At 67.2% G+C, this 57,435-nt stretch carries 52 protein-coding genes (1 of these 52 only partly in view); 36 read left to right on the top strand and 16 right to left on the bottom strand.

Going from position 1 to position 57,435, the window contains the following annotated elements; all coding sequences use genetic code 11:
* The 13 genes from BM172_RS12490 to BM172_RS12550 form a co-directional block, all read left to right on the top strand.
* Positions 1-455 (top strand): NAD-dependent epimerase/dehydratase family protein (locus tag BM172_RS12490; protein WP_143096517.1); only part of this gene is annotated, 455 nt, incomplete at its 5' end.
* Positions 452-1,405, top strand: a complete 954-nt coding sequence (locus BM172_RS12495) for a Gfo/Idh/MocA family oxidoreductase (protein ID WP_026635511.1) — start codon at positions 452-454, stop codon at positions 1,403-1,405. The genes BM172_RS12490 and BM172_RS12495, both read left to right, overlap by 4 nt.
* A 7-nt stretch (positions 1,406-1,412) precedes the next feature.
* The gene (wbpD, locus tag BM172_RS12500; protein ID WP_026635512.1) at positions 1,413-2,000 is read left to right on the top strand and encodes a UDP-2-acetamido-3-amino-2,3-dideoxy-D-glucuronate N-acetyltransferase; all 588 of its coding nucleotides are present in this window, start codon (positions 1,413-1,415) and stop codon (positions 1,998-2,000) included.
* Positions 1,997-3,088: a DegT/DnrJ/EryC1/StrS family aminotransferase gene (locus BM172_RS12505; protein ID WP_026635513.1), complete on the top strand. Its 1,092-nt coding sequence runs from the start codon at positions 1,997-1,999 to the stop codon at positions 3,086-3,088. Before wbpD ends, BM172_RS12505 begins: the two co-directional genes overlap by 4 nt.
* Before the next feature lie 6 nt (positions 3,089-3,094).
* Complete coding sequence (locus tag BM172_RS12510) at positions 3,095-3,586, top strand: acyltransferase (protein WP_026635514.1); 492 nt, start codon at positions 3,095-3,097, stop codon at positions 3,584-3,586.
* A gap of 2 nt (positions 3,587-3,588) precedes the next feature.
* On the top strand, positions 3,589-4,839 hold the full coding sequence (locus BM172_RS12515; RefSeq protein WP_051548737.1) for a glycosyltransferase: 1,251 nt from the start codon (positions 3,589-3,591) through the stop codon (positions 4,837-4,839).
* Complete coding sequence (locus BM172_RS12520) at positions 4,836-6,305, top strand: lipopolysaccharide biosynthesis protein (RefSeq protein ID WP_051548740.1); 1,470 nt, start codon at positions 4,836-4,838, stop codon at positions 6,303-6,305. Before BM172_RS12515 ends, BM172_RS12520 begins: the two co-directional genes overlap by 4 nt.
* On the top strand, positions 6,302-7,564 hold the full coding sequence (locus BM172_RS12525) for a glycosyltransferase (RefSeq protein ID WP_026635515.1): 1,263 nt from the start codon (positions 6,302-6,304) through the stop codon (positions 7,562-7,564). Before BM172_RS12520 ends, BM172_RS12525 begins: the two co-directional genes overlap by 4 nt.
* Entirely contained in the window at positions 7,561-8,868 is a 1,308-nt protein-coding gene (locus BM172_RS12530; protein ID WP_026635516.1) for a hypothetical protein, read from the top strand. The genes BM172_RS12525 and BM172_RS12530 overlap by 4 nt, the downstream gene beginning before the upstream one ends.
* Positions 8,865-9,950: a glycosyltransferase family 4 protein gene (locus BM172_RS12535; RefSeq protein WP_090423585.1), complete on the top strand. Its 1,086-nt coding sequence runs from the start codon at positions 8,865-8,867 to the stop codon at positions 9,948-9,950. The genes BM172_RS12530 and BM172_RS12535 overlap by 4 nt, the downstream gene beginning before the upstream one ends.
* On the top strand, positions 9,950-11,917 hold the full coding sequence (gene asnB, locus BM172_RS12540; protein WP_026635518.1) for an asparagine synthase (glutamine-hydrolyzing): 1,968 nt from the start codon (positions 9,950-9,952) through the stop codon (positions 11,915-11,917). Before BM172_RS12535 ends, asnB begins: the two co-directional genes overlap by 1 nt.
* A gap of 84 nt (positions 11,918-12,001) precedes the next feature.
* On the top strand, positions 12,002-13,174 hold the full coding sequence (locus tag BM172_RS12545) for a glycosyltransferase family 4 protein (protein WP_035323467.1): 1,173 nt from the start codon (positions 12,002-12,004) through the stop codon (positions 13,172-13,174).
* Positions 13,175-13,399: 225 nt separating this feature from the next.
* A complete protein-coding gene (locus tag BM172_RS12550; protein WP_026635519.1) occupies positions 13,400-14,842 on the top strand; it encodes a right-handed parallel beta-helix repeat-containing protein in 1,443 nt (480 codons plus the stop codon).
* A gap of 71 nt (positions 14,843-14,913) precedes the next feature.
* Here the strand turns inward: BM172_RS12550 and BM172_RS12555 are convergent, their stop codons facing one another.
* Complete coding sequence (locus BM172_RS12555; protein ID WP_051548743.1) at positions 14,914-15,654, bottom strand: YdcF family protein; 741 nt, start codon at positions 15,652-15,654, stop codon at positions 14,914-14,916.
* A gap of 33 nt (positions 15,655-15,687) precedes the next feature.
* Positions 15,688-16,737 (bottom strand): undecaprenyl/decaprenyl-phosphate alpha-N-acetylglucosaminyl 1-phosphate transferase, encoded by a 1,050-nt coding sequence (locus BM172_RS12560; RefSeq protein WP_231504207.1) that lies wholly within the window; start codon positions 16,735-16,737, stop codon positions 15,688-15,690.
* A 348-nt stretch (positions 16,738-17,085) separates the two neighbouring features.
* Here BM172_RS12560 and BM172_RS12565 point away from each other — a divergent pair, with 348 nt between their 5' ends.
* The 6 genes from BM172_RS12565 to tpx all read left to right on the top strand — a co-directional run bounded on the left by BM172_RS12565 (position 17,086) and on the right by tpx (position 22,857).
* On the top strand, positions 17,086-17,406 hold the full coding sequence (locus BM172_RS12565) for a hypothetical protein (protein WP_143096518.1): 321 nt from the start codon (positions 17,086-17,088) through the stop codon (positions 17,404-17,406).
* A gap of 235 nt (positions 17,407-17,641) precedes the next feature.
* Positions 17,642-18,664 (top strand): polysaccharide biosynthesis/export family protein, encoded by a 1,023-nt coding sequence (locus BM172_RS12570; RefSeq protein WP_081805182.1) that lies wholly within the window; start codon positions 17,642-17,644, stop codon positions 18,662-18,664.
* 74 nt (positions 18,665-18,738) lie between these two features.
* A complete protein-coding gene (locus BM172_RS12575; protein ID WP_051548747.1) occupies positions 18,739-19,353 on the top strand; it encodes a YjbF family lipoprotein in 615 nt (204 codons plus the stop codon).
* Positions 19,350-20,126 carry a capsule biosynthesis GfcC family protein gene (locus tag BM172_RS12580; protein ID WP_051548749.1) on the top strand — a complete coding sequence of 259 codons (777 nt, stop codon included), beginning with the start codon at positions 19,350-19,352 and terminating at the stop codon, positions 20,124-20,126. The genes BM172_RS12575 and BM172_RS12580 overlap by 4 nt, the downstream gene beginning before the upstream one ends.
* Positions 20,123-22,291, top strand: a complete 2,169-nt coding sequence (locus BM172_RS12585; protein WP_231504208.1) for a YjbH domain-containing protein — start codon at positions 20,123-20,125, stop codon at positions 22,289-22,291. The genes BM172_RS12580 and BM172_RS12585 overlap by 4 nt, the downstream gene beginning before the upstream one ends.
* Positions 22,292-22,359: 68 nt before the next feature.
* A complete protein-coding gene (gene tpx / locus BM172_RS12590) occupies positions 22,360-22,857 on the top strand; it encodes a thiol peroxidase (RefSeq protein ID WP_026635524.1) in 498 nt (165 codons plus the stop codon).
* A 105-nt stretch (positions 22,858-22,962) separates the two neighbouring features.
* Here tpx and BM172_RS12595 read toward each other — a convergent pair whose 3' ends face one another.
* Both BM172_RS12595 and gap read right to left on the bottom strand, forming a co-directional pair.
* Positions 22,963-23,379, bottom strand: coding sequence for a group III truncated hemoglobin (locus BM172_RS12595; RefSeq protein ID WP_026635525.1), 417 nt, complete (start codon positions 23,377-23,379; stop codon positions 22,963-22,965).
* A 98-nt stretch (positions 23,380-23,477) separates the two neighbouring features.
* Positions 23,478-24,491, bottom strand: a complete 1,014-nt coding sequence (gap, locus tag BM172_RS12600) for a type I glyceraldehyde-3-phosphate dehydrogenase (RefSeq protein WP_026635526.1) — start codon at positions 24,489-24,491, stop codon at positions 23,478-23,480.
* A gap of 174 nt (positions 24,492-24,665) precedes the next feature.
* Between gap and BM172_RS12605 the strand changes: the two genes are divergently transcribed.
* From BM172_RS12605 to BM172_RS12625, 5 genes are all read left to right on the top strand, one after another.
* On the top strand, positions 24,666-25,136 hold the full coding sequence (locus tag BM172_RS12605; protein WP_026635527.1) for an OsmC family protein: 471 nt from the start codon (positions 24,666-24,668) through the stop codon (positions 25,134-25,136).
* Positions 25,137-25,222: 86 nt separating this feature from the next.
* Complete coding sequence (locus BM172_RS12610; protein ID WP_026635528.1) at positions 25,223-26,032, top strand: S1/P1 nuclease; 810 nt, start codon at positions 25,223-25,225, stop codon at positions 26,030-26,032.
* Between the two features lie 340 nt (positions 26,033-26,372).
* A complete protein-coding gene (gene pyk, locus BM172_RS12615) occupies positions 26,373-27,848 on the top strand; it encodes a pyruvate kinase (RefSeq protein ID WP_026635529.1) in 1,476 nt (491 codons plus the stop codon).
* A 79-nt stretch (positions 27,849-27,927) separates the two neighbouring features.
* On the top strand, positions 27,928-28,383 hold the full coding sequence (locus BM172_RS12620; protein ID WP_026635530.1) for an energy transducer TonB: 456 nt from the start codon (positions 27,928-27,930) through the stop codon (positions 28,381-28,383).
* A 173-nt stretch (positions 28,384-28,556) separates the two neighbouring features.
* Entirely contained in the window at positions 28,557-29,561 is a 1,005-nt protein-coding gene (locus BM172_RS12625; RefSeq protein WP_026635531.1) for a class I fructose-bisphosphate aldolase, read from the top strand.
* A gap of 136 nt (positions 29,562-29,697) precedes the next feature.
* On the opposite strand, the gene BM172_RS12630 is transcribed toward BM172_RS12625, so the two are convergent.
* Positions 29,698-30,288, bottom strand: coding sequence for a porin family protein (locus BM172_RS12630; protein WP_026635532.1), 591 nt, complete (start codon positions 30,286-30,288; stop codon positions 29,698-29,700).
* A gap of 249 nt (positions 30,289-30,537) precedes the next feature.
* Positions 30,538-31,287 (bottom strand): hypothetical protein, encoded by a 750-nt coding sequence (locus BM172_RS12635; RefSeq protein ID WP_051548750.1) that lies wholly within the window; start codon positions 31,285-31,287, stop codon positions 30,538-30,540.
* 255 nt (positions 31,288-31,542) lie between these two features.
* On the opposite strand from BM172_RS12635, the gene tkt reads away from it, so the two are divergent.
* The gene (gene tkt, locus BM172_RS12640; protein ID WP_026635533.1) at positions 31,543-33,552 is read left to right on the top strand and encodes a transketolase; all 2,010 of its coding nucleotides are present in this window, start codon (positions 31,543-31,545) and stop codon (positions 33,550-33,552) included.
* Positions 33,553-33,750: 198 nt separating this feature from the next.
* Positions 33,751-34,767 carry an alpha/beta hydrolase gene (locus BM172_RS12645; protein ID WP_026635534.1) on the top strand — a complete coding sequence of 339 codons (1,017 nt, stop codon included), beginning with the start codon at positions 33,751-33,753 and terminating at the stop codon, positions 34,765-34,767.
* A gap of 42 nt (positions 34,768-34,809) precedes the next feature.
* Here BM172_RS12645 and BM172_RS12650 read toward each other — a convergent pair whose 3' ends face one another.
* Genes BM172_RS12650 through BM172_RS12660 form a run of 3 tightly spaced genes read right to left on the bottom strand, consistent with a single transcriptional unit; the run spans position 34,810 to position 37,548 of the window.
* Positions 34,810-35,685, bottom strand: a complete 876-nt coding sequence (locus BM172_RS12650; RefSeq protein ID WP_026635535.1) for a LysR family transcriptional regulator — start codon at positions 35,683-35,685, stop codon at positions 34,810-34,812.
* Between the two features lie 55 nt (positions 35,686-35,740).
* A complete protein-coding gene (locus BM172_RS12655) occupies positions 35,741-36,373 on the bottom strand; it encodes an HAD hydrolase-like protein (protein ID WP_026635536.1) in 633 nt (210 codons plus the stop codon).
* Between the two features lie 11 nt (positions 36,374-36,384).
* Positions 36,385-37,548 (bottom strand): phosphoglycerate kinase, encoded by a 1,164-nt coding sequence (locus tag BM172_RS12660; protein ID WP_026635537.1) that lies wholly within the window; start codon positions 37,546-37,548, stop codon positions 36,385-36,387.
* Between the two features lie 170 nt (positions 37,549-37,718).
* Between BM172_RS12660 and maiA the strand changes: the two genes are divergently transcribed.
* Positions 37,719-38,384, top strand: a complete 666-nt coding sequence (maiA, locus tag BM172_RS12665) for a maleylacetoacetate isomerase (protein ID WP_026635538.1) — start codon at positions 37,719-37,721, stop codon at positions 38,382-38,384.
* Positions 38,385-38,447: 63 nt separating this feature from the next.
* On the opposite strand, the gene BM172_RS12670 is transcribed toward maiA, so the two are convergent.
* Entirely contained in the window at positions 38,448-39,563 is a 1,116-nt protein-coding gene (locus tag BM172_RS12670; protein WP_026635539.1) for a PilT/PilU family type 4a pilus ATPase, read from the bottom strand.
* 87 nt (positions 39,564-39,650) lie between these two features.
* Between BM172_RS12670 and BM172_RS12675 the strand changes: the two genes are divergently transcribed.
* The 5 genes from BM172_RS12675 to glmS all read left to right on the top strand — a co-directional run bounded on the left by BM172_RS12675 (position 39,651) and on the right by glmS (position 45,018).
* Positions 39,651-40,265 carry a DUF4398 domain-containing protein gene (locus BM172_RS12675; RefSeq protein ID WP_026635540.1) on the top strand — a complete coding sequence of 205 codons (615 nt, stop codon included), beginning with the start codon at positions 39,651-39,653 and terminating at the stop codon, positions 40,263-40,265.
* Complete coding sequence (locus BM172_RS12680; protein ID WP_026635541.1) at positions 40,262-40,864, top strand: hypothetical protein; 603 nt, start codon at positions 40,262-40,264, stop codon at positions 40,862-40,864. Before BM172_RS12675 ends, BM172_RS12680 begins: the two co-directional genes overlap by 4 nt.
* A gap of 364 nt (positions 40,865-41,228) precedes the next feature.
* Entirely contained in the window at positions 41,229-41,465 is a 237-nt protein-coding gene (locus BM172_RS12685; protein ID WP_026635542.1) for an HP1242/YdcH family protein, read from the top strand.
* Between the two features lie 157 nt (positions 41,466-41,622).
* Positions 41,623-42,993 (top strand): pyridoxal-phosphate dependent enzyme, encoded by a 1,371-nt coding sequence (locus BM172_RS12690; RefSeq protein ID WP_026635543.1) that lies wholly within the window; start codon positions 41,623-41,625, stop codon positions 42,991-42,993.
* 195 nt (positions 42,994-43,188) lie between these two features.
* Positions 43,189-45,018 (top strand): glutamine--fructose-6-phosphate transaminase (isomerizing), encoded by a 1,830-nt coding sequence (gene glmS, locus BM172_RS12695; protein WP_026635544.1) that lies wholly within the window; start codon positions 43,189-43,191, stop codon positions 45,016-45,018.
* Positions 45,019-45,145: 127 nt separating this feature from the next.
* Here the strand turns inward: glmS and BM172_RS12700 are convergent, their stop codons facing one another.
* The 6 genes from BM172_RS12700 to BM172_RS12725 all read right to left on the bottom strand — a co-directional run bounded on the left by BM172_RS12700 (position 45,146) and on the right by BM172_RS12725 (position 50,918).
* Entirely contained in the window at positions 45,146-46,558 is a 1,413-nt protein-coding gene (locus BM172_RS12700; RefSeq protein WP_026635545.1) for a mannose-1-phosphate guanylyltransferase/mannose-6-phosphate isomerase, read from the bottom strand.
* On the bottom strand, positions 46,552-47,496 hold the full coding sequence (rfbD, locus tag BM172_RS12705) for a dTDP-4-dehydrorhamnose reductase (protein ID WP_026635546.1): 945 nt from the start codon (positions 47,494-47,496) through the stop codon (positions 46,552-46,554). The genes BM172_RS12700 and rfbD overlap by 7 nt, the downstream gene beginning before the upstream one ends.
* Positions 47,493-48,050 (bottom strand): dTDP-4-dehydrorhamnose 3,5-epimerase, encoded by a 558-nt coding sequence (gene rfbC, locus BM172_RS12710; protein WP_026635547.1) that lies wholly within the window; start codon positions 48,048-48,050, stop codon positions 47,493-47,495. Before rfbC ends, rfbD begins: the two co-directional genes overlap by 4 nt.
* Positions 48,047-48,934 carry a glucose-1-phosphate thymidylyltransferase RfbA gene (gene rfbA / locus BM172_RS12715; RefSeq protein ID WP_026635548.1) on the bottom strand — a complete coding sequence of 296 codons (888 nt, stop codon included), beginning with the start codon at positions 48,932-48,934 and terminating at the stop codon, positions 48,047-48,049. The genes rfbC and rfbA overlap by 4 nt, the downstream gene beginning before the upstream one ends.
* On the bottom strand, positions 48,931-50,001 hold the full coding sequence (gene rfbB / locus BM172_RS12720) for a dTDP-glucose 4,6-dehydratase (protein WP_026635549.1): 1,071 nt from the start codon (positions 49,999-50,001) through the stop codon (positions 48,931-48,933). Before rfbB ends, rfbA begins: the two co-directional genes overlap by 4 nt.
* Before the next feature lie 194 nt (positions 50,002-50,195).
* Entirely contained in the window at positions 50,196-50,918 is a 723-nt protein-coding gene (locus tag BM172_RS12725) for a hypothetical protein (protein ID WP_026635550.1), read from the bottom strand.
* A 292-nt stretch (positions 50,919-51,210) separates the two neighbouring features.
* On the opposite strand from BM172_RS12725, the gene BM172_RS12730 reads away from it, so the two are divergent.
* The 4 genes from BM172_RS12730 to BM172_RS12745 all read left to right on the top strand — a co-directional run.
* Entirely contained in the window at positions 51,211-52,389 is a 1,179-nt protein-coding gene (locus tag BM172_RS12730; protein ID WP_026635551.1) for a trans-sulfuration enzyme family protein, read from the top strand.
* 82 nt (positions 52,390-52,471) lie between these two features.
* Positions 52,472-53,296 carry an ABC transporter permease gene (locus tag BM172_RS12735; RefSeq protein ID WP_026635552.1) on the top strand — a complete coding sequence of 275 codons (825 nt, stop codon included), beginning with the start codon at positions 52,472-52,474 and terminating at the stop codon, positions 53,294-53,296.
* Positions 53,286-54,689 (top strand): ABC transporter ATP-binding protein, encoded by a 1,404-nt coding sequence (locus BM172_RS12740; protein WP_026635553.1) that lies wholly within the window; start codon positions 53,286-53,288, stop codon positions 54,687-54,689. The genes BM172_RS12735 and BM172_RS12740 overlap by 11 nt, the downstream gene beginning before the upstream one ends.
* A protein-coding gene (locus BM172_RS12745; RefSeq protein ID WP_051548755.1) for a glycosyltransferase crosses the window boundary here: on the top strand, positions 54,689-57,435 show its 5' portion. It continues 619 nt past the right edge of the window; only the first 2,747 of its 3,366 coding nucleotides appear in the window; its start codon is at positions 54,689-54,691; its stop codon lies beyond the right edge, outside the window. Before BM172_RS12740 ends, BM172_RS12745 begins: the two co-directional genes overlap by 1 nt.

Consider the following 57,435-nt stretch of genomic DNA (forward strand, 5'->3'; position numbering starts at 1 on the left):
AGGCGATCCTGGCCGGCGAGCCGATCCGCGTGTTCAACGAAGGCCGGCACAAGCGCAGCTTCACCTACATCGACGACATCGTCGAAGGCGTGGTGCGCGCACTCGATACGGTGCCGGGCAAGGACCCGGCGTGGGATGCCACGCAGCCGGATCCCTCGACCAGCGGCGTGGCGCCGTACCGGCTGTACAACATCGGCAACGAGCAGCCGGTGGAATTGCTGCGCTACATCGAGGTGCTGGAACAGTACCTGGGCCGCAAGGCCACGATGGAACTGCTGCCGCTGCAGGCCGGCGACGTGCCGGAGACGGAGGCGGATGTGTCGAGCCTCGTCGCGGCGGTCGGCTATCGGCCGAAGGTGTCGGTGGAAGAGGGCATTGCGGCATTCGTGGACTGGTATCGAACCTATTACGCCGCCGCGGCCCCCGCCGCGGCCGTCGCAGGAGTCGCTTCATGAAGAACTTCGCTCTGGTCGGCGCCGCCGGCTACATCGCCCCGCGCCACATGCAGGCCATCCGCGACACCGGCAACAAGCTGGTCGCCGCCTATGACCCGAACGATTCGGTCGGCGTGATCGACAGCTATTTCCCCGAGGCCGACTTCTTCACCGAATTCGAGCGCTTCGACCGCCATATCGACAAGATGCGCCGCGCCAGCCATCCGCAGCGCGCGGACTACATGGCGATCTGCTCGCCCAACTATCTGCATGACTCGCATATGCGCTTTGCCCTGCGCTCCGGCGCCGACGCCATCTGCGAGAAGCCGCTGGTACTCAACCCGTGGAATATCGACGGCCTGCGCGAGATCGAGCAGGATACCGGGCGCAGGATCAATACGATCCTGCAGCTGCGCCTGCATCCGGCGATCGTCGCGCTGCGCGATAAGGTGCGCAGCTCCAAGCGCGGCGCCCGGCACGAAGTGGACCTGGCTTACGTGACCTCGCGCGGCCACTGGTACCTGCAGTCCTGGAAGGGCGACACCAAGAAGTCCGGCGGCATCGCCACCAATATCGGCGTGCACTTCTTCGACATGCTGCATTTCATCTTCGGCGAGCTGCAGCAGAACGTGGTGCACCAGCTGTCCGAGACCAAGGCCGGCGGTTATCTCGAATACGAGCATGCCCGCGTGCGCTGGTTCCTCTCGGTGGACGTGGAGGACGTGCCGGCCGCGCAGCGCCTGGCCGGCCAGCGCACCTACCGCTCGATCACCGTGGACGGCGAGGAAATCGAGTTCTCCGGCGGCTTCACCGACCTGCATACGCGCAGCTACCAGGAAATCCTCGCCGGCCGCGGCTTCGGGCTGGAGGAAAACCGCTGCGCGATCACCACCGTTTCCGATATCCGCCACGCCGCCCCGGTCGGCCTGCGCGGCGAATACCACCCGTTCCTCACACGCAATGCCGGCTGAGGCAGTCATGGCCCACTATCAACACTCCAGCGCGATCGTCGACGAAGGCGCCCAGATCGGCGAAGGCTCGCGCGTGTGGCACTTCGTGCATGTCTGCGGCGGCGCGCGCATCGGCAAGGGCGTGTCGCTGGGCCAGAATGTCTTCGTCGGCAACCGGGTCAGCATCGGCGACCACTGCAAGGTGCAGAACAACGTCTCGGTGTACGACAACGTGACGCTGGAAGAGGGCGTGTTCTGCGGCCCCAGCATGGTGTTCACCAATGTCTACAATCCACGCTCGCTGATCGAGCGCAAGGACGAGTACCGCGACACCCTGGTCAAGCGCGGCGCCACCCTCGGCGCCAACTGCACCATCGTCTGCGGCATCACCATCGGCGAGTACGCCTTCGTCGGCGCCGGCGCGGTGGTCACCCAGGACGTGTCGCCCTACGCGCTGATGGTCGGCGTGCCGGCGCGCCAGATCGGCTGGATGAGCGAGTACGGCGAGCAGCTGGACCTGCCGCTCAGCGGCGCGGGCGAGGCGCTGTGCCCGCACACCGGCACGCGCTACGTGCTGCGCGACGGGCGTGTCCGCCGCGAGGAGGTGACCGCGTGATCGACTTCATCGACCTCAAGGCGCAGCAGGCGCGCATCAAGGCGCACATCGACGAAGGCATCCAGCGCGTGCTCGCGCACGGGCAGTTCATCCTCGGTCCCGAGGTGGCGGAACTGGAAGAAAAGCTCGCCGCCTATGTCGGCGCGAAGCATTGCATCAGCTGCGCCAACGGCACCGATGCGCTGCAGATCGCGCTGATGGCGCTGGGCGTGGGCCCCGGCGACGAAGTGATCATGCCCGGCTTCACCTACATCGCCACCGCCGAGACGGCGGCGATCCTGCGTGCGAAGCCGGTGTACGTGGACATCGATCCGCGCACCTTCCTGCTGGACCCGGCGCTGCTGGAAGCGGCCATTACCCCGCGCACCCGCGCGATCGTGCCGGTCTCGCTGTACGGCCAGTGCGTAGACGCCGATGCGATCAACGCGATCGCCGCGCGCCACGGCATTCCGGTGATCGAGGACGCCGCGCAAAGCTTCGGCGCCACCTACAAGGGCCGGCGCTCCGGCCATCTCAGCACCATCGCCTGCACCAGTTTCTTCCCGAGCAAGCCGCTGGGCTGCTATGGCGACGGCGGCGCGATGTTCACCGACGACGATGCGCTGGCCACCGCCATGCGCCAGATCGCGCGGCATGGCCAGGATCGCCGCTACCACCACGTGCGGGTGGGCATGAACAGCCGCCTGGACACGTTGCAGGCGGCAATCCTGCTGCCCAAGCTGGCGATCCTGGACGAGGAGATCAGCCAGCGCCAGCAAGTCGCGGCGGCGTATGCGCGACATCTGGCCGAGGCCGGCGTGGAGCCACCGACGGTCGAGGCGCACAACCTCAGCGTGTATGCGCAGTACACCATCCGCGTGGAGGACCGCGAGGCCGTGCAGGCCCGCTTGAAGGAGGCCGGCGTACCGACCGCGGTGCACTATCCGCTGCCGCTGAACCGCCAGCCCGCCGTGGCGGACGAGAACGCGCAGCTGCCGGTGGGCGACCGGGCCGCGCGCGAAGTGCTCAGCCTGCCCATGCATCCTTATCTGTCCGATGCACAGATCGCCATGGTGGTCGACGGTCTCGCCACGGTGCCGGCGAGGTAAGCGGCCGTGCTCGACTTGCTCGCCCGATGCATCAGCGGCTCAGTGGACTGGGCCCAGCGCCGCAGCCATACGCGGCGCCTGCGCGATTATCCCGGCGTCGCCGCCTCGGCGACGGTGGGGCTGGGCAGCAAGCTGATCGGGCCGCGCGAGAATTTCCGCATCGGCGAGCACAGCTATCTCAACCAGGCGCACCTGTCCTGCGGGCCGGGCTCGCGCGTGGTGATCGGTCGCGGCTGCGCGATCGGCTACAACGTGTCGATCAAGGCGCTGACCCACGATCCGGCCAAGCCGACCACCAATGCGGACGGTCCCCTGCGGCACGTCGAGCGCGATATCGTGATCGGCGACGACTGCTGGATCGGCGACAACGTCTTCATCCGCGACGGCGTGGTGCTGGGCGACCGCATCATCGTCGGTGCCAACTCGGTGGTGACCCGGTCGTTCGCCGGCAACCAGGTCATCGCCGGCATCCCGGCGCGGGTCATCCGGGAGCGCTGACGATGCACGCGCCCGCCCACCGCGACGACATCCACGTGCTGGTCATACCGTCCTGGTATCCGGCCCGGCCCGGCGACATCAGCGGCAGCTTCTTCCGCGAGCAGGCGCTGGCGCTGCACTGGCATGGCTGCCAGCTGGGCGTGATCTATCCACAGCTGCGTTCGCTGCGCCACTGGCGCGGCCTGGCCGGCAGCGAGCGCGGCGTGCGGCGCGAATTCGACCAGGGCATGCCGGTGCTGCGCTCGCCGGGCGTCAATCCGTTTCCGCTGTTCCATGGCGCCGCCTGTCGCTGGTGGGTGCGCCATGGCCTGAAGCTGTACCGGCTGTACGTGGCCGAGTTCGGCCGGCCGGACGTGGTGCACGCCCATGCTTCCCTGTATGGCGGCGCGCTGGCGCGGCAACTGTGGTTGCGCGATGGCGTGCCCTACGTGCTGACCGAGCACAGCTCGATGTATCCGCGCGGCCGGGTGAGCCGTGTGCAGGCACGCATCGCCCGCGAGGCGGCGCGCGATGCACGGCGCCGGTTCGCGGTGAGCGCATCGTTCGGCGCTTTCCTCGAAGGCTATTTCGGAGCCGACGTTGGATCGTGGGAAGTGATGCCGAACATCGTCGACGCCTCGTTCGGCGAGCGTCCGCTGGGCGAGCCGGCCGCCGAAGGCCGCTTTGCCTTCCTCACGGTGGGTGGCCTCAACGAGAACAAAGGCATCCACCTGCTGTTCGAGGCGTTTGCGCGCGGCTTCGCCGACCAGCCGGGTGTGAGCCTGCGCATCGGCGGTCACGGTCCGGAGCGCGCGCGGCTGGAGCGGCTCGCTGTGCAACTTGGCATCGCCGACCGCGTGACCTTCCTGGGCGCGCTGACACGCCAGCAGGTGGCCGAGGAACTGGCCCGCGCGCAGGCACTGGTGCATCCCAGCCGCTACGAAACCTTCGGTGTCGCCATCGTGGAGGCGCTGGCCATGGGCCGGCCGGTGGTGGCCACGCGCTGCGGCGGTCCCGAAGGCATCGTCACCGCACGCGACGGCCTGCTCGTGCCGGTGGACGATATCGAGGCGCTGGCGCGCGCGATGCGCGAACTGCGCGAGCATATCGATCGCTACGACGCGGCCGCCATTCGCCTGGCCTGCCTGGAACGCTTCGGCGAAGGCGCGGTGGTCGCGCGGCTGCGCGACACCTACGAAACAGTGGCGGGGCGCGCGCCGCACCAGGCAAGGGAGCGCGTGGTCGTTCCGCTGCGCCAGGCGGCCGGCCAATGAACAAGAGCAAGCTGCTCGGCTTCGCCCTCGGTCCGCTCGGTTCGGCGGCGATCGGTTTCGTCACGCTGCCGATGCTGGCCTGGTTCTTCAGCGCCGAGGACATCGGCCGCATCGCCATGCTGCAGGTGGCGACCAATTTCGCGGTGATCCTGTTCACCTTCGGGCTGGACCAGAGCTATGCGCGCGAGTACCACGAGACCGCCGACAAGCCGGCGCTGCTGAAGGCGGCGACGCTGCCGGGGCTGGCGACGCTGGCCGTGCTGCTGCTGGCGTTGCTGGCGCTCAAGCCGGGGCTGCTGTCGCAGGCCTTGTTCGCGGTGGACGACGGCACGCTGAGCGCGATCGCGGCCGCTTCGATCCTGGCTACCTTCGTCTCGCGCTTCCTCTCGGTGATCCTGCGCATGGAAGAGAAGGGCTTCGCCTTCTCCATGAGCCAGGTGCTGCCCAAGCTGCTGTTCCTCGCCCTGGTCGTGGCCTATGCGCTGGCGGTGCCCGGGCGCACCTTCCTCATGCTGGTGGCCGCCTACACCGTTTCCATCGTCGCGGTGATGTTCGCCTACGCCTGGAACACCCGCCATGCCTGGGTGCCGGCGCTGGCGGCGCGGCTGGACCGGCGGCGCCTGCGCCACCTGGTTGCGTTCGGTTTCCCGCTGATCTTCGGCGGCGTGGCTTCGTGGGCGCTGATGGCGATGGACCGGGTGTTCCTGCGCCAACTGTCGACGCTGACCGAGCTGGGTGTGTTCTCGGTGGCGGCGAGCATCGCGGCGGCAGCGGGCATCGTCTCCAGCATTTTCTCCACCGTGTGGGCGCCGACCGTGTACCGCTGGGCCGCCGAGGGCGATGCGCAGGCGAAGATCGATGCGGTGACCCATCACTTGCTGGCCGCGGTGGTGCTGATCTTCGTCGCCACCGGCCTGCTGTCCTGGGTGCTGGCGCTGGTGCTGCCGGCGACCTACGACCGCGTGCAATACATCGTCGCGGCCAGCCTGGCGCCGCCGTTGCTGTATGCGCTGTCCGAGTGCGCGGCGGTCGGCATCAGCCTCGCGCGGCGCAGCATGTACTCGATGGCGGCGTCGTTCCTCGCGGCGGCGGCGAATGTCGCCGGAAATTACCTGCTGGTGCCGCGCCTGGGCGCGGGTGGCGCGGCGATCTCCACGGCAGTGTCGTTCCTGCTGTTCCTGGTCGTGCGCACCGAGTTCTCCTGCCGCGTCTGGCGCCCGGTGCCACGCGTGCGCCTTTATCTGGCGACGACCGCAGTGACGGCGCTGGCGGTGGCCTTCGTGCTGTACGGCGAGCGCCATCGCGGCCTGTTCCTTTTGATGTGGGCCGGCCTCGGGCTGCTGTCGCTGGCCTGGTTCCGCTCTTCGCTTTCGCTGGCGGCGCGAGCCTGCGCGAAGGCCATGCAAGGTGTGCGGTTGCGGGCGACGGGTCTGTCGCCGGGACTGCGCAGGAATGGAGTGCAATGAGCAAGGTCAATCTCTTCCTGTTCGCCGCCCATCATGCGACCGGCAACGTCGCGGCGCAGCGCTTCAAGGGCCTGGTGAAATACCTGGACGCGGACCGCTACCGCGTGCACGTGCTCGCGCGCGAGCACGGCGCGGCATCGAACCTGCCGGTGTCGCCCGCGGTGGAAGTGATTCCCTTGCCCGGCCATTGCGTGGGCAGCGAATCGTCGCTGGCGTCGTCGCTGCTGAGCATGGCTTCGGCCTTCGTGCCTTCGCTGCCATTCTCGGCCGCTGCACGAGGCGACGCGGCCACGCGTCCCTGGCTGGTCAATGCGTTGGCCGAAGCGGACCGGCGCTGCAGCGAGCGCCTGGCCGCGGGCGAACGCTGCGTCGCGGTCGGCACGTATTCGCCGATCGATGCCCTGATCGCCGCCGCCAGCCTGGCCTCGCGCCATGGCCTGCCGTGCATCCAGGATTTCCGCGACGGGCTGGTGTTCGAGCCGCTGGGCCGTGCCGGCAGGCTCGCCGACACCGCGCGCCGCCTGATCGAGGCGCGCGTGATCGACGCGGCCAGCCTGGTCACCTCGGTCAGCCCCGCGCTGGTGGAGGATTTCGCGCGCCGCTATCCGGGCAAGCGCGTCGGCCTGCTGCCGAACGGCTTCGATCCGGACGACTTCGCCGCGCACCTGGACGAGGATGCCCAGGAGGCGGCCGCGCTGCTGGCGCGGCAGATTCCGGAAGGCGCGCAGTTGATCGGCCACTTCGGCCGCGTCGGCGCCAGCGATGCTTCCGCGTCGGACAGCCTGGACCGCTTCGTGTCGCTGATGAACGCCATCGAGGACGGCCACGCGCGCCGCCACGTGCTGTTCGTCGGCGAGCTGACCGCGCGCGAGAAGCAATCGCTGGAGCGCGCGCGCTTCGGCGTCACCACGCTCAAGCCGGTGCGGCGCGGCCTGGCATTGCAGCTGATGAAGCGCTGCGACCGCCTGCTGCTGCTCACCGGCAATCGCGTGTGCTGCGCCACCGGCAAGGTGTTCGAGTACCTGGCCTCGGGCGTGCCGGTGGTGTGCGTGTCCGGCGTCGAGAACGCGGCCTCGTCGATCCTGGCCGAGACCGGCGCCGGCCAGACCCTGGTGACGCAAGGCGGCGGCGAGAGCGCCGAAGCCCTGCGCCGGATGATCGCCGCGCCGGCGGAAGGACGCCGCGAGATCGGCGCCTACAGCAAGGTGGCGCAGGCCGGCGTGCTGGATCGCTGGATCGCCGACATGGTGGCCTTATGAATCCGTCCGCGAATCCTTCGATGCATGGCGTGCCCGGCCCGGTGCCGATGAGCGAGCGCAGCATCACGCGCCGGCACCTGTTCCTGCTGGCGGCCATCGGCCTGCTGTTCCTGGCGGTGGTGATCCCCAATTCGCTGCCGGTGCCCACCGCGGCGATGCTCGGCGTGACGGCCGTCCTCGCGCTGCCGGGCTTCCGCTTCGGCCTGGGCTTCAAGAAGCTGCTGGCGCTGTACATGTGCACGGCGATGGTCACGGTGATCTATACCGCCATCGGCTATCTCAACGATGCGCCGCCGGAAGCCGCGGCGCAGATGCTGGTGATCTACATCCTCTCGCCGCTGCTGTGGATGCTGGTGGCGGCAGGCCTGATGCGCGCGCCGGGGCCGCAGCGCCTGGTCGACTGGTTCGCCGTGCTGACCGTGTTCGCCTGCGCCAGCGTGGCCTTGTACTTCTATCTGTACTTCCGCTACGGCGCCGACGCGGTGTCGTTCTTCTTCAAGGGGCAGGCCAACATCAACCTGCAGGGCGGTTTTGCCGGCGCCATCATGCACGTGTACGGCTCGCTGATCTTCCTGGCCGGCGGCTTCTTCAGTTCGCCGGAACTGATCCGCAGCCGCCTGCTGCGCATGGCGGTGCTGGCGATGATCTTCGTCTGCGCGGTGACCTCGGGCCGCTCGGCGCTGATCCTGGCGATTCCGGTGGGCTGGGTGCTGGGCCGCCTGCTGGCCTCGCGCACGGTGGGTTTCCAGCGCAGCCTGCGTTCGCCGCTCACGCGGCTGGTGAAGGTGGGCCTGCCGATGGCGGTGGGCATGGTGGCGGTGGTGATCCTGCTGCAGACCTATACCAGCGTGCGCCTGGACGTGATCTACGACAGCTTCGCCGACAAGCTCAGTTCCGGCGGCGGCAGCTCGCGCGTGGGCATGGCCGGCTCGCTGTTCCAGGGCATCCTCGACAACGGCGGCATCGGCGCCGGCCACGGCAAGGGCGTGAGCTTCGTCAGCAGCGCGGAGTATCCGTGGCGCTACGAGCTGGTCTGGCTGGCCACCATCTATCGCGTCGGCCTGCTCGGCGCGGCGGTGTACGCGTTCCCGTTCCTGGTCTATATCCTGCGCGTGCTGCGCCTGGCCGCGGCCAGGCAGCTGCCACCGCACCACAAGTTCCTGTTCAGCGCCTTCGTGGCCGCGTTCATCGCCTCCAATACCAATCCCTATATCGAAGCGTTCGCGTTCCAGTGGATGTACACCATCCCGCTGGTGGCGCTGTTCGTGGAATTCCCCTCCGGGGTGGAGCGCGTGCCCGCATGAAGCGCCTGAAAGTGATCCTGTTCTCCCGTTATTCCAGGCTGGGGCCGAGCACGCGCCTGCGCAGCCTGCAGTACCTGGAAGAACTGGAGCGTCGCGGCATCGACGTGGACGTGCACGAGCTGTTTCCGGATTCGTACCTGGAAGGTCTGTACGGCGGCAGCCCGCAGGCGACCAAGTACACCGCGTGGCGCTACTACGGCCGGCGCATCGCCGAGCTGCTGCGGCGCGGCGGGCACGACCTGGCCTGGATCGAGGGCGAACTGTTTCCGTACCTGCCGTATGGGCTGGAAGCGATGCTGTCGCTGCATGCGCGGCCCTACGTGGTCGACTATGACGATGCGCTGTTCCACAAGTACGACCTCTCGCCCAGCCCGGTGGTACGCCGCGTGCTGGGCCGCAAGATCGACCGCGTGATGGCGCGCTCGGCCTGCGTGATCGCCGGCAATCCCTATCTGGCCGCGCGCGCCGAGCAGGCGAGGGCCGGCCGGGTGGAGATCATCCCCACGGTGGTGGACCAGCTGCGCTACGACACGGTGGAACATGGCGGCCGCGCGCAGCCGGTGATCGGCTGGATCGGCTCGCCGGCCACCGAGCACTACGCGCTGGACCTGCGCGACGTGCTGCTGGACGTCTGCGCCAACGGCGCCGCGCGCCTGCTGCTGGTCGGTGCGCGGCCGGAAGTGGCGGCGCAGTTCGACGGCGTGGCGGTGGACGTGCTGCCGTGGTCGGAGGAGACCGAGGCCCAGCTGATCGCCAACATGGACGTCGGCATCATGCCGCTGCGCGACGGGCCGTGGGAACGCGGCAAGTGCGGCTACAAGATCATCCAGTACATGGCCTGCGGCCTGCCGGTGGTGGCTTCGCCGGTGGGCGTGAACGCGGACATCGTGCGGCACGGCGACAACGGCTTCCTCGCCTCCAACGACGAGGAATGGCGCCAGGGCCTGCGGCAGCTGATCGGCAGCCCTGAGCTGCGCGCGCGCCAGGGCCGCGCCGGCCGCCATCGCGTGGAAGACCACTACAGCCTGGCCTCGCAGGCTCCGCGCCTGGCGGAAGTGCTGCGCAATGCGGAGGTGCGCTGATGTGCGGCATCGCCGGTCTGTGGATTCCCGCGGGCGCGCCGCGCGAGCGCCTGGAGCGACAGGCGCTGGCCATGACCACCCGGCTGTTGCATCGCGGGCCGGATGACGGCGGCGTGTGGAGCGACGAGGCATCCGGCATCGCGCTGGCGCAGCGTCGCCTGGCCATCATCGATCTTTCGCCGGCGGGGCATCAGCCGATGCACTCGGCCTGCGGGCGCTATGCGGCCGTGTTCAACGGCGAGATCTACAACCATCTGGACCTGCGCGCGCGACTGGCCGCCGAAGGGCAGGCGCCGATGTGGCGCGGCCATTCGGATACCGAGACCCTGGTGGCCTGCATCGCCGCCTGGGGCCTGGAGCCCGCGCTGCAGGCCTGCATCGGCATGTTCGCGCTGGCGTTGTGGGACCGCCGCGAGCGCAGCCTGGCGCTGGCGCGCGACCGCCTGGGCGAGAAGCCGCTGTACTACGGCTGGCAGGGCGATGCGCTGCTGTTCGGCTCCGAGCTGAAGGCATTGAAGGCGTACGAGGGTTTCCGTCCCGACGTGGACCGCGATGCGCTGACCCTGCTGCTGCGGCACAACTGCGTGCCGGCGCCGTACAGCATCTATCGCGGCATCGCCAAGCTGCGGCCCGGCCACGTGCTGCGCCTGCAGGCGGGCGGGCCGCGCGATGCGGAGCCGCAACCATACTGGCGCTACAACGACGTGGTCGCCGCCGGCCTGGCCGAGCCGTTCTTCGGCAGCGACCGGGACGCCATCGATGCACTGGAGACGCAGATCGCACAGAGCGTGCGCGCGCAGATGCTGGCCGACGTGCCGCTCGGCGCCTTCCTGAGCGGCGGCATCGACAGCAGCACCATCGTCGCGCTGATGCAGAAGCAGAGCGGCCGGCCGGTGAAGACCTTCACGATAGGCTTCGGCGAAGACGGCTACGACGAGGCGACCCACGCCAAGGCGGTCGCCGCGCACCTGGGCACCGAGCACACCGAGCTGTACGTGCGGCCCGAGGATGCGCTGGCGGTGATCCCCAAGCTGCCCTCGATGTATTGCGAGCCGTTCGCCGACAGCTCGCAGATTCCGACTTATCTGGTCAGCCAGCTGGCGCGCCGCCACGTCACCGTCGCGCTCAGCGGCGATGCCGGCGACGAACTGTTCGGCGGCTACAACCGTTACCTCGCCGCGCGGCGGGTGTGGGAACGCATGCAACGCCTGCCGTCGTTCGTGCGCCACGCCGCCGCCGGCGCCTTGCGCGCGGTGCCGCCGGCCACCTGGGACCGCTGGTACGAGCGCGCCCGCGTACTGCTGCCCAAGCGCATGCACGTCGCCACGCCCGGCGACAAGGCGCAGAAGCTGGCCGGCGTGCTGGCGCTGTCCAGCGGCGAGCAGTTCTTCCACCAGCTCACCAGCCAGTGGAGCGATCCGGAAAACCTGGTGCAGGGCGCGGCCGAGCCATCGACCCTGCTCACCGATCCGCAGGCCTGGCCGCAGACCGACAGCTTCGAGCACTGGATGATGGCGATGGATGCGCAGGCCTACATGGCCGACGACATCCTGGTGAAGGTCGATCGCGCGGCCATGGCCAACAGCCTGGAAACGCGCGTGCCCTTGCTCGATCCGCGGGTAGTCGCGCTGGCCTGGCGCATGCCGCTGCACCTGAAGATCCGCGACGGCCAGGGCAAGTGGCTGCTGCGCCAGGTGCTGTACCGGCACGTGCCGAAGGAACTGATCGAGCGCCCCAAGCAGGGCTTCGGCGTGCCGCTCGACAGCTGGCTGCGCGGCCCGCTGCGCGACTGGGCGGAAAGCCTGCTCGACGAGGGCCGCCTGCGCCGCGAGGGTTATCTGCGGCATGCGCCGATCCGGCGCGTGTGGAACGAGCATCTGAGCGGCAAGCGCAACTGGCAGCACCAGCTGTGGAACGTGTTGATGTTCCAGGCCTGGCTGGGCGCCGAACAGGGGGAAACGGCATGAACGCGATTGAGCCGCGGAGGCGCACGCGCCGCCTGTGGCGAAGCCGCGCCCACGATCCTTACTCCCTGAGCGGCAAGCCATCCCATGAAGATCGTCCTGTTCGCCAATACCGACTGGTATCTCTACAACTTCCGGCGCTCGCTGGCGCTGGCGCTGCATAAGGCCGGCCACGAGCTGCTGCTGCTTTCGCCGCCGGGTCCGTACGGCGAGAAGCTGCGTGCGCTGGGCCTGCGCTGGGAGCCGGTGCCGATGGAGCGGCGCAGCCTCAATCCGCTGCGCGAGCTGGCGCTGCTGCGTTATCTGACCCGGCTGCTCAAGCGCGAGCGGCCGGCGCTGGTACACGGCTTCACCATCAAGTGCGCTGTCTACGGCTCGCTCGCCGCGCGTCTCGCCGGCGTGCCGGCGCGGGTCAATGCGGTGGCCGGCATGGGCTACGTGTTCACCAGCAATGATCTGAAGGCGCGCGCGCTGCGCCCCGTGGTACGTGCACTGTTGCGGCTGGCGCTGGACGGCGAGGGCGCGCGGCTGATCCTGCAGAACAGCGACGACGTCGCGCTGTTCGAGCGCGCCGGGCTGGTCGATCCGGGGCGCATCCGGCTGGTGCGCGGTTCGGGCGTGGACTGCTGGCGTTTCGTCAAGCGCACGGGCGAGCGTTCGGGCGGGCCGCTGCGCGTGCTGGTCGCGGCGCGTCTGCTGTGGGACAAGGGTCTGGAGGAATACGTGGCGGCGGCGCGCGAGCTGCTGGCCGAAGGCCGGCGCATCGAGTTCCTGCTCGCCGGCACGCCGGATCCCGGCAATCCCGCCGCGGTGCCGGAAGACACCGTGCGCGGCTGGGTCAACGAGGGCGTGGTGAACTGGCTGGGCCACGTCGAGGACATGCCGACCCTGCTCGGCGCGGTCGATGTGGTGGCGCTGCCGAGCTATCGCGAAGGCCTGCCCAAGACGCTGATCGAAGCAGCCGCCTGCGCGCAGCCGCTGATCACCACCGATGTGCCGGGCTGCCGCGAAGTGGTGACCGACGATGTCGACGGCCTGCTGGTGCCGGTGCGCGACGGCAAGGCGCTGGCGCACGCGATCCGCCGCCTGCACGACGATCCCGCGCTGGCGCGCCGGCTCGGCGAGGCGGCGTGGGCCAAGGCGCATGCGGAATTCGACGAGCGCATCGTGATCCGCCGCACCGTGGATGTGTATCGCGAACTGTGCGGACCGCTGGAGATGCCGGCGGAGCAGGTGGCGCGCGAACGGCGCGTCGCCTGAAGTTCTTGCGTCCCGCGGCGCGCCGATCGCAAGGGCGGCGTGCCGATCGTAAGGGCGGCGTGCCGATCGTAAGGGCGGCGTGCCGATCGTAAGGAATGGATTCATGCGCGAGTAAACCCCGCGCGCGCGCGAGCCCATAGACTCGGGCGTTCCGGGGGAAGCCGACCCTAGGCGCATGCCGCGATGGCGTGCGCTCGACAGCGATCCGCTCCGAGGAACACTGACATGCCCGACACGCCGGCCAACGTACTGGACTTCCTGCCCAAGGAAGAACACACGGCGATCCGCGCCGGACGCAGCGGCTACGACTGCACCGCCGGCATCCAGAAGGCCATCGACGGCTCGCGCCGGGTGCTGATTCCCGCGGGCGTCTATCCGGTCAAGCAGTTGAACCTGCGCTCGGGGCTGGAGCTGTACGGCGAGGGCGCCTCCAGCGAGCTGCGTTCCTTCGACGACTCGCTGGCGTCGGAATTCATGCTGGCCACCTACGTGAAGGATGGCGGCACGCCGCGCGTGGCCGACAATATGCGCGACATCCACCTGCACGACCTGAAGCTCAACGGGCGCGTCGGCGAGTTCGGCTACGCGCAGTACTACTACCTGCTGGCGGTGAACGCGACCTCGGACCTGACCGTGGAGCGGATGACCTTCTTCGGCTTCCGCGGCGACGGCATGTACGTCGGCTCGGGCACCAAGTCCAATACCGAGCGCCACAACGAACGCGTCACCGTGCGCGACTGCGTGTTCGACGGCGCGGTGAAGGACAACCGCAACGGGTTGTCGATCATCGACTGCGATACCTTGCTGGTGGAGAACTGCACGTTCCGCAATATCGGCAACGCCAAGCTGTCGCGCTCGGTCGGCGGCATCGATTTCGAGCCGGACCACGACTTCAGCGTGTACCGCAATGTGATCATCCGGCGCTGCAACTTCGTCGATATCGATACGGTGAACACCGCCGGCATCACCTTCTTCAACGGGCACCAGAAGGGCGGCAACATCGGTAACTGGCAGGTGCTCGACTGCCAGTTCCGCAACTGCTACTGGGGCATCGACAGCTCCACGCGGCCGAAGACGGCGGCGGACATGCCGGACAACCTCACCGTGCGCAACTGCCATTTCCTCAATTCCGTGCGCACGGACCTGGCGATCAAGGGCCTGAGCGGTGCGCGCGTGATGGGCTGCATCTTCGAGCGCTCGCCGCCCGGCAATGGTCCCGGCGGCGATGCGATCCGGCTCGGCGACATGGCCTCCGCGCGCAGCCGCAACGCGGTGAACGCGGTGATCACCGGCAATACCTTCATCGGCATCCGGCCGCAGATGGGCGCGATCGGCGTGCTCGGCGTGAGCGGGCTGGTGGTGGCCGGCAATACCTTCAGCGATATCTACGGCACCTGCATCAACTTCTCCGAGGACGAGTCGGCCGACAGTGCGCGGCATATCGACTCGGTGGTGATCTCGGGGAATACGATCCGGCGCACGCGCACCATCGCCTCCGGCCGGCCGGTGCCGATGGCCTTCCTCAGCACCGGCAAGAAGCTGCAGATCAGCAAGGGCGACGTTCGGCTGGATGCGCAGTCGTTCGAGTACGACAACCAGGTCGATGCCGGCGTGCCGCGCGTAGCGAATGGCGCGGCGGTGGAATTCGGCGGCAAGCTGCGCGACTGACGTAGGTTGGGGTGATAACCCCAACATTGCGTTGCGCATAAGGGCAGCCATGTTGGGGTTATCACCCCAACCTACGCCCAGCCGCGCAGCCGGTAGACCCACAGGCCGATGTACTCGTGCAGGATGTGCGAGGTCTCGAACAGGACCGCGCGACGCGGTTGCCAGCCGTTGCCCGGCGCACGCACGGAAGGCGGCAGGGCGGGCGCGGGAATCACGTGCAGGCCCTGCTTCTCGAAGCTCGCTGCCGCGCGTGGCATATGTGCAGGCGAGGTCACCAGCAGCACGGTGTGCGCGCCGTCGTTGCGCAGCAGTGCCGCGCAGTTGCGCGCGTTCTCGTAGGTGGTAAGGCTGGCGCTCTCCAGGCGTACCGCCGCCGGGGGTACGCCCTGGCGCTCCAGCATCGCCGCCATGCGCCGCGCATCGCCGGCGCCTGACAGGAGCACTGCCGGAGCGCGATCCGCGTGGAACAGCAGGTAGCCGAAGCCCACGCGGCTGTTGGCGATGGCGTCGCCGCCTTCGTCGCGCCAGCTTTCCTTCTCGTCGGCGAGCGCCTCGCCGCCCAGCACGACGATGGCGTCGGCCTTGGGATAGTCCGCGGCCGGTTGCATGGCGTACTGGCCTTCCAGCCAGCGCTGCAGGCCATGCGCAAAGACCGGCGTCGCGCACAGCAGCAGCCACAGCGGTGCGATCGCGGCGACGCCGAGGCCGAGGCGGTAACGCCGGAACAGCAGAAACAGCAGCGCGATCGCGCCAAGCAGCCACGCCTGTACGTAGGGGTGGCTGATGCTCAGGTTGACCAGTCGGTCAAGCACGGCGTGGCGGAAGCATGGCGCTTCCGCATCCCGTCACTGCCCGCGCTGCTGCACCGCCTGGCTCGCGGCGATGGTGGAGCGGCGCGTGGTGCACACGATGTAGGTCAGCAGCAGCAGGCCGAACAGGCCCAGGCTGGCCAGCTGGCCGTAGTCGTGGATGAGATGGCCGATGAAGGCCAGCAGGATCGAGGCGATCACCAGCACCACCAGGGTCATGCGCGGGCTCAGGCCGGTGCGCAGCAGGATGTGGTGGATATGGCCGCGGTCGGGCTTGAACGGCGACTGGTGGTTGCGCATGCGGCGGCACATCACCGCCAGCGTGTCCAGCGCGGGCAGGGCCACGCACCACAGCACGTCGGTGGGCAGCAGGTCGGAGCCGGGGCTCTGGCTAAGGTCGATCAGCGCCCAGCCGAGCAGATAACCCAGCACGGTGCTGCCGGCGTCGCCCATGAAGATTTTGCGGCCGAACAGGCCGAGGTTGGTGGCGAGATAGGGAATCATCGCCGCGCCGAGCATGGCGATCAGAACCGTGACGCCCGGCGTGACGCCGCTGTGATGGAACGCGAAGATCGAGCCGATGCCGACCAGGCCCATGCTGCCGGACAGGCCATCGATGCCATCCATCATGTTGAACGCGTTGAGCAGTCCGATCACGGCGATCAGCGTCACCGGAATGCCGAGCGGGCCCAGCTGAAGCTGAACGCCGTTGAGCGTGCCGAGCGAACGGATATAGACGTCTGTACTGCCAATCATCACGAACACGGCCAGCGTCTGAACGATGAGCCGCGTACGCACGCTCAGCTCGTGGCGGTCGTCGAGCGAACCCATGATGGTGAGGCCGGCCGCAGTGGTCAGCAGCATGCGGCTCATCTGGGTGGCATCGCCGTACCACCAGGCGCCGACGAACACGCCGCAGAACATCGCCAGGCCGCCTACCAGGGGCACGCTGCCTTTGTGCTGCTTGCGGTCGTTGGGGCGGTCCAGCAGGCCCAGCGGCTCTGCCAGGCGGCGCAGAAGGACAATCGCCACCGCAGAGGTGAACAAGGCCGCAGCGCAGGCGAGCATCGTTCTTGTGTCGTGCATATCGCGGCTTCCTCGGGGCAATCCAGTGGGGATGGCTCGCGTCGAATGGAGCGTCACGCGTCGCCTATCATCGCTCGCTTCTGCGAAGCGGGGATGACAAGAAGCTGATCGAGTGATTCGCAAGATGAAAATCTTGAGCGACATCACGAACCCGCAACGAAGATGATCCATACGTGTGAATGATCTTCGCGGGGAAGGGCAACTCTAAGCGATGTAAGTGAACGTCTAGTGGATTTTTCTCAAGTCGGGTTGGTGTTGGTTCAGTCATCCACGCACGAACGACGCTACAGTCCAGTCGCTTCACACCCCGCATCTCCGCCATCACGCGACGCACCGAAGAGGATGCTCATGAAACTTCTTGCCGCTTCCATTGCAGTGACGACCACCCTGCTCATCGCCGGCACCGCATTCGCGCAGCAAGCGCAGAACGCACAGCAGCAGCCGACCACCGTGAATCAGATGATTCAGCAGCAGCAGGTCAAGCCGGCCACGCCAGCGCAGCTGATCTCGCCCAAGAGCGCCAAGGGCGCCGCGCACGGCAACATGAAGGCCAATCACCAGGGTGCAGGCGCGGCGGCCGCAGCGGCCGTTGCAGGCACCGGTGGCACGGGTACGGGCGGCACCGGTACCGGTGGCACCGGCACCACGGGCACCACCGGCACGCATTGATCGGTTCTTAACGACGCGTTCGCAGAAGCGGGCGCGTCGCGAGGCCTGATGTCCATGATGGACGCCAGGCCCAGCATGTCTCACGTCATCGGTAGGGGGCCGAGGATCCAAGTCCGCCGCATGCGCCGGCGTTCGCGATTATCGAAGGGCTCTACGGATGAACAAGCGACGGGCATTGTTGTTGGCGTGTGCCGCCCTGACCCTGCATGGCTGTATCTGGGCTCCGGGCCAGCACATGAGCGCGACTGACTTCTCGCGCCAGGGTTCCATCGATGCGGCACGCTATCAACTCGTGCCGATCACGCCGAAGCTGCTGGCGATGGACAAGGCATCCAATCCGCTGGCCACCCTTCCCGACGAGTTGCGCAGCTATCAGCCGGAGCCTTACCGCATCGGCATCGGCGACTCGCTCTACATCACCGTGTGGGATCACCCCGAACTGACTTCGCCCGCGGGCTCGCAGCAGCTGCCCAGCGCGAACGGTCGCGTGGTGCGCGCGGACGGCACGCTGTTCTATCCCTACATCGGCGTGCTCAAGGCGTCGGGCAAGACGGTGGAGGAACTGCGCACCGAGATCTCCCATCGCCTTGCCAAGTACGTGCAGGATCCGCAGGTCGACATGAGCGTGATCAGCTACGGCGCACAGCGCATCACCATGCGCGGCGCCTTCGTCAAGACCGATCCGCTGCCGGTGACGGTAACGCCGGTGAGCCTCGCGCAGGCGATCGGTACGGCGCAGGTCAACACCGATCAGGCCGATCTTTCCGGCCTGGTGCTGTCGCGCGATGGGCACGACTACCATCTGGATCTCGATGCGCTCACGCGTAATCACCAGCTTGCCGACATCTGGCTCAAGCCCGGCGACCAGATCTTCCTGCCGTACGGGGATCGCAAGGAAGTCTATGTGGTGGGCGAGGTGCAGCGTCCCGCGGCATTCCCCTTCAAGACCAGCGACATGAGCCTGACCCAGGCGCTGGGCAAGGCCGGTGGCCTCAACGAGACCACCTCCAAAGGCAATGCGGTCTATGTGATCCGCGGCGTGGAAGACATGGAGAAGTCGCCCGCCACGATCTATCAGCTCGACGCGAAATCGCCCGCGGCGTTCGCGATGGCGTCGCAGTTCTCCGTGCATCCGGGCGACGTGGTGTTCGTGGGCCCGGCGGGCGTGACGCGCTGGAACCGGTTCCTCTCTCAGCTGCTCCCGCTGTCGGGCATCGTGACCAACGCGGCTTCGGCTAAGAACGACCTCACCAATTGAGGTACGCAGGCATGACGAGCTTCCCGTGGCGAGCTTCGCTCCGCCTCGCGGCCCTGGCGGCTGCGAGTTGGGCCGTGGCCGGCTGCACGGCGGTGTCGCTGGGAAGCATCGACACGATTCGCAATGCGGTACGCGGCGATCCCGACGTGCATCCCACCGCCGCCACCGTTGCGGCCGAGCCGTATTACCAGCTGGAAGTCGAATCGTCGAGCGGCAGCGCGATCCTGCTGCTGGCGAGCGTGCAGGGCGACCTGCAGGGCTGGTACGGACATGACGGACAGGCGGTATTCCTTCGCCATGGCGTGCTGGTGAGGACGATCGGCCTGGATGCCAATCTCGATCATGTGGCTTTCGACGGCGGCGATCCGTTCGCCACCGGCTTGCAGCATGTACAGGCGGCGACGGAATACCGCCGCGTGCTGGACTGGTCGCCGGGCTATCGCTATGGCATCAACGCCGTGGCGCACCTGGAGCCGAAGGAACTCGAGAACGTGGAGATCCTGGGCCAGGTGCATCGTCTGCGCCGCTACGACGAACGCGTACGCGCGGACGGCGCGGGCTTCGACGTGACCAATCGCTACTGGGTCGATCCCGCCGACGGCTTCATCTGGAAGAGCCGGCAGCATGTGGCGCCTGGCCAGACGCTGGAGCTGATCCAGCTGCGCCCCTACCGCGAGGCGCGAACGTGAGGGTCGCCCGCCTGCTCGGATGGCTGGTTTGTCTCGCCTGGCCGATCCACGCGATGGCGGTGTCCGTCAGCGTTTCCGGCCAGGTCGAGCGGCCGGGCATGCAGAGCCTGCAAGGCAATGCGCGGCTGGCCGATGCCGCCGCGGCGGCACAGGTGAAGTTCGAGTCCTACGTGCTCGGCGCGAGCTGGACGCAGCGGTCCAGGCAGCTCGAACAGAAGCGCCTGCAAGCGGGCCTGCTGTATGAGCTGGGTGCGGTCGCCGACCAGGCCACGCGCGACGGCAATGCCCCGCTGGCGGCATTGAGTGTGCAATTGCGCCAATGGCTGCAGTCCATGCCGGTCACCGGGCGCCATGTGGCGCGCACGCTCGATCCCGGCGCGCTGGCCGCCAACGATGCGGACAATCTGCCGCTGGAAGACGGTGACACGCTGAGCTATCCGCGGCGGCCATCGACGGTGCGCGTGGTGGGCGCCGTGCAGAAACCGTGCGAGCTGTCGCACGTGGCGCTGCAGGACGCGCGCGAGTACGTCAGGGCCTGCGCCACGCAGATGGCCGATCGCGATGTCCTGTACGTGATTCAGCCGGACGGGCAGGTGTCCGAACTGGGCATCGCGCTGTGGAACGAAAGCCCGCCGATGGTGCTGGCGCCGGGTGCGATCGTCTATGTGCCGCTCGATCGCCGCCTCGTCGCCGGCGCCGCCGACAGCGTGTTCAATCGCGAGCTGGCGGACTTCATCGCCACGCAGCCGCTCGACGGCGGGGTGGCGCCGTGATCGCGCGTTTGGGCTGGCGCAGCGGGCGCATGATGTGGCCCGCGACCCTGCTGCTGTCGCAATGCATCGTCGGCGTGCTGCATGCGCAGTCGGCGCCGGGTTATACGCGCAACGACTACGGCGAAGTCGGCCTGATGCAGACGCCGACGGCGCGCATGGCCGACGAAGGCGAGCTGGCGTTCACCGCGTCGCGCACCTATCCCTACACCGACTACAACCTGTCGCTGCAGCCGCTGCCCTGGATCGAAGGCACCTTCCGCTACTCGTCGGTGAGCAACCGCCTGTACGGTCCGACGGGCCTGAGCGGACACCAGAGCTACAAAGACAAATCGATCGACCTGAAGCTGCGCCTGTGGGACGAGACCCGCTGGCGGCCCGCGGTCGCGGTGGGTGGGCGCGATATCGGCGGCACCGGCCTGTTCGGCAGCGAATACGTGGTGGCGAGCAAGCGCTTCGGTCCGGTCGACGTCACCGCCGGCTTGGCCTGGGGCAACATGGGCTCGCGCGGCGACATCAAGAGCCCGCTGGGCTGGGCCTGGAGCGGCTTCGACAATCGCGCCGGCAACACCAACCAGCAGGGCGGCGAGTTCAATACGCTGCGCTACTTCCGCGGACCGGCGGCTTTCATCGGCGGCATCGAGTACCAGACGCCGCTGGACAAGCTGCGCATCAAGGTCGAGCTGGACGGCAACAACTACAAGCACGAGGGCCTGGGCAACGTCTTCCGGCAGCGTTCGCCGATCAATGTCGCGGCGCTGTACCGGTTCAACGACAACGTCGACTTTTCCCTGGGGTACGAGCGTGGCGACAAGATCATGGCCACGCTCACCCTGCATACCAACCTGGCGCGCCATGCCGAGCCGCGCAAGACCGACGATCCGCCGCCCGAGCCGGTGCGCGGCCTGGCCGCCACGCCGGATCCGCCGCAAGGCGCCGCCGCGCTGCCGCGCAAGGCGCCGGACCAGGTCGACTGGGACGAGCTGAGCAAGGCCCTGGGCGCCAACGCCGGCATCGACGTCAGCAGCATCGGCCGGCGCGGTTCCGAGCTGGTGGTGCACGGCGAGCCGCGTGCGTACTTCTATCCCAGCCGTGCGCTGGGGCGTGCGTCGCGCATCCTCGACAACCGCGTGGACCAGAGTATCGACTGGTTCACGGTGGCGGAAGAGAACTATGGGCTGCCGCTGGACGAGCAGAGCATCCATCGGCCGCGCTTCATCGATGCGCTCGACCACCGCATCGACATGCAGGAGCTGCGCCGCAGCGCCGAACAGAACGCGCCGGGGCAACAGGAGGAGCAGACGCTCTACACCAAGCCGCCCAAGCGCTTCGACGGCGGCGTCTCGCTGGGTTACCAGCAGAGCCTGGGTGGGCCCAATGCGTTTGTGCTGTACCAGTTCTCGCTCAATGGCGCGGCCACCTATCGCTTCAATCGCAACCTCTGGTGGGATGGCGTGGTGAGCGTCAACCTGCTCAACAACTACGACAAGTTCACCTATACCGCGCCCAGCCTGCTGCCGCGCGTGCGCACCGATATCCGCCAGTACCTGACCACCTCCGACGTGACCATGCCGAACTTCCAGCTCACCGGCACCAAGGTGCTGGCGCCGGATGTGTTCGGCATGGCCTATGGCGGCATGCTCGAGTCGATGTATGCCGGCGTCGGCGGCGAGGTGCTGTATCGCCCCTACGGCGAGCGCTGGGCCTTCGGCGTGGACATGAACTGGGTGCGCCAGCGCGGGTTCCGCCAGGATTTCGCGCTGCGCGGCTACAAGACCGTGACGGGCAACGCCACGCTGTACTACAAGACCGGTTTCCACGACGTCACCATCGCCGCCAGCGTCGGCCGCTATCTGGCCAAGGACTATGGCGTGACGTTGGACATCTCGCGCGAGTTCGACAACGGCGTGCGGATGGGCGCATACGCCACCATCACCAACAAGTCCGGCACCCAGACCGGCGAGGGCAGTTTCGACAAGGGCGTGTACTTCTCGATCCCCTTCGATCTGCTGCTGCCGCATTCCAGCCGCGCCCGCGCCAACTTCATGTGGGAGCCGCTGCTGCGCGACGGCGGCGCGCGGCTCTATCGCCGCTATACCCTCTACGACATGACCAGCGACCGCGACAGCGAGCTGTTCGAAAAGAACCTGGAGAAGGCCCTGGATTGATGCGGCCGTGGATGCGGCGCGCCGCCGCGTGGTTTACTTGGCGACCCATTCATCCCAGGAGATCCCGCATGTCCACGGTCACGCTCAAAGGCAATCCGGTCCAGGTCGACGGCCGCTTCCCGGCGCTCGGCAGCAAGGCGCCGGCGTTCACGCTGGTCGCCAAGGACCTGTCCAACGTCGCGCTGTCGTCCTTCGCCGGCAAGCGCAAGGTGCTCAACATCTTCCCCAGTATCGACACGCCCACCTGCGCCACCTCGGTGCGCCGCTTCAACGAACAGGCCGCATCGCTCAAGGATGCCGTGGTGCTGTGCATCTCCGCCGACCTGCCGTTCGCGCAGGCACGCTTCTGCGGCGCCGAGGGCCTGGACAACGTGGTGACGCTGTCGACCCTGCGCGGTGGCGAATTCCTGCGCGACTACGGCGTGGCACTTGCCTCAGGCCCGCTGGCCGGCCTGGCCGCGCGCGCGGTGGTGGTGCTGGACCAGAACGACAAGGTGCTGCACGCCGAGATGGTGAGCGAGATCGCGCACGAGCCGGATTACGACGCGGCGTTGAAGGTCTTGTAAGGCGTAGGTTGGGGTGAGCCGAAGGCGAACCCCAGCATCGGCATATCGATGCGCCTCGCATCGTTGGGGTTCGCCTTCGGCTCACCCCAACCTACGCCGGTGCGTTTACTGGTTGACGATCGGAATGCCGAGCGGCCGCGCCCCGCGGCGTTCCGACAAACCCAACCCCATGCGCAGGCTGCTGCCGATGCGTTCGGCGTAGCCGATCATCCGCACGGCGGGCGCCTCCTCGAACAGCTCCCGCACCGTCTCGCGCCACAGTTCCAGCCAGCGCTCGAAATGCTCGCCACGGATCGGCTGCGCGCGATGCACGGACATCGGCGAACCGCGATAGCTCTGCTTACCCAGCGCCACCGACGACCAGAACGACACCAGCGTGTGCTTGTGCTCGTCCCAGTCGTGCACGGCGTCGTTGAAGATTGGCCCCAGCGCCGGGTCGGCGCGGACCTTGTCGTAGAAGCGGTCGACCACGGTGGCGAGGCTGCGTTCGTCGATGGAGGCGGAGCGTTCCATGGTGCCCATGATAGGGCGCCGCCTTGCCGACGGCGGTGCGGCAAGTCGACGCAAAGAAAAAGCCGGGCAGGGCCCGGCTTTTTCGTGTGTCCGAAGAGCGTGGCCGCTTACTTGGCGGCCATCAGCGCCTTGGTCATGTCGAGCATGCGGTTGGAGAAACCCCACTCGTTGTCGTACCAGCTGAGCACCTTGACCAGGGTGCCTTCCATCACGCGGGTCTGGGTCGAGTCGTAGGTGGACGAGGCCGGGTTGTGGTTGAAGTCCACCGACACCAGCGGCTTGGTGTTCACCGCCAGGATGCCCTTGAGCTTGCCGTTGGCCGCTTCGTTGACGATGGCGTCGATCTCCTCGTGGCTGGTCGCGCGCTTGGCGACGAAGCTGAGGTCGACCACCGACACATTGATGGTCGGCACGCGCATGGCGAAGCCGTCCAGCTTGCCGTTGAGCTCCGGCAGCACCAGGCCGACCGCGGCGGCGGCGCCGGTCTTGGTCGGGATCTGGCTCATGGTGGCCGAGCGGGCGCGGCGCAGGTCCTTGTGATAGACGTCGGTCAGGACCTGGTCGTTGGTGTAGGCGTGGATGGTGGTCATCAGGCCGTGCACGATGCCGATCTTCTCGTGCAGCACCTTGGCCAGCGGCGCCAGGCAGTTGGTGGTGCACGAAGCGTTGGAGATGACCTGGTGCGCGGCGGTGAGCGTGTCGTCGTTGACGCCGAACACGAAGGTGCCGTCCACGTCCTTCTCGCCCGGGGCGGAGATGATCACCTTCTTGGCGCCGGCGGTGATGTGCGCGCCGGCCTTGGCCTTGGAGGTAAACAGGCCGGTGCATTCCAGCACCACGTCCACGCCCAGCTCGCCCCAGGGCAGCTTGGACGGGTCGCGCTCGGCGCAGACCTTGACGCGGTCGCCGTTGACGATCAGGTCGCCGCCGTCCACCGTCACGGTGCCCGGGAAACGGCCGTGGGCCGTGTCGTACTGGGTCAGGTGGGCGTTGGTCTCGGCGTCGCCGAGGTCGTTGACCGCGACGATCTGGAACTCGTCGGTGCGACCGGACTCGTACAGCGCGCGCAGAACATTGCGGCCGATGCGACCGTAACCGTTGATGGCGACCTTGATGGCCATGGGACAGCGTCCTCCGGAGATGATGGCGGGGCAGCAGCGACCGGACCCGGCCGCCAAAGAACCCTAATGTTAGCCGGAAATCAGGGGGCATCTCATCCGGCACGGTTCATTCGGCGTGCATGTGGGGTAGGCTCGCGGGCCTTATCGATCGATGCGGTACACCGGGGCCGGGCCATGAGCGACGAACAGCAGACCATCGAGATCAGCCTGGAACAGATGTCCGGCTACGAATTCCGCGTGCGCTTCGACGACACCGCTGCGCCGGACCTGCTGACCGACGAACTGCCGCCCGTGGGCAAGGGCGCGGGCCCCAATCCCACCCGCATGCTGGCCGTCTCGGTGGCCAACTGCCTGGCCGCCAGCCTGCTGTTCGCCCTGCGCAAGTACAAGAACGACCCCGGCCAGCTCGCGGCCAAGGCCCGCGCCACGCTGGCGCGCAACGAGCAGGGCCGCTGGCGCGTGGCGCGCATCGCGGTGGACCTGGACCTGGGCCAGGCCGAGACCGACCTGGCGCATGTGGACCGGGCGCTCGCGCAGTTCGAGGATTTCTGCACGGTGACGCAGAGCGTGCGGCAGGGCATCGCGGTGGATGTGAGCGTGCGCGATGCCGCGGGCACGCTGCTGCACAAGGCGGCCACCGGCTGAGGCGCGTCTTGCCGTAGGCGTTTCCATGGCCGGCCGTTGCCGGCTTCTTCGATGTCTTCCTCTTCCATCCCATCCGATTGAACGACATGTCCACTTCCCGACGTTTCCTCGCCGGCCTCCTGGCCGCGCTCGCCATTGCACCCGCCGTCCATGCCTGGGGACGCCAGGGCCATGCCATCGTCGCCGAGCTGGCGCAGCGCCGCCTGAGTCCGGCCGCCGAGGCCGAGGTCGAGCGCCTGCTCGCGCCGGAGCACACCAGGTCGCTGGCCGACATCGCCAGCTGGGCCGACGAGCTGCGCGGCGACGACTCGCGTGCGGACCTGGCCAAGGCCACCGGCAAGCTGCACTACATCAACTTCCGTGCGGACGACTGCGTGTACGTGCCGCCGCGCGATTGTGCGGACGGTCAGTGCGTGGTCGGCGGCCTCGATCGCTACGTAGCGGTGCTGGCCGACCGCACCCAGCCGGATGCGGCGCGCCTGGAGGCGCTGAAGTTCGTGGTGCATTTCGTCGGCGACGTGCACCAGCCGCTGCATGCCGGCTATCGCGACGACAAGGGCGGCAATACCTACCAGGTGCAGTTCCAGGGCAAGGGCACGAACCTGCACAGCGTGTGGGATTCCGGCCTGCTCGGCACCCACGGCAAGGACTGGCGCGACTATGCGCAGGAGCTGGACGCGCGCCCGGCGGAAACCATGCCGGCGCCGATCGCGCCGCGGGACAACGTGTACGCCCAGTGGGCCGAGCAGTCCTGCGCGGCGACCCGCGGTATCTATCCGGAAGGGCACAAGATCGACGACGCCTATGTCGCCGCGGAGCTGCCGCTGGCCGAGCGCCAGTTGCGCGTGGCGGGGGTACGCCTGGCCGACGTGTTGAACCGCGCGCTGGCGAAGTGAGCGCAGCCGGCTGCTCGTTGTTTTTGTTGCATTGCGGAATGAATTTTTCGTGTGCAGCGCGAGTGTCTGCAGCTCTCGAACCGGTGCCCGGACGGCTCGTCCGGGCACCGGCGGCACGAGCTCGGCGGCGCGGGCCGCCGGCAGCCACGCGCTGGCCGTCTGGACGTCCATATTGCATACCAGTTAGATGGCTGGCGACTCATGTGGTCTCCGGTCGGAGATACCACTTCAGACAGTGGTAGACCGGGCCGGGGCGGCCTCGAGCGGGGCGCCATGCGGCCGTTCAAAACTGGCCTGCCGACCCTCTGGCGCAACGAATCAGTTCTGCTAGCCTCGAACGATGACTACCGAAACTCCGCTGCGCCGCACCAAGATCGTCGCCACCCTCGGCCCCGCCACCGACGTGCCCGGGATGCTCGAGAAAATCCTCGCGGAAGGCGTCAATGTCGTCCGCCTCAACCTGTCGCACGGCCAGCCCGACGACCACCGCGCCCGCGCCAACGCCGTCCGCGTGGCAGCGGAGAAGCTCGGCCGCGAGGTGGGCGTGCTGGCCGACCTGCAGGGTCCGAAGATCCGCATCGAGAAATTCGCCAACGGCCCGATCGAGCTGCGCGTGGGCGACAGCTTCGTGCTCGACTGCAGCCCCGGTGCACCGCCGGGCGACAACACCCGCGTCGGTGTCAGCTACCACGACCTGCCCAGGGACGTGAGCGCCGACGACGTGCTGCTGCTCGACGACGGCCTGGTCGCGCTGACCGTGGAAAGCGTGGTCGGCGCCGAAGTGCGCTGCCGCGTGCTGGTGGCCGGGCGCCTGTCCGACCGCAAGGGCCTGAACCGCCAGGGCGGCGGCCTGTCGGTGTCGGCGCTGTCGGACAAGGACAAGGCGGACATCAAGCTCGCCGCCGAGATCGGCGCGGATTTCCTGGCGGTGTCGTTCGTGCGTTCCGCCGCCGACATGGAACTGGCGCGCCGCCTGCTGGAAGAAGCCGGCGGCAAGGCCTCGCTGGTGGCCAAGATCGAACGCGCCGACGCGATTCCCGTGCTGGGCGAGATCATCGACGCCTCCGACGTGGTGATGGTGGCGCGCGGCGACCTGGGCGTGGAGATCGGCGATGCCGAGCTGCCCGGCCTGCAGAAGAAGATCATCCGCGAATCCGTGCAGCGCAATCGCGCGGTGATCACCGCCACGCAGATGCTGCAGTCGATGGTGCGCTCGCCGATCCCGACCCGCGCCGAGGTGCTGGACGTGGCCAATGCGGTGATCGACGGTACCGATGCGGTGATGCTGTCGGAGGAATCGGCCGCGGGCGCGCATCCGGACAAGGCGGTGGCCGCGCTGCGCCGCATCTGCCTGGGCGCCGAACGACAGTTCGAGCCGAAGGAAGATCTCGCCACGGCGGGGCATCGGCTGGATCGTACCGACCAGGCCATCGCGCTGGCGGCGATGCTGCTGGCCAGCCAGGTCGGCGTGCGCGCGCTGGTGGCGCTGACCGAATCCGGCGCGACCGCGCAGTGGCTGTCGCGCTATCGCAGTGCGGTGCCGATCTATGCGCTGTCGCCGTTCGCCGACGCGCGCCGCCGCATGCTGATGCTGCGCGACGTGCAGCCGGTGGAATTCACGCATGCCAGCTCGCAGACCACCGCGGCGTCGGCCCGCGAGGCCGTGCGCCTGCTCTTCAGCCAGGGCAAGCTGGCCGAGGGCGACCGCGTGGTAATGACCCACGGCGACCATATCGGTCGCGGCGGCGGCACCAATACGCTGAAGCTGCTCTCGGTGGGCGCCGAGGGCGTGGTGGAGAGCCTGCAGGATCTCTGAGCGCGGGCGCGGCGTGCTCCGCCGCGCGACGCCAGGATTACACTGCCGGTCACACCCACGTCCCCAAGGAGTCGGCTCCATGAACACGATGCTTCGTTCCCTGTCGCTGGCCGCCGCGACCGCGCTGGCGCTGGCCGCCGCCACGCCGGCGCTGGCCCAGTCGCAGGCGCGCAGGGTCGGCCCCGAGCAGCTTTCCTCGTATTGGATTCTGCTCAACTTCGGTTCGGTGCAGGCGGACGTGCCCAACAGCGGCCAGAACCTCACCAAGCCCGGTTGCGTGGCGATCACCTACGAGATCGGCACCGACGGCAAGCCGCAGGATGCGGCCATCAACAAGGTAATGCCGAAGAGCGACCTGGGTTCGGCCGCATTGAGCCTGGTCAAGCGCTTCGAATACGGCCCCTCACTCAACAACGGCAGCAAGAAGGAACCTGTGTCGACCTATTACGTGGTGGGCTTCAACCTGCCCGAGGACAAGGCCGCGGCCAAGCAAGTCACCGACGCCTGCCGGCTGCCCGGCTACGACCAGGCCTGACCTGGCTTCTCGCCTCATTTGAGAGGCTTCCTACACCCGCCTCCGCCGGAGGCGGGGCGATCCCGTGCGTCGATCCGGCTATACTCGCGCCCTTTAGGCTTGGCCGCCCGGCGACGGGATGGTCTCCATTACCCGCGCGGCCACGGGCCGTCCCCGCGTTCTACGGAGTCGTCATGAGCATCGAAGATCTTGAAAGCATCGCCCTGGCGATGGTTGCGCCCGGCAAGGGCATCATCGCCATCGACGAGTCGACCAACACCATCAAGAAGCGTTTCGAAGCGGTCGGCATCGAGAACAGCGAAGAGAACCGCCGCGCCTACCGCGAGCTGCTGCTCACCACTCCGGGCCTGAGCGAGCACATCTCCGGCGCGATCCTCTATGACGAAACCATCCGCCAGTCCACCAAGGACGGCGTGCCCTTCACCGAGGTGATGAAGAAGAACGGCATCATCCCGGGCATCAAGGTGGACAAGGGCCCGGTGCCGCTGGCCGGCTTTCCGGGCGATGTGGTGACCGAGGGCCTGGACGGCCTGCGCGAGCGCCTGCAGGAGTACGTCAAGCTGGGTGCCCAGTTCGCCAAGTGGCGCGCGGTGATCAACATCAGCGAAGACAACCCCAGCTCCACCGCGATCGAGGCCAACTGCCACGCGCTGGCGCGCTACGCCGCGCTGTGCCAGGAAGCGGGCCTCGTGCCGATGGTCGAGCCGGAAGTGATCATGGACGGCGACCACAGCATCGAAGTCAGCTACGAAGTGCACGAAGCCGTGCTGCGCAGCCTGTTCAACGCGCTGTACGAGCAGAACGTGCTGCTCGAAGGCAGCATCCTGAAGGTCAGCATGGTGATCCCGGGCAAGGATGCGGAAGACCAGGCCAGCGTCGAGGAAGTCGCCGACGCCACCGTGCGCGTGCTGAAGACCACCGTGCCGGCCACGCTGCCGGGCATCGTGTTCCTGTCCGGCGGCCAGACCGACGAGCAGTCCACCGCGCATCTCAATGCGATGAACCGCATGGGCCCGCACCCGTGGCCGCTGTCGTTCTCCTACGGCCGCGCCATGCAGCAGGCGGCGCTGAAGCTGTGGTCCAAGGACATGAAGGCGAACTACGGCGACGCCCAGAAGACCGTGCACGCCCGCGCCAAGGACAACGGCCTGGCTGCGCTGGGCCAGTGGAACGGCTGAGTTTCCGTTTCCATTGCAGACAAAAAAAGGCGCCCGCTGGGCGCCTTTTTTCTTGGACCGGATAAGCGAAGAGGGCGCCTGCCGGCGCCCTCCCGCCGTTACGCTCGCCTGTCCGAAGACATGCGACTTGCCTTACTCAGAAGCGGTATTCCGCGCTCACCGACACCATGTCGGTGCTCAGGTCCACCTTGTCCTTCTTCGCGTCGAAGTAGTCGTAGTTCAGACCGACGCTCATGTTGTTGCTGAAGTTGTAGCCAAAGCCCGCACCGGCGTACCAGCTGGTGTCGTCCAGGCTCTTGCGGACCGGGTTGACGTCGTTGTTCAGGCCGTGGCCCTTCCAGCTGTACACGCCGGCACGCGCGCCGACGTACCAGTTCTGGTCGATGTTGAAGCGGCCGTTCACGCCGGCGGTCCAGCCGTGCAGCTGGGTCTTGCCCTTATCCACGACCGGGTTGCTGTTGAAGATGTTCTTCGGGTGGATGTTGCCCAGGTCGTTGTAGCCGACCTCGGCGCCCAGCGCGAAGTTGGGGGCCAGCGACCAGCGGTAGCCGCCGTTGAGGGCGTAGCCGGTGTCGTGGTCGTCGTACGGGCCCTTGTTGATCGAAGTGCGGCCCACATTGCCGTTGATGAACCAGCCGCCGTTGTCGGACGGCGCGTTCTGCGCGAAGGCAGGGGCGGCCATCAGGCCGGCGGTGGCGAAAGCGAGGGCGAGCAGCGTCTTCTTCATGGAGAGTCTCCTGTTATGGAAGTACGGCGGCGGCCGTTGGGGAAAGGGCCGGGCGCCGGGTGGCCGAGGGGTTCCCGGCTTCACGTCGCTTAGATGGGAACCGGGCTGGAAAGATTCAATACCGATTAGTTCAGTATTAAGCCAAAGTTAAGATTCATGGCTGAGTCCGGCCGCTTCAACTTATTGATCGGACAAGAAAACGGGCGCGCGAGGCGCCCGTTTTCAACCCGGCTTGCAGTGATCCAGATATCAGAAGCGGTATTCGCCGCTCAGCGACACGATGCCGGTAGAGCGCTTCAGGCCCTGGGTGACCTCGCCGGTGGCGGTGTTCTTGATCTTGCCGGCGTTGGCATGGAAGTAGTCGTAGTTCACGCCCAGGCTGACCTGCTCGGTGATGTCCCAGCCGGTTCCGAAGCCGCCGTACCAGCTGCCGCGGCCGGAGCGGCCGCCGTCGGTAAGGCCCAGATCCTGGCCGAGGCTGTTGTTGTAGTTGTTGCTGTTGTCGTTGGCGCGGAAGTAGCCGCCGTGGGCGCTGATGTACCACTGCGGCAGCAGATTGATGCGGCCGTTCACGCCGAGCAGCCAGCCGCGCAGGGCGTTGGTGGTGCTGCGCTGGTTGACGTCCTGCGAATTGAAGACGTTCTTCACCCGGTAGTTGCCGAGATCCGCATAGCCGGCCTCAAGGCCCAGGCCCAGGTCCTGGCCAGCCTTCCAGCGATAGCCGCCGAGCACGCCGTAACCGGTGCGACGGCCCTTTTCGCCCTTGAGGAAATTGAAACCGCTGCCGTTGCCGCTGCCGAAGCCGCCGGTATCGCTGCCGTTGGTGCGACCCACGTTGGCGCCGATGAACCAGTTGCCGCTGCCGACCGGCTGGCTGGGCAGGTAGTTGCCGCCGGCCGGAGCCGGGCTGGAGGGGGTGGAAGTGCTGTCCTGAGCCAGGACGGGGGCGCCGATGATGCTGGCGCTGGTGAAAGCGAGGGCAAGTAGGGACTTCTTCATGGGGAATACTCCTCTTCTTCCTTTCTTGGGGAGCAATCGCCGGCCAGGGGGAAGGGGGAAAGCCTGCGATTGCACATGGCCTTGCCAGCCATGCCCTGGATTAGAGCCGCCCGGGACTGAAGGGTTTCCGTATTGCGATCGCATAAATTAAGGCCGAGTTAAGAGCGTTGGAACAGGGTGAAGCTGGCGACAGCTCTATGCGGATCGGCGACAATGCCCGTTTTTCGCCGCCGCCTTCCCTCCGGAGACCCCCCGATGACCACCCGCCGCGAACTCGCCAACGCCGTCCGCGCCTTAGCCATGGACGCCGTGGAGGCCGCCAAGTCCGGCCACCCGGGCATGCCCATGGGCATGGCCGACCTGGCCGAGGTGTTGTGGAACGACTTCCTGCGCCACAACCCGGCGAACCCGAAGTGGTTCAACCGCGACCGCTTCGTGCTGTCCAACGGCCACGGCTCGATGCTGCAGTACGCGCTGCTGCACCTCACCGGCTACGACCTGCCGATGGACGAGCTCAAGCATTTCCGCCAGTTGCACTCGAAGACGGCCGGCCATCCGGAAGCCAGCGAAACCCCCGGCGTGGAAACCACTACCGGTCCGCTCGGCCAGGGCCTGGCCAACGCGGTGGGCTTCGCGCTGGCGGAGAAGGTCCTCGCCGCGCACTTCAACCGTCCCGGTCACGAGATCGTCGACCACCGCACCTTCGTCTTCCTCGGCGACGGCTGCCTGATGGAAGGCATCTCGCATGAAGTGGCCTCGCTCGCCGGCACCTGGGGCCTGGGCAAGCTGGTCGCGGTGTACGACGACAACGGCATCTCGATCGACGGCGAAGTGCACGGCTGGTTCACCGACGACACGCCGAAGCGCTTCGAAGCCTACGGCTGGAACGTGATCCGCCACATCGACGGCCACAACGCCGACGACATCAAGCGCGCGATCGAACAGGCCGTCGCGCAGTCCGACAAGCCCACGCTGATCTGCGCCAAGACCATCATCGGCTTCGGCGCCCCGCACAAGCAGGGCAAGGAAGAAAGCCACGGCGCGCCGCTGGGCAAGGACGAAATCGCCGCCGCGCGCGAGCAGCTGGGCTGGTCCTATGCGCCGTTCGAGATCCCCGCCGACATCTATACCGGCTGGGATCACAAGGCCGCCGGCGCCGAGCGCGAGGAAGTCTGGAACGCCGCCTTCGACGCCTACGCCGCCGCACACCCGGAACTCGCCGCCGAGTTCAAGCGCCGCCTCGCCGGCCAGCTGCCGGCCGACTGGGCCGAGAAGTCGAACGCCTATGTGGCCAAGCTGCAGGCGGAAGGTCCGGAAGTGGCCACGCGCAAGGCTTCGCAGATGGCGCTGGACGCGTTCGGCCCGCTGCTGCCGGAACTGATCGGCGGCTCCGCAGACCTGGCCGGCTCCAACCTCACCAAGTGGAAGGGCAGCCTGGACGCCGGCAATGGCAACAGCGCCGACGGCAAGGGCAACTACGTGTACTACGGCGTGCGCGAGTTCGGCATGACCGCGATCGCCAACGGCCTGGCCCTGCATGGCGGCTTCATCCCGTACGACGCCACCTTCCTGGTGTTCTCCGATTACGCGCGCAACGCCGTGCGCATGAGTGCGCTGATCCCGGCGCACGCCATCCACGTCTACACCCACGACTCGATCGGCCTGGGCGAGGACGGCCCGACCCACCAGCCGGTGGAACATCTGGCCAGCCTGCGCTATATCACGAACAACCAGCTGTGGCGTCCGTGCGACGCGGTGGAATCGGCCGTGTCCTGGAAGATGGCGATCGAGCGCAAGGGCGCGCCGTCCTGCCTGGTGTTCTCGCGCCAGAACCTCAAGCACCAGCAGCGCAGCGAGCAGCAGGTGGCGCAGATCGCGCGCGGCGGCTACGTGCTGTCCGATCCGCAGGACACCAAATTCAAGGCCATTCTGATCGCCACCGGCTCGGAAGTGGAACTGGCGATGGAGGCCGCGCGCACCCTGGCGCAGCAGGATATCGCGGTGCGCGTGGTGTCGATGCCTTGCACCGAGCTGTTCGACGAGCAGCCGCTGGAATACCGCGAAGGCGTACTGCCGGGCTGGTGCCGCGCGCGCGTGGCGGTGGAAGCGGCGACCGCCGACTTCTGGCGCAAGTACGTGGGCCTGGACGGCGAGGTGGTCGGCATGACCACGTTCGGCGCCTCCGCGCCGGCGAACCAGCTGTTCGAGCATTTCGGGTTCACCGTGGCGCATGTGGTCGATGCAGTGAAGCGCACGATCCGCTGAGCAGCGCCTGCGGTGGATTGAAAAAGCCGCGGCTCGCCGCGGCTTTTTCTTGTGCGTGATCAAGGCGCCGCGCGGGCCGTTGCACGCCGGCTAACACCTGTTGAGGAAATGGAAATTCCGTGCGGCGGCGGCCGTTCCTAGAGTGCGCAGCAACCCGGCACGACGCGCCGGGCACGCCACCCACCTCAAGGAATCGCCATGAATACCTTCAAGACGCTGTTCGCCGCCATCGCGCTCGGCGCCGCCGCGCAAGCCAGCGCGGGACAGCTGGAGCCTTCCACGCAGGCTTTCGTCGACGCGCTCGCCGCCAAGGGCGGCCAGCCGATCTACAAGCTGCCGGTCGCGCAGGCGCGGCAGGTGCTGGAGGATGCGCAGTCCGGCAACGTGGCCAAGCTGGCGGTGGACAAGCAGGAGATCAGCTTCGACGACGCCAAGGCGGGCAAGGTCTCGCTGACCATCATCCGTCCGCGCGGCGTCGATGGCACCCTGCCGGCGGTGCTGTACATCCACGGCGCCGGCTGGGTGCTGGGCAGCGAGAACACCCACGACCGCCTGGTGCGCCAGCTCGCCCACGGCGCACGCGCGGCGGTGGTGTTCGTCAACTATGCGCGTGCGCCGGAAGCGAAGTTCCCGGTGCAGGACGAGCAGGCCTACGCCGCCGCCCGCTGGGTGGTGGAGCACGGCAAGCAGCACGGCATCGACGGCAACAACATGGCGATCGCGGGCGACAGCGTCGGCGGCAACATGACCGCCGCGGTGACCCTGATGGCCAAGCAGCGCGGCGGTCCGAAGTTCGTCTACCAGGTGCTGTTCTATCCGGTCACCGACGCGAATTTCGATAACGGCTCGTACCGCGAATTCGCCAACGGCCCGTGGCTGACGCTGCCGGCGATGCAATGGTTCTGGAATGCCTATGTGCCGAACGAAGCCGCGCGCAAGAACCCGCTGGTCACGCCGCTCAACGCCACGCTGGAACAGCTCAAGGGTCTGCCGCCGGCGCTGGTGATCACCGACGACAACGACGTGCTGCGCGACGAAGGCGAGGCCTATGCGCACAAGCTGATGGATGCCGGCGTGGAGGTCACCGCGACCCGCTATCTCGGCACCATCCACGACTTCGTGATGCTCAACGCCCTGGGCGATACCCCGGCGGCCAGGGCCGCGGTGGAGCAGGCCGGCGGCAAGTTGCGCGCGGCGCTGTATCCGGCCAGGTAAGCAATCCGTTCGGGTGTCGGCGATGGCGCTCCGCGAGGGGCGTCATCGCCATGTCCACGCCATGGCGAAGCGTGCGAATTCGGCGGCCGCTGGATTCAACGGGCGATCGGCCAGGTGCACCAGGCTCACTTCGCGCTCGATCGTGCGATCGCTGAAAGGGCGCAGCTGGATGCCCGGTACCAGCGGCGAATACGCCGGCACGAAGGAAATGCCGAAGCCGCCGGCGACCATGGTCTGGATCCAGTCCTCGCGCTCGCTGCGGAAGGCGATCGGCAGCTCCACGCCGAGCTGGCGGATTTCGTCGAGCCAGAAGCCCTGGTATTCGCAGCTCTCGCGCAGCAGGTGCGGCTCCAGTGCCGCCTCGGCCAGCGGAACGCTCTCGCGTTCGGTAAACGGATGTCCGCTCGGCACGGCGATATGAAACGGTTCGCGATACAGTACTTGGGTCTTGAAGCGCGTGTCGGCACCTTCGGCGAAGGCCATCACCGCCAGGTCCAGCGAGCCGGCGAGCAACTGTTCGGTGAGGTCGTCCACGCCGTTGTCGGCCAGCTGGATCTGGCACTGCGGCTGCGCCAGCCGGAACTCGCCGAGGAAGCCGAGGAAGCGCGCCGGCCCGATCGTGCACATCACGCCGATGCGCACCGGGGCATCATCGGCGTCCAGGAACTGCTTGCCGGCCGCGCGGGCCGCGGCCATGCCGTTGGCGATCTGTTCCAGGTGCGGCCGCATCAGCGCGCCGAACGGCGTGACCTGCACACCGTGCGTGTCGCGGATGAACAGCGCGGCGCCCAGCTCGTCCTCCAGCTTGCGCAGGCCGCGCGAGAGCGCCGGCGTGGTGACGAAGCACTGCGCGGCGGCGCGGGTGAAGTTGAGGTTGCGATAGACCGCCAGGGCGTAGCGAATTTCTTGGGCTTCCATCGAAGTCACCCGGCCAGGATGGCCCATGGTAGCGGCCGCAAGGCCGTGCGACGCCTCAGGCGGCGAGCAGTTCGGCCAGTTCGCCGGGCGTATGGGTCAGCGCGTGCGCGCCGGCCTGCTCCAGTTCCTCGCGGCTGCCGAAGCCCCACAGCACGCCGATGCCGCGCACCTGGTTGGCCACCGCGCCGTCGATGTCGAAGTGGCGGTCGCCGATCATTACGGTCTGTGCGGGATCCGCGCCGAAATCCGCCAGCGCCGCGGCGATCATCGAGGCCTTCTCGCTGTGCGGGCTGCGCGGATCCGGACCGTACAGCCGGGTGAACGCATCGGCGAACGCAAACGATTCGACGATCGGCGTCGCATGCCGCTGCGGCTTGCTGGTCACGATCGCAAGCGTATGGCCGGCATCGCGCAGGCGCTGGATCATCGCCTCGACGCCCGGGTACACGGTGTGCTCGCGCCAGCCGATCTGGTGGAAGCGCTGGTGGTAATGCTCCACCGCCGCCTCGACCAGGGCCGGATCGTGATCGAGCAGCGGCCCGAAGCTGTGCCGCAGCGGCGGGCCGATCCAGTGGCGCAGTTCCGCCGGTGCCGGCACGCCCAGTTGCTGGAAGGCGTGCCGCACGCAGCTGACGATGCCCAGTTCCGAATCGATCAGGGTGCCGTCGAGGTCGAACAGGCAGAGCATGCGGGCGCCGCTCACTTGGCTGCGCGGGCCTTGAGCGCGGCCACGGCCGGCAGCTCCTTGCCCTCCAGGAATTCCAGGAAGGCGCCGCCGCCGGTCGAGATGTAGGAGACGTCCTTCTCGATGCCGTACTTCTCCACCGCGGCCAGCGTGTCGCCGCCGCCGGCGATGGAGAACGCGTCGGACGATGCGACCGCGCGCGCCAGCGTCTCGGTGCCCTTGCCGAAGGCGTCGAACTCGAACACGCCGACCGGGCCGTTCCACACCACGGTGCCGGCCTTGGCGATCAGCGCGGCGTAGTTCTTCGCGGTCTGCGGGCCGATGTCCAGGATCATCTCGCCGTCCTTGACCTGGTCCACCGGCTTCACCGTGGCCGGCGCGTGCGCGGAGAACTCCGGCGCGACCACCACGTCCACCGGCATCGGCACTTCGGCGCCGCGGCGCTTGGCGTCGGCGATCACCTTCTTGGCGGCGTCGAGCAGGTCCGGTTCGTACAGCGAATTGCCGACGCCGTAACCGGCGGCGGCGATGAAGGTGTTGGCGATGCCGCCGCCGACGATCAGCTGGTCGACCTTGCCGATCAGGTTCTCCAGCAGGGTGAGCTTGGTGGAGACCTTGGAGCCGGCGACGATCGCCAGCAGCGGATGCGCCGGATGCTCCAGCGCCTTGCCCAGCGCGTCCAGCTCGGCCGACAGCAGCGGGCCGGCGGCGGCGACGGGGGCGTACTTGATCACGCCATGGGTGGAAGCCTGCGCGCGGTGCGCGGTGCCGAAGGCGTCCATCACGAAGATGTCGCACAGTGCCGCGTACTTCTTCGACAGGGCTTCGTCGTCCTTGCCCTCGCCGACGTTCATGCGGCAATTCTCCAGCACCACCACCTCGCCTTCGGCGACGTCCACGCCGCCGAGGTAGTCGGCGATCAGGCGTACCGGGGTGCCCAGCTTGTCGCCCAGCCACTTGGCCACCGGCGCCAGCGAGGATTCGGCGTCGAACTGGCCTTCCTTCGGACGGCCCAGGTGCGAGATCACCATCACGCGGGCGCCGGCATCGCGCGCGGCTTTGATGGTCGGCAGCGAGGCGTCCAGGCGCTGGGTGGAGGTGATCCGGCCGTCCTCGATCGGTACGTTCAGGTCTTCGCGGATCAGCACGCGCTTGCCGCGCAGATCAAGGTCGCTCATGCGGAGGAAGGACGACACGGCGCAACTCCTGGTTGGAAGTGAGTAATGAGGGCGCCCTGGCGAGCGCGAACCCCGTATTGTCCCGCCCGCCCGATGACGATGCAAACCGCGGCGCGGGTATCCGGCGGGTATCCTAGGCCGCCTTGAGACAGCCACAAGGAAGCAAGCCCATGACCTCGGACCTGGTGCTGTACGGCTACTGGCGCTCCAGCGCCGCCTACCGCGTACGCATCGCGCTGAATCTGAAGGGGCTGGCCTACGAGAGTCGCCCGGTGCACCTGGTGCGCGACGGCGGCGAGCAGCACCAGCAGGCCTACCGGGCACTCAATCCGCAGGAGCTGGTGCCGTGCCTGGTCGACGGCGCGCAGGTGCTGACGCAGTCCATGGCGATCATGGAATACCTGGACGAAACCCATCCGGCTCCGGCCTTGCTGCCGCCGGATGCGGCTGGCCGGGCGCGCGTGCGTTCGCTGGCGCAGCTGCTGGCCTGCGACGTGCACCCGCTGGGCAACCTGCGCGTGCTGCAGTACCTGGGCAACGAGCTGCATGCGGACGAAGCCGTGCGCGGCAGCTGGTCGCGGCATTGGATCGGCGAGGGCTTCCGCGCCTTGGAGGCGATGCTTGCGGGCAACGCGGCGACCGGGCGTTTCTGCCACGGCGACCAGCCGACCCTGGCCGATGCCTGCCTGGTGCCGCAGCACTACAACGCGCTGCGCTGGAAGCTGCCGATGGAGGAGTTCCCGACCATCCGGCGCATCGTCGAGGCCTGCCAGGCGCTGGACGCCTTCAAGCGGGCCGTGCCGGAGGCACAGCCGGACGCGCCGGCAGTCGATTGAGCGGATGGGTTGATCGAGGAGGGCGGCGGCAGGGCGGCATGCGCCCCGCCGCCTGAAGATGGCTTAGAAGCCGAGCCCGTAAGGATCGTTGCCGACCAGCTCGGCATTGTCGGAGCCGCCGCCTTCGGACAGGCGGATCTTCAGCGCCAGGCCGTCGCGCGAGTCGGCCTTGGCCAGCGCCTCGTCCAGCTCGATGCGGCCTTCCTTGTACAGGCGGTACAGCGACTGGTCGAAGGTCTGCATGCCTTCCTGCAGGCTGCGGTCCATCGCCTCCTTCACCTCGTGGATCTGGCCGCGGCGGATCATGTCGCGGATGAACGGGGTGTTGAGCAGCACCTCGGTCGCCGGCAGGCGGCGGCCGTCCTTGCCGATCACCAGGCGCTGGCTGATCACCGCGCGCAGGTTCAGCGCGAGGTTCATCAGCACGTTCTTGTGCGCCGATTCCGGGAAGAAGTTGAGGATGCGCTCCAGCGTCTGGTCGGCGTTGTTCGAATGCAGCGTCGCCAGGCACAGGTGGCCGGTCTCGGAGAACGCGATGGCCGCTTCCATGGTGTCGGTGTCGCGGATCTCGCCGATCATGATCACGTCCGGCGCCTCGCGCATCGCGTTCTTCAGCGCCTCGTGATAGCTGTGCGTGTCCAGGCCGACCTCGCGCTGGTTCACGATCGACTTCTTGTGGCGGTGCAGGTATTCGATCGGATCCTCGATGGTGAGGATGTGGCCGGAGGTGTTCTGGTTGCGGTGGTCCAGCATCGCCGCCAGGGTGGTGGACTTGCCGGAGCCGGTGGCGCCGACCACCAGGATCAGGCCGCGCGGCTCCAGGATGAGGTCGCGGAAAATGCTCGGCAGCTGCAGCTGGTCGATGCTCGGGATCTCGCTCTTGATCGCGCGGATCACCATGCCCACTTCGCCGCGCTGCTTGAACACGTTGATGCGGAAACGGCCGGCTTCCTTCACCGCCAGCGCCATGTTGAGCTCGAGGTCGCGCTCGAACTGGGGCACCTGGCCTTCGTCCATCAGCGAGTAGGCGATCTTCTTCACCATGCCGCCGGGCAGGCCGGTATTGCCCAGCGGGTAGAGCTTGCCCTCCACCTTGATGTTCACGGGGGCGCCGGTCGTCAGGAACATGTCCGACGCGCCCTTGTCCACCATCAGCTTGAGGAAGTAACCAATATCCACTCGTGTCCCCTGAAATGACGCTCACGCGTTGCAAACAACGATTATGCCCGCCCACAATACGCTGCGACACTCTTAGAGGAATGAGTGATGGTCCACATCTTCCCCGCGCCGGATCGCCGCCAACATGGCGTCCGCACGGTACTTTCCACCCTGATCCTGGCCCTCGTGCTGGGCTCGCTCGGCGGCTGCGCCAGCGTGCCTCCGCCGGACGGGTCCATGAACCAGGCGCAGATGCAATTGCAGTACGCCCGTGACGCCGGGGCGGCCGATTACGCCCCGGTCGACCTGGATTTCGCCCAGAACAAGTTCCAGCAAGCCCAGGCCGCCATGGCCAGCCGCAAGTACGAGGACGCCGCCGCCCTGGCCGAAGAAGCCCAGGCCGACGCCGAACTGGCCCGCGCCAAGGCGCGGCTGGGCGCCGCCCGCGCCCAGATCCAGCGCAAGACCCAGGCCAACCGCGAGCTGCGCGAGCAGATCGAGCAGAACCTGAACGCGCAGGAAGAGGCCGCCCAGCAGGCTGCCCAGCAGCAACAGCGGCAGATGCAGGAACAGCAGCAGGGCCTGCCGGCGCAGGAGCAGACCCAGGACATGCCGGCGCCGTCGTCCTCCGTGCTGCAGCCGCTGCCGCAGGATGGCGGTTTCCAGACCCTGCCCCAGCAGCAGCCGCAGCCCCAGACCAACGATCAGGGAGGCCACCCATGAGACCGCTGCGCATCACCCTGTCGGCGCTCGTCCTCGCCATCGCGGCCGTGGGTTCGGCCCAGGCCAAGGACGACATGGACGTGGCCCGCCTCAACAGCAGCCTGGACCAGCTCGCCCGCGACCCGGCCCTGAGCGGCTACGCCCAGGCCGAGCAGGCCCGCGCCCGCGACGCCATCGGCCGCCTGGCCCAGGCCCGCTCGCGCGACCGTGCCCAGGCGCTGTACATCGCCGAGCGGCGCGTGGACCTGGCCAAGGCCACGGCCCAGCTGCAGGAAGCCCAGTTGAAGGTCAACCAGCTCGACCGCGAGCACGACCAGATCCAGCTCGATGGCACCCGCCGCGAGGTGGAAGCGGCCCGCCGCGAACTGGATCGCCAGCGCATGCAGTACCAGATGGCCCAGGAGGAGGCCGCCCGCCTGCAGCAGGAGGGCGCCGCCGCCCAGGCCCAGGCCGTGCAGGCCCAGGCCCAGGCCGACCAGGCCAAGAAGCTGGCCGCCGCCCAGGCCAAGGTGGCCAACGCCGCCAAGCGCCAGGCGGATCTCGCCACCCAGGCGGCGAAGGCGATGCGCTCGCAGATGCAGGGCGATTCGGGCAAGTAAGCGTCGCTGCAGCCATGCACGAATGAAGCGCCCGGCGGTGATTCCGCCGGGCGTTTTCGTTTCCATCGAAAGCAATGGTTAACGCGAAAAAAAGCCTGCCGCGACGGTCTTTTCCAATGCGAACCGCGCTGTGATGCGCTTCTCCGCAACGCGCTTGCATGACCCAAAAGGCGGGAGTAGGGTCGAATACCCATGGGGCGCTCATGCACCATGGGTCACTGACCTGAATCATGCGCCTATCCCTCGATCACCCGATCACCTGCGTACCGGCAAGCCGGCGTGGGTCGTTGGCATGCGCATGGTTTGCCACCGTTAGCGGGCGCACCGATCCCGCGCCCGCGGTTCTTCGCGAGGAGGTCGGATCATGTTCGAAAACCAGCAGCGTGACGATGTCGAAGCCTTGATGAAAGCCGACGCCGAGTTCCGTCGGTTGTACCAGCACCACAAGGAGCTCGACAGCAAGGTGCATGACGCCGAGATCGGCGTTCTTCCCATCGACGACATGACCCTCACGGGCATGAAGAAAGAAAAGCTCCACGCCAAGGAACGGTTGCAGCGCATGTGGGATGAACGCGCGCACAAGCATCGAACCGTCAACTAGCCTGCGGTTTCGCATTCAAGGATGCGGCCCCGGAGCCACCCCGCGAGGGAACGGCTGCCGGGGCCGCTCCGTTTCCAGGGGATGGGGTCGGCTCGGTATGATCGGCGGTCTGAGGCGGTCCGGTCCGGGCTGCCCGCAAGCCAACGCAGGAGCTTCCATGACGGTCCACCAGAGTGTCCTCGAACTGATCGGCCGCACCCCGATGGTGCGCGCGCAGCGCCTGGACGCGGGTTCCTGTGAGCTCTTCCTCAAGCTCGAAAGCGCCAACCCCGGCGGCTCGATCAAGGACCGCATCGGCCTGTCGATGATCGAAGGCGCCGAACGCGCCGGGAAGATCAAGCCGGGCGCCACCCTGGTCGAAGGCACCGCCGGCAACACCGGCCTGGGGCTGGCGCTGGTGGCGCAGCAGAAGGGCTATCGCCTGGTGCTGGTGGTGCCCGACAAGATGAGCCGCGAGAAGATCTTCAATCTCAAGGCGATGGGCGCCGAGGTGGTGCTGACCCGCTCCGACGTGGCCAAGGGCCACCCGGAGTACTACCAGGACATGGCCGAGCGCATCGCGCGCGAAACGCCCGGCGCCTACTTCATCAACCAGTTTGGCAATCCCGACAACCCGGCCGCGCACATCGCCACCACCGGCCCGGAAATCCTCGAGCAGATGGACGGGCGCGTCGACGCCATCGTGGTCGGTTGCGGCTCGTCCGGCACCATGAGCGGCCTGTCGCGCTACTTCGCCGAGCACTCGCCGGACACGGAAATCGTGCTGGCCGATCCGGTCGGCTCGATCCTCGCGCAGTACATCAACGAAGGCGTGCTCTCGACCAAGTCCGGCAGCTGGATGGTCGAAGGCATCGGCGAGGATTTCCTGCCCTCCATCAGCGATTTCAGCCGGGTCAGGAAGGCGTATGCGATCAGCGACAAGGAAAGCTTCCTCGCCGCACGCGAGCTGCTGGCGAAGGAAGGTGTGCTCGGCGGTTCGTCCACCGGCACCCTGCTGTCCGCCGCGCTGAAGTACTGCCGCGAACAGACCCAACCTAAGCGCGTGGTGACGCTGGTGTGCGACACCGGCAACAAGTACCTGTCGAAGATGTACAACGACTACTGGATGCTCGACAACGGCTTCATCGACCGCGAGCAGCACGGCGACCTGCGCGACCTGCTGCTGCGCCCGTTCACCCAGCGCGACACCGTGGTGGTCGGCCCCGGCGAACTGCTGATGACTGCCTACACGCGCATGAAGCTGTACGACGTCTCGCAGCTGCCGGTGATGGACGGCAACAAGCTGGTCGGCATCCTCGACGAGTCGGATGTGCTGATGCATGTGCACGCGGACGAAAGCCGCTTCCGCGACCCGGTCTCCACCGCGATGATCAGCAACCTGCAGATCCTCGACATCCACGAATCGATCACCGCCCTGCTGCCGGTGTTCGAGCGCGGCCACGTGGCCATCGTGATGGACGGCGAGCAGTTCATGGGCCTGATCACCCGCATCGACCTGCTGAATTACCTACGCCGTAAGGTGCACTAGGCGCCAATTCATACTTGGCGGATGCTCGCCACCACGAAGCCGGCTGTCCGATGAACAGCCGGCCGACCGAGCGCACGAATTGAAGTGCGCAGGGTCCGTTGCGTCACGAAAGTTTGCTGAAATGGGTGGCCGACAAAGTCCCGGCCCGCGGAAGTCCGCTTCCGGTCCCCCTTTCTCCTCAAGAGGACTCTGCCCATGTGTGGAATCGTTGCCGCCACTGCCCAGCGTGACGTCGCCCCCCTGCTGATCGCCGGCCTGAAGGCGCTGGAATATCGCGGTTACGACTCGGCCGGCCTGGCCGTGCTGCAGGAAGGCGAGATCCGCCGCGTGCGCGAAAAGGGCAAGGTGCGCGAGATGGAATCGCAGTACCTGGCCGACCCGTTCCCCGGCGGCACCGGCATCGCGCACACGCGCTGGGCCACGCACGGCGTGCCGAACAAGGTCAACGCGCATCCGCATATCGCAGGCCACGTGGCGCTGGTGCACAACGGCATCATCGAGAACTACGCCTCGCTGCGCAGCGAGCTGGAATCGCGCGGCCACGCCTTCACCTCCGAGACGGATACCGAAGTGATGGCGGCGCTGATCGGCGAGCGCCTAGCTTCCGGCAAGTCGCTGCTCGATGCGGTCTCGTCGGTGGTGCACGAGCTGGAAGGCGCCTACGCCATCGCCGTGATCAGCGACAAGGAACCCGGCCGCGTGATCGGCGCCCGTCGCGGCGCGCCGCTGCTGGTCGGCGTGGGCATCGGCGAGAACTTCCTCGGCTCCGATGCGCAGGCGCTGATCCAGGTCACCAACCGGATGATCTACCTCGAAGAACACGACGTGGTGGAAATCACCCGCGATCGCGTGCGCATCTTCGGCCAGCACGGCGAGGCGGTCGAGCGCACCATCCACGAGAGCGAACTGTCGACCGACGCGGTCGAGCGCGGCGAATACCGCCACTACATGCAGAAGGAAATCTTCGAGCAGCCGCGCGCCGTGGCCGACACGCTGGAAGCGCGCATCGGTCCGCACGGCGTGCTGCCGAATATCTTCGGCGTCAACGGCGACGAGCTGCTCGGCAAGACCAAGGGTCTGCACATCATCGCCTGCGGCACCAGCTATCACGCGGGCCTGGTCGCCAAGTACTGGATCGAGGACTACGCGCGCCTGCCGGTCAACGTGGAAGTGGCCAGCGAATACCGCTACCGCGAAGCGGTGGTGCCGGACGGCACGCTGTTCGTGGCGATCTCCCAGTCCGGCGAAACCGCCGACACCCTGGCCGCTATGCGCGAATCGCGCCGCCGCGGCTATCTCGGCACGCTGGCGATCTGCAACGTGCCGGAGTCCTCGGTGGTACGCGAGGCGGACCTCAAGCTGATGACCCGCGCCGGCCCGGAAATCGGCGTCGCCTCCACCAAGGCCTTCACCACCCAGCTCGCCGCGCTCGGCCTGCTGGCATTGCAGCTGGCGCGCCATCGCGGCCTGGACGATGCGCGCTATGCCGATCTCACCGCGCAGCTGCAGAGCCTGCCGAAGAAGATCGAGAAGGCGCTGGAGCTGGAGCCGCAGATCGTGGATCTCGCCGAGCATCTCATCCATCGCCAGCACGCGCTGTTCCTCGGGCGCGGCGCGCAGTACCCGGTGGCGATGGAGGGTGCGCTGAAGCTGAAGGAAATCTCGTACATCCACGCCGAGGCCTACGCCGCCGGTGAACTCAAGCACGGCCCGCTCGCGCTGGTGGACGAAGACATGCCGGTGATCGCGGTGGCGCCGAACGGCCCGCTGCTGGACAAGCTCAAGTCCAACCTGCAGGAAGTGCGCGCCCGCGGCGGCGAATTGCTGGTGTTCGCCGATGGCGCGGCCAGCATGGACGGCAATGCGGCGCGCGGTTCGATCCTGCGCATCGATGGCGGCGGCGATTTCATCGCGCCAGCGGTGTTTACGGTGCCGATGCAGCTGCTGGCCTATCACGTGGCAGTGTTGCGTGGCACTGATGTGGATCAGCCGCGTAATCTGGCGAAGTCCGTAACGGTGGAATGAAAGCCGGCTGCTGTTGCGACGCAGACCTATGATCGGCTGCTTGCATCAATAAGGTGATCGCGTATCCGATCTGCAAAAAAAAGCCGCGCATCAGCGCGGCTTTTTTTGTCGAGACGGGACGGCGCGCTCAGGATCTCCCGTACACATCCTCCAGCCGCACGATATCGTCCTCACCCAGATAGCTCCCCGACTGCACCTCGATGATTTCCAGCGGCACCTTTCCCGGATTGCGCAGGCGATGCACGCTGCCCAGCGGGATATAGGTGCTCTGGTTCTCGCCGAGCAGGAATACCTTGTCATCGCAGGTCACTTCGGCCGTGCCGGACACCACGATCCAATGCTCCGCGCGGTGATGATGCTTCTGCAGGCTGAGTGCTGCGCCGGGCTTGACGACGATGCGCTTGACCTGGAAGCGGTCGGCCGATTCCAGCGAGTCATAGCTGCCCCAGGGCCGGCGCACGACACGATGCAGCGAATGCTCGGTACGCCCCGCGGCCTTGAGCTCATCCACCACGCGCTTGACGTCCTGCGCCGCATCGCGATGTGCGACCAGGGTGGCGTCCGGCGTGGTGACCACGATCAGGTCGTCCACGCCGACGGTGGCCAGCAGATGCCGGTCGTGCGAACGCAGCAGCGAGCGATGCGTCTTGATCGCGATGGTGTCGCCTTCGCGCAGGTTGTCCTGCGCATCGCGCACGCCGGCCAGCCACAGCGCGGACCAGGAGCCGATGTCGCTCCACGCGCAGGAGACGGGGATGACCGCGGCGTGGCGGGTCTTCTCCATCACGGCGTAGTCGATCGAGTTCTCCGGCACCTGCGCGAACGCATCGGCGTCGACGCGCACGAAATCCAGGTCGGCCTTGGCGGAGGCATGCGCGGCGCGGACGGCCTGCAGCATCGCCGGCGCATGCGCGGCCAGCTCGTCCAGGAAGCGCGCCGCCTTGAACAGGAACATGCCGGAGTTCCAGTCGTAGCCGCCGTGCTCGATGTAGCCCTGCGCCGTCTCCAGCGCCGGCTTCTCGACGAACTCGGCCACCTTGTAGGCATGGCCGCCGATGGCATCGCCGCGGCGGATATAGCCGAAGCCGGTTTCCGGGCGGTCAGGGCGGATGCCGAAGGTGACCAGCCAGTTGTCGCGCGCCGCGGGCAGGGCCTGCTCGACGGCGTCGCGGAAGCTGTCCTCGTCGCCGATCAGATGATCCGCCGGCAGCACCAGCAGCAGCGCCTCCGGATCCTGCCCGACCGCCTGCAAGGCGCCCAGCGCGATCGCCGGGGCGGTATTGCGCGGCAGCGGCTCGAGCACGATGGTCGCATCCTGGATGCCCGATTCGAGCAGCTGCTCGGCGACCAGGAAGCGGTGATCCTCGCTCGCCACCACGATGGGCGAGGCCACGTCGGGCAGCAGGCGGGTGCGCGCGACGGTCTGCTGGAACAAGGTGCCCTGGCCCATCAGCGAGAGGAACTGCTTGGGCAGGTTCTTGCGCGAGACCGGCCAAAGGCGGGTGCCGCTGCCACCGCTGAGGACGAGAGGGATCAACATGTTTGCGTTCCCTTTGCGGCAAGCGCCTCGAGCACGTCGTCGAGGCCGGCTTGCCAGGATGGCAGGTGGATGTGGAAGGTCTGTTCGAAACCGCGGTTGTCGAGGACCGAATAATGCGGCCGACGTGCGGGCGTGGGGAAGTCGGCCGTGCCGATGGGGCTGACCTTGGGCTGCTTTTCCAGCAGGCCCAGCGCATGGGCGCGGGCCATGATGGCCGAGGCGAAGCCGTGCCAGGTGGTGCTGCCGCCGGCCACCAGATGATGGATGCCTTGCAGGCCCGGGCGCGTTGCGGCGTCAGCCTCCAGCCATTGGCTGAGCGCGGCGACGCTGCCGTCGGCAATGAGGCTGGTCGTGGTCGGCGCGCCATGCTGGTCGGCGACCACGCGCAGCTCGTCGCGCTCGGCGCCGAGCCGCAGCATGGTGCGCAGGAAGTTGTGTCCGACCGGCGCGTAGACCCAGGCCGTGCGCAGGATCAGATGCGCGGCGCCGCTTTGCTGCAGCGCCTGCTCTCCGGCCAGCTTGCTGCGGCCATAGGCGCCGATCGGCGCGGTGGCGTCGCCGGGCCGGTAGGGTGTCGCCGATTCGCCGTCGAAGACATAGTCGGTCGAGTAATGCAGGACCAGCGCGTCATGCGCCTGCGCCCAGGCACCCATGACACCCGGCGCCTCGCCGTTGATGCGCGTAGCCAGGGCTTCTTCCGTCTCGGCGCGATCCACCGCGGTGTAGGCCGCGGCATTGATCACGAGATCGGGTTCGACCTGGTCGAGCAGTGCCTTGAGTCCAGCGAGGTCGGACAGGTCCGCCACCTCGCCGCTGCCGCCGCCCGCCAGCTTGCCGTCGCGCGTAGCGACGACCAGGCTGCCGAGCGCGCCCAGCCCGGCATGGCCGGCCAGCGTCTGGCCCAGCTGTCCGTTACCGCCGAGCAGCAGGATCTTCAACGCGGCAGCTCCGGCAGGCGATGCTCGGGAACGTCCTTGAGCAGCGGCGCTTTGAGGTCCTTGTCGGACAGCTGCGGCTCGGCGATCGGCCAGTCGATGCCGATGGCCGGATCGTTCCACAGCACGCCGGCATCGGCCTTGGCGTCGTACAGCGCGGTGCACTGGTAGCTGAAGGTGGCGTAGTCGCTCACCACGCAGAAGCCGTGCGCGAAGCCTTCGGGAATCCACATGTGCCGCTTGTTCTCGGCGGTGAGCATGGCGCCGAACCACTGGCCGAAATGCGGCGAGCCGCGGCGGATGTCCACGGCGACGTCGAACACCTCGCCCTCCAGCACGCTGACGAACTTGCCCTGCGGATGGGGCCACTGGTAGTGCAGGCCGCGCAGCACGCCTTTGGCCGAGCGCGAGACGTTGGACTGCACGAAGCGCGCGTCAATGCCGGCGTCGCGGAAACGTGCCTCGTTATAGCTTTCGTAGAAGAAGCCGCGCGCGTCGCCGAACACCTGCGGTTCGATCACCAGCACGCCGGGCAGGGCGGTCTCGATCACTTTCATCGGATATGGCCCTGCGTGACCAGCCGTTGCAGATACTGGCCGTAGCCGGTCTTGGCCAGCGGCGCCGCGGCACGCAGCACCTGCTCGGCGTCGATCCAGCCGTTGATGAAGGCGATTTCCTCGGGGCAGCACACTTTCAGGCCCTGGCGGTTCTCGATGGTCTCGATGTAATTGCCCGCTTCCATCAGCGACTCGTGCGTGCCGGTGTCCAGCCAGGCAAAGCCGCGGCCGAGCTGTTCCAGGTGCAGGGAGTTGTCCTGCAGGTACACGCGGTTGAGATCGGTGATTTCCAGCTCGCCGCGCGCGGAAGGCTTGAGGCTGGCCGCGTAGTCGCACACGCGGTTGTCGTAGAAATACAGGCCGGTCACCGCGTAGCTGGACTTCGGCTGCGCAGGCTTCTCTTCCAGTCCGATCACGCGGCCGCTGCTGTCGAATTCGGCCACGCCGTAGCGCTCCGGATCGCGCACCCAGTAGCCGAACACGGTGGCGCCATGCTCGCGCGAGGAGGCACGCTTCAGGCGTTCGGTAAGGCCGACGCCGTAGAAGATGTTGTCGCCCAGCACCAGGCAGCTCGGGTCGTTGCCGATGAACTCGCGGCCGATCAGGAAAGCCTGCGCCAGGCCGTCTGGCGAAGGCTGCACCGCATAGCGAATGTCGATGCCCCACTGCGAGCCGTCGCCGAGCAGGCGCTCGAACAGCGGCTGCTCGTGCGGCGTGTTGATCACCAGGATCTCGCGCACGCCGGCCAGCATCAGCGTGGCCAGCGGGTAGTAGATCATCGGCTTGTCGTAGACCGGCAGCAGCTGCTTGCTGACCGCCTGGGTGATCGGATACAGGCGCGTGCCCGATCCGCCGGCGAGGATGATGCCTTTACGTGTGCTCATTGGCCCAGTCGCTCCATACGGTAACTGCCGTCAAGGACCCGCTCCACCCAGGCCTGGTTGTCCAGATACCAGTGCACCGTCTGCGCGATGCCGGACTCGAAGGTCTGCGACGGCGTCCAGCCCAGCTCGCGCTGCAGCTTGCTGGCGTCGATGGCGTAGCGGCGGTCGTGGCCGGGGCGGTCCTTGACGAAGGTGATCAGCGCCTCGCGCCTGCGGCCGTCGGCCAGCGGATGGCGTTCGTCGAGCAGGGCGCAGATGGCTTTCACCACGGTGAGGTTCTCGCGCTCGGCATTGCCGCCGACGTTATACGTCTCGCCCACCTGGCCCGCTTCGAGCACGCGTGCGATGGCGCTGCAGTGATCGCCGACGAACAGCCAGTCGCGGATGTTCATGCCGTCGCCGTAGACCGGCAGCGGCTCGCCGGCCAGCGCCTTCTGGATCACCAGCGGGATCAGCTTCTCGGGGAACTGGTACGGGCCGTAGTTGTTGGAGCAGTTGGTGGTGAGCACCGGCAGGCCGTAGGTGTGGTGGAACGCGCGCACCAGGTGATCGGAGGCCGCCTTCGAGGCGGAGTACGGCGAGTTCGGCGCGTACGGCGTCTGCTCGGTGAACTTGCCTTCGCTGCCGAGCGAGCCGTAGACCTCGTCGGTGGACACGTGCAGGAAGCGGAAGCTCTGCGCCGCGCCGCCTTCGAGCGACTTCCAGTAATCGCGCGCCGCTTCGAGCAGGGCCAGGGTGCCGACCACGTTGGTCTCGACGAAGGCAGCCGGCCCGTCGATGGAGCGGTCCACATGGGATTCCGCGGCGAAGTTCACGATCGCGGACGGGCGATGGGTGGCGAGCAGCCTGGCGATCAGTTCGCGGTCGCCGATGTCGCCCTGCACGAATACATGCAGCGGGTTGTCCTGCAGCGAAGCCAGCGTGTCGAGGTTGCCCGCGTAGGTGAGCTTGTCCAGGTTGACGACCTTTCTGCCCTCGGCGATCGCGCGCAAGACGAAGTTGGCGCCGATAAAGCCCGCGCCACCCGTAACCAGAAGGGGCGAGGATCCGGGAAGAGGACTGCTCATATCGATTAGGTCCGTAGCTGGGGGAGGGAAAGGGGAGTGGCGGGCAGCACGGCGCCCGCATGCATCCTTTCAATGATGCCTGCACGAAACCCAGTTACCAAGCTTCGGGTGCCGCGGAATGCGAGCCCGGTCAGGTCGCATCCGCCGCGGATTCAGCTGCGGGTCGCGGTTGTGTACGCCGGGAGAGGCACGGCTTACGCGGCGCGGGTTGTCGCGGTGGCGTGATCGAGCAGGGCGCAGGCATGGTGGTACAGGGCCAGGTCGAGCGCATTGCTCGCCATGAAGCGTGCGTGCAGGTCGCTGCCCAGCAGGGCTTCGAGTTGATCGAGCTGCGCTGCCGGCGTGGTGCGCTCGATCGGCGACACGTTTTCGCAGTCGTAGGCCAGTTCCAGGCCAGGCAGCAGCGGCGCATAAAGCGCCTGATAGGCGTCGATCGAGCGCTCGTACTGTTCGACCACGCCAGCCATGCCCCAGCCGTCCAGCAGCGCGCAGGCCTCGGCGAGATCGGCCTCGTTGGCGCAGGCATCCAGGATGTGGCCGCAGCGCCACGAAGCGCTCGACAGGTGCACCACCTGGTAATCGCGGATCACGATGCTGCCCGGTTCTTCGCGCAGGGCCCAGCGGATGTAGTCGGCGAAACCGTTGTTGATGGCGGCTTCGGCGAAGGGTTGCTGCGGATCGCGGCGGGTGAACAGGTAGACCGAATAGGCGCGCAGCAAGGGATGGCGGATGAAGACGACAGGCAGGCTGTCGTCGAAGGGCAGCGGCGGTCGTGCGAGGTGGCTGGAGATCGCCCGGTAGCCAGGGTTGGCGAGCATGAACCGCCGCAGCTGCTCGGCGCTCTGGATGTCATGGGCGTGCTGGCCTTCGAAACTGCCCCAGCGTTCGCCGAAGCTGCGCCGGAGGCTGGCGTCCACGCTGGATCCGGCGTTCTTAAAGATGTGGTAGTGAATGAGAGTGGTTACTCGGGTCATATTCGTAAGCTCCGTGAAATTTTTATCAATTTCATCTGGGCAAAACGCTGAGCCCGTGACGGGGTTGTCAAGGAAATTTTGTTTTAAACCATCGTTTGATTTTCCATTGTCAGGATGACGATCTCGAACGTCTTAAGCCTCTCAGGCATGAACGCCTGTCGCGCGAACATTCGGTGGAATGCGGCCAGGCAGGTAAGATGCGCGTTTGTCCCGAGCTGGAGCAGGTTCGCTACGTATGGCCAAGTCGAAGAAGAGCGCGGTAGGGCAGTCCTCCCTGGGATTGGGGACCTTGGCCATTCATGCGGGCCAGTCGCCCGACCCGACCACCGGGGCGATCATGACCCCGATCTACGCGACTTCGACCTACGTCCAGGAAAGCCCCGGCAAGCACAAGGGCTACGAGTACTCGCGCACCCAGAACCCGACCCGCATGGCCTACGAGGCCTGCGTGGCGGCGCTGGAGGGCGGCGTGGCCGGTTTTGCGTTCGGCTCGGGCCTGGCCGCGGCCGCCACGGTGCTGGACCTGCTCGACTCGGGCAGCCACGTGATCGCGATGGACGACCTGTACGGCGGCAGCTACCGCCTGTTCGAGCGCGTGCGCCGCCGCTCGGCCGGCCTGGATTTCACCTTTGTCGACTTGAACGACGCCCAGGCGCTGAAGGCCGCGCTGAAGCCCAACACCAAAATGATCTGGGCCGAGACGCCCACCAATCCGATGCTCAAGCTGGTCGACCTGGCCAAGGTCGCGGCGTTTGCGAAGAAGCACGGCCTGATCCTGGTGGTGGACAACACCTTCTGCTCGCCGATGATCCAGCGGCCGTTCGAATCCGGCGCGGACCTGGTGCTGCACTCGGCCACCAAGTACCTCAACGGCCATTCGGACATGGTCGGCGGCATCGTGGTGGCGCGCGAGCAGGAACTGGCCGAGCGCATGGGCTTCCTGCAGAACTCGGTCGGCGCCGTGGCCGGCCCGTTCGACTCCTTCCTGGCCATGCGCGGCCTGAAGACCCTGCACCTGCGCATGAAGGCCCATTGCGAGAGCGCGCTCGAACTGGCGCAGTGGCTGGAAAAGCACCCGGAAGTGGAGCGGGTGATCTATCCCGGCCTCAAGAGCCATCCGCAGCACGCCCTGGCGCGGCGCCAGATGCACGGCTTCGGCGGCATCATCAGCATCGAAGTGAAGGGCGGCCTGCGCAAGGCGCGCCGCATGCTGGAGCGCTGCCACCTGTTCGCCCTGGCCGAGTCGCTGGGCGGCGTGGAGAGCCTGATCGAGCATCCGGCGATCATGACCCACGCCTCGGTACCGCCGGCCAATCGCAAGCGCCTGGGCATCAGCGATTCGCTGATCCGGCTTTCGGTGGGCGTCGAGGATATCGCCGATCTCCGCAGCGAGCTGGCGGAAGCCCTGCGCTGAAGACGGCTACAAGGTGGGCGGGGCGCGCGCCGGCTGGCGCCGCTTTCGCCATGGATGCACTTATCGGGTCCACTGTCAGCGCATGATTTCGAAGTACAGCCTTATCGATCCCCTGTCGCCTTACCGGGCGCTGCAACGCCATTACCACCTGGTGGTGCAGATGGCGCGCCGCGATGTGATCGGCCGCTATCGCGGCTCGTTCATCGGGCTGCTGTGGTCCTTCTTCAATCCCCTGCTGATGCTCGGGGTGTACACCTTCGTGTTCGGCTTCGTGTTCAAGTCGCGCTGGACGGGGCAGGGCGGCGGGCATTTCGAGTTCGCGGTGATCCTGTTCGCCGGCCTGAACATCAATACGCTGTTCCAGGAATGCGCCACGCGCGCGCCGACGCTGATCATCGAGAACCGCAACTTCGTCAAGCGCATCGTGTTCCCGCTGGAGACGTTGTCGTGGAGCACGCTGGGCTCGGCGCTGTTCCACCTGCTGATCTCCACCATCGTGCTGCTGGCGTTCTCGCTGGTGATCCGCGGCTACGTGCCGTGGACGGTCGTGTATTTCCCGATCGTGGTGCTGGTATTCATGCCGTTCATGGCCGGCCTGACCTGGGTGCTGTCCTCGCTGGGCGTGTTCATGCGCGACCTCAAGCACGCGATGGGCATCATCACGGTGATGATGATGTTCCTGGCGCCGATCTTCTATTCGAAGGAAATGATCCCCGAGCGCTATCGCCAGCTGCTCTATCTCAATCCGCTCACGGTCATCGTGGAAGCCTCGCGCGACGTGTTGATCTGGGGGCACGCGCCGAACTGGCTGCACCTGGGCGCCTATACCGTCGCCGCCTGCCTGTTCGCCTGGCTGGCCTTCGCGTGGTTCGAGAAGACCAGGAAGGGGTTTGCCGATGTCCTCTGAAGCGATGATCTCGGTCGAGGCGCTCGGCAAGAAATACGACATCTACGCGCAGCCGTTGGACCGCCTCAAGCAGATGGTGCTGCCGCGCGTCGGCCGGATGATGGGACGCCATGGCCTCACCTACCACAAGGAATTCTGGGCGCTGCGCGACGTCAGCTTCAGCGTGCGCCGCGGCGAGACGGTGGGCATCATCGGGCGCAACGGCTCGGGCAAGTCCACCCTGCTGCAGATGGTCTGCGGCACCTTGCATCCCACCGAGGGCGAGGTGCGCACGCAGGGCCGCATTGCGGCGCTGCTGGAGCTGGGTGCGGGGTTCAATCCCGAGTTCACCGGCGAAGAGAACGTCTACCTCAGCGGCCTGCTGTACGGCATTCCCGAGGTCGAGCTGCGCAAGCGCTTCGATTCGATCCTGGCCTTCGCCGACATCGGCGACTTCATCCGCCAGCCGGTGAAGACCTATTCCAGCGGCATGTACGTACGCCTGGCGTTCTCCATCGCCGCGCATGTGGACGCCGACGTGCTGATCATCGACGAGGCGCTCAGCGTCGGCGACGTGCGCTTCACCCAGAAATGCATGCGCTTCCTGCGCGAATTCCAGAAGAACGGCACCTTGCTGTTCGTCAGCCACGACACCGGCGCCGTCACCAACCTGTGCGACCGCGCGGTATGGCTGGACCGCGGCAAGCTGGTGATGGACGGCGTGACGCGCGACGTGGTGGAGGCCTACCTGGCCGCGCAGCACGCGGCCGATCGCGCCGGCACGGGCGATGCGGTGACCATCCATGCGGCAAAGAACGACGACGAATCCGGCAAGCGGCGCGCCATCGTGGAAGCACCGGCCCAGGATGCGATCGACTGCCGCCAGGATGCACCGGACGGTTCGAGACCTGGACATTTCGTGAAGGTTTTCCAGTTCGATCCCGATAATGTCGGCAGCGCTTTCGGCGCCGGCCATGCGGAGATCGTCGCGGTGAACCTGCGCGATACCAACGGCGTTCCGGTACAGATTCTCTATGGCGGCGAGCTGGTCGACCTGACCATCGACGCGCGCGCCAGCGTTTCCATCGAGGGCCCTATCCTCGGCTTCTACGTGAAGGACCGCCTGGGCCAGCGACTGTTCGGCGACAACACGTATATGCCCTATCAAAACCGGCCGGTGAAACTGGAAGCCAACACCGGCGTGCGCGCCGTGTTCCGCTTCCGCATGCCGATCCTGCCGACCGGCGACTACTCCATCGATGTCGCGTTGGCCACCGGCTCGCAGGACGACCACACGCAGCAGCACTGGATCCATGACGCCCTGGCGTTCCGCGCCAGCGAGAGCACCATGCGCCATGGCCTGGTAGGCATTCCCATGCTTTCCATCGAGCTGCAGCCGACGGGAGGACGCTGATGGAATTCACCGGCGAACGCTTCGTTCCCACCGAAGCCGGCGAGATCCGCCACGAGCATCTGCACCGCTATGCCTGGTGCCGCGCGCTGGCGCGCGGCAAGACCGTGCTGGATATCGCCTGCGGCGAAGGCTACGGCAGCGCCATGCTGGCGCAGACCGCGGCGTCGGTGATCGGCATCGACATCTCCGACGAGGCCGTGGCGCATGCGGCGCATACCTATGCGGGCATCGCCAACCTGAGCTACCGGCAGGGCGATGCGGCGGTCATTCCGCTGCCGGACGACGCGGTCGACATGGTGGTGTCGTTCGAGACTATCGAACATCACGACCGCCACCAGGAAATGATCGACGAGATCCGCCGCGTGCTGCGTCCCGGCGGCGTGCTGGTGCTGTCCTCGCCCAATCGGCCGGTGTATTCGGACAAGGCTGGCCACCACAACGAGTTCCACGTCAAGGAACTCGATTTCCAGGAACTCGACGACCTGCTGCGCACGCGCTTTCCCAAGGTGCGCTACTACGGTCAGCGCCTGGCGGTCGGCTCGGCGCTGGCGCCGATGGCGATCGAGGATACCGGCGCCGATATGCAGGCCTTTACCGACACCGGCGACGAAGTGCTTGAGCGTTCGGTGCGCCTGATCGATCCGGTCTACTTCGTGGCGGTCGCGACCGACGGGCAGACCGAGCTGCCGAAGCTGCCGCCGGCGGTGTTCTTCTCCGAGTCCGAAGACCTCTACAACCACCACCATGACGTGGCGAAGTGGGCGCAGGGTATCGACGCCGAACTCACCGAAGTGCGCGGCAGGTACGGTGCCCTGGTCGAGGAGCACGAGGGCGTGGCGAAGTGGGCGCAGAGCCTGGATCGCGAGCTGGAGGGGCTGAAGCGACGCGAGGTGCGGGTCACCGAGATCGAGCGCAAGCTCGACCGCCTCGGCAGCCAGCTGCTGGGTGAGGAGTTCCTGGAAAGCCCGACGGCTGCCTCCGCGCGGCGCGACGATACCGTGGTCGGGGCCCTGGTCCACGAAGTCAGCGAATTTCACCAGGAGAACCGTCTGCTGCGCGAGCGGCTGGAGCATGCGCAGGCGCGGATCGAGGGCCTGCGGGCCCTCATCGACAAGCACGAGCTGTTCGCCCGCCACGCGCGCGAGCGCGTCCAGGAATTGACCGAAAGCGAGCGCCGGTTGCGCACGTCCTTCGACACGGTGGTGTCGTCGCGCTCCTGGAAGCTCACCAAGCCGGTCCGCTTCATGGGGCGCCTGCTGCGCGGCGACTGGGCGACCGCCGCCGAATCCGTGCGGCACAACGCGCTGGTGCGCTCGGCCGCGCTGGCGCCGGTGCGCAAGCTGGTCAGGAAGCATCTGCTCAAGACCGGCCAGGTGCAGCCGGCGGTGGTGGCGGAGCCGGACGAGACGCCGGCGGAGATCGTCGCCAAGCTGGCTTTCCCCGAATACGCCAACCCCAAGGTCAGCGTAATCATTCCCGCCTACGGCCGGCTCGATCACACCGCGGCCTGCCTGCGCTCGATCATGCAGCACATGCCGAAGGACGCGATCGAGATCATCGTGGCCGAGGATGCCTCCGGCGACGAGGAGATCCACCTGCTCGCCCAGGTGCCCGGGCTGCGCTACGAGGTCAATCCGCAGAACCTGGGCTTCATCCGCTCCTGCAATCGCGCGGCCAGCCTGGCGCGCGGCGAGTACGTCTACTTCCTCAACAACGACACTCGCGTCATGCCAGGCTGGCTCGACGGCCTGTTCGACGTGTTCCATCGTTTCGACGATTGCGGCATGGTCGGTTCCAAGCTGGTCTATCCGGACGGCCGCCTGCAGGAAGCCGGCGGCATCATCTGGGACGATGCCTCCGGCTGGAATTTCGGGCGCCTGTCCGACCCGACGCTGCCGGAGTTCAACTACGTGCGCGAAGTCGATTACTGCTCCGGCGCATCGCTGCTGATCAAGGCGGCGCTGTTCCGGCAGCTGGGCGGCTTCGACGAGCTGTATGTGCCAGCCTATTGCGAGGACTCGGACCTGGCCTTCAAGGTCCGCGCGGCCGGCCTCAAGGTGTACTACACGCCGTTCTCCACCGTCGTGCACTACGAAGGCATCTCGCACGGCACCGACGAGACCGCCGGCATCAAGGCCTACCAGGTCGAGAACCAGAAGAAATTCGCCGAGCGCTGGCGCGAGGTGCTCGAGCGCGACCACTATCCGAATGCCCGCAACGTGTTCCGCGCGCGCGAGCGCTCCAAGGACAAGCCGGTGGTGCTGGTCATCGACCACTACGTGCCGCAGATGGATCGCGACGCCGGCTCGCGCACCATGTTCCAGTTCATCAAGCAGCTGTGCGCGCTGGGCTGCTCGGTCAAGCTGTGGCCGGAAAATCTTTGGCGCGATCCGACCTATACGCCGTTGTTGCAGGAGATGGGCGTGGAGGTGATCTTCGGCGCCGACTGGGGCGGCGGCTTCGAGCGTTACGTGCAGGAAGCCCAGGGCCAGATCGATCGCGTCCTGCTCAGCCGGCCGCATGTCGCCGGCAAGTTCATCCGCGCCATCAAGAAGCATCTGCCGGACGCGCGCATCGCCTACTACGGCCATGACCTGCACTTCGCCCGGCTGCGCCAGCGCTACGAGCTGACCCACGAACCGAAGTACCTGGACGAAGCTCGCGAGATGGAGGCCGATGAGCGCGCGCTGTGGCGCAAGAGCGACATCGTGCTGTATCCCTCCAGCGACGAGGCGGATGTCGTGCG

It is taken from the genome of Dyella marensis, from assembly GCF_900112865.1.
Lineage (GTDB): Bacteria > Pseudomonadota > Gammaproteobacteria > Xanthomonadales > Rhodanobacteraceae > Dyella_D > Dyella_D marensis_A.

Coding starts and splice junctions, on each gene's coding strand:
- BM172_RS12495 (WP_026635511.1), top strand. CDS start 452: ATGAAGAACTTCGCTCTGGTCGGCGCCGCCGGCTACATCGCCCCGCGC.
- wbpD (WP_026635512.1), top strand. CDS start 1,413: ATGGCCCACTATCAACACTCCAGCGCGATCGTCGACGAAGGCGCCCAG.
- BM172_RS12515 (WP_051548737.1), top strand. CDS start 3,589: ATGCACGCGCCCGCCCACCGCGACGACATCCACGTGCTGGTCATACCG.
- BM172_RS12520 (WP_051548740.1), top strand. CDS start 4,836: ATGAACAAGAGCAAGCTGCTCGGCTTCGCCCTCGGTCCGCTCGGTTCG.
- BM172_RS12525 (WP_026635515.1), top strand. CDS start 6,302: ATGAGCAAGGTCAATCTCTTCCTGTTCGCCGCCCATCATGCGACCGGC.
- BM172_RS12530 (WP_026635516.1), top strand. CDS start 7,561: ATGAATCCGTCCGCGAATCCTTCGATGCATGGCGTGCCCGGCCCGGTG.
- BM172_RS12535 (WP_090423585.1), top strand. CDS start 8,865: ATGAAGCGCCTGAAAGTGATCCTGTTCTCCCGTTATTCCAGGCTGGGG.
- asnB (WP_026635518.1), top strand. CDS start 9,950: ATGTGCGGCATCGCCGGTCTGTGGATTCCCGCGGGCGCGCCGCGCGAG.
- BM172_RS12545 (WP_035323467.1), top strand. CDS start 12,002: ATGAAGATCGTCCTGTTCGCCAATACCGACTGGTATCTCTACAACTTC.
- BM172_RS12550 (WP_026635519.1), top strand. CDS start 13,400: ATGCCCGACACGCCGGCCAACGTACTGGACTTCCTGCCCAAGGAAGAA.
- BM172_RS12560 (WP_231504207.1), bottom strand. CDS start 16,737: ATGCACGACACAAGAACGATGCTCGCCTGCGCTGCGGCCTTGTTCACC.
- BM172_RS12565 (WP_143096518.1), top strand. CDS start 17,086: ATGAAACTTCTTGCCGCTTCCATTGCAGTGACGACCACCCTGCTCATC.
- BM172_RS12570 (WP_081805182.1), top strand. CDS start 17,642: ATGAGCGCGACTGACTTCTCGCGCCAGGGTTCCATCGATGCGGCACGC.
- tpx (WP_026635524.1), top strand. CDS start 22,360: ATGTCCACGGTCACGCTCAAAGGCAATCCGGTCCAGGTCGACGGCCGC.
- BM172_RS12595 (WP_026635525.1), bottom strand. CDS start 23,379: ATGGGCACCATGGAACGCTCCGCCTCCATCGACGAACGCAGCCTCGCC.
- gap (WP_026635526.1), bottom strand. CDS start 24,491: ATGGCCATCAAGGTCGCCATCAACGGTTACGGTCGCATCGGCCGCAAT.
- BM172_RS12605 (WP_026635527.1), top strand. CDS start 24,666: ATGAGCGACGAACAGCAGACCATCGAGATCAGCCTGGAACAGATGTCC.
- BM172_RS12610 (WP_026635528.1), top strand. CDS start 25,223: ATGTCCACTTCCCGACGTTTCCTCGCCGGCCTCCTGGCCGCGCTCGCC.
- pyk (WP_026635529.1), top strand. CDS start 26,373: ATGACTACCGAAACTCCGCTGCGCCGCACCAAGATCGTCGCCACCCTC.
- BM172_RS12620 (WP_026635530.1), top strand. CDS start 27,928: ATGAACACGATGCTTCGTTCCCTGTCGCTGGCCGCCGCGACCGCGCTG.
- BM172_RS12625 (WP_026635531.1), top strand. CDS start 28,557: ATGAGCATCGAAGATCTTGAAAGCATCGCCCTGGCGATGGTTGCGCCC.
- BM172_RS12630 (WP_026635532.1), bottom strand. CDS start 30,288: ATGAAGAAGACGCTGCTCGCCCTCGCTTTCGCCACCGCCGGCCTGATG.
- BM172_RS12635 (WP_051548750.1), bottom strand. CDS start 31,287: ATGAAGAAGTCCCTACTTGCCCTCGCTTTCACCAGCGCCAGCATCATC.
- tkt (WP_026635533.1), top strand. CDS start 31,543: ATGACCACCCGCCGCGAACTCGCCAACGCCGTCCGCGCCTTAGCCATG.
- BM172_RS12645 (WP_026635534.1), top strand. CDS start 33,751: ATGAATACCTTCAAGACGCTGTTCGCCGCCATCGCGCTCGGCGCCGCC.
- BM172_RS12650 (WP_026635535.1), bottom strand. CDS start 35,685: ATGGAAGCCCAAGAAATTCGCTACGCCCTGGCGGTCTATCGCAACCTC.
- BM172_RS12655 (WP_026635536.1), bottom strand. CDS start 36,373: ATGCTCTGCCTGTTCGACCTCGACGGCACCCTGATCGATTCGGAACTG.
- BM172_RS12660 (WP_026635537.1), bottom strand. CDS start 37,548: ATGAGCGACCTTGATCTGCGCGGCAAGCGCGTGCTGATCCGCGAAGAC.
- maiA (WP_026635538.1), top strand. CDS start 37,719: ATGACCTCGGACCTGGTGCTGTACGGCTACTGGCGCTCCAGCGCCGCC.
- BM172_RS12675 (WP_026635540.1), top strand. CDS start 39,651: ATGGTCCACATCTTCCCCGCGCCGGATCGCCGCCAACATGGCGTCCGC.
- BM172_RS12680 (WP_026635541.1), top strand. CDS start 40,262: ATGAGACCGCTGCGCATCACCCTGTCGGCGCTCGTCCTCGCCATCGCG.
- BM172_RS12685 (WP_026635542.1), top strand. CDS start 41,229: ATGTTCGAAAACCAGCAGCGTGACGATGTCGAAGCCTTGATGAAAGCC.
- BM172_RS12690 (WP_026635543.1), top strand. CDS start 41,623: ATGACGGTCCACCAGAGTGTCCTCGAACTGATCGGCCGCACCCCGATG.
- glmS (WP_026635544.1), top strand. CDS start 43,189: ATGTGTGGAATCGTTGCCGCCACTGCCCAGCGTGACGTCGCCCCCCTG.
- BM172_RS12700 (WP_026635545.1), bottom strand. CDS start 46,558: ATGTTGATCCCTCTCGTCCTCAGCGGTGGCAGCGGCACCCGCCTTTGG.
- rfbC (WP_026635547.1), bottom strand. CDS start 48,050: ATGAAAGTGATCGAGACCGCCCTGCCCGGCGTGCTGGTGATCGAACCG.
- rfbA (WP_026635548.1), bottom strand. CDS start 48,934: ATGAGCACACGTAAAGGCATCATCCTCGCCGGCGGATCGGGCACGCGC.
- rfbB (WP_026635549.1), bottom strand. CDS start 50,001: ATGAGCAGTCCTCTTCCCGGATCCTCGCCCCTTCTGGTTACGGGTGGC.
- BM172_RS12730 (WP_026635551.1), top strand. CDS start 51,211: ATGGCCAAGTCGAAGAAGAGCGCGGTAGGGCAGTCCTCCCTGGGATTG.
- BM172_RS12735 (WP_026635552.1), top strand. CDS start 52,472: ATGATTTCGAAGTACAGCCTTATCGATCCCCTGTCGCCTTACCGGGCG.
- BM172_RS12740 (WP_026635553.1), top strand. CDS start 53,286: ATGTCCTCTGAAGCGATGATCTCGGTCGAGGCGCTCGGCAAGAAATAC.